Origin of the sequence: Dietzia papillomatosis NBRC 105045 (assembly GCF_001570845.1) — a bacterium.
GTDB lineage: Bacteria > Actinomycetota > Actinomycetes > Mycobacteriales > Mycobacteriaceae > Dietzia > Dietzia cinnamea.
The window spans coordinates 1-55,021 of record NZ_BCSL01000013.1 but is presented as its reverse complement, the minus strand read 5'-3'; the positions used below and the strand labels follow the sequence as shown (position 1 = coordinate 55,021).

Genomic DNA, 55,021 nt, shown 5'->3' with positions numbered 1-55,021 from the left:
AGCCCAACGCCGGCAGCCAGGGCGAGTACGCGGGCCTGCTGGCCATCCGCGAGTACCACCGCTCCCGCGGCGACGACGACCGGACGGTCTGCCTCATCCCGTCCTCGGCGCACGGGACGAACGCGGCGTCGGCCGTGATGGCCGGCATGAAGGTGGTCGTGGTGGCCTGCCGCGAGAACGGCGACGTGGACGTCGACGACCTGCGGGCGAAGGTCGACAAGCACGGTTCCGAGCTGGCGGCGATCATGATCACCTACCCGTCGACCCACGGCGTGTACGAGCACGACATCGAGGACATCTGCGCGATCGTCCACGACGCGGGCGGCCAGGTCTACATCGACGGCGCGAACCTCAACGCGCTCGTGGGCGTCGCGCGTCCGGGCCGGTTCGGCGGCGACGTGAGCCACCTGAACCTGCACAAGACCTTTTGCATCCCGCACGGTGGCGGCGGACCGGGCGTCGGTCCGGTGGCTGTAGCCGAGCACCTGCGCGAGTTCCTCCCCGGCCATCCGCACGAGTCCGGGCTGGGCTCGGGCGGCGCGGTCTCGGCGGCGGCCTTCGGCTCCGCGTCGATCTTGCCGATCACCTGGGCCTACATCCGGATGATGGGCGCAGACGGCCTGCGCACGGCCACGCTGACCGCGATAGCGAGCGCCAACTACCTGGCCCGACGCATCGGCGAGCAATTCCCGGTCCTGTACTCCGGCGAGGGGGGCTGGGTCGCGCACGAGTGCATCCTCGACCTGCGCCCGCTCATCGACTCGGTCGGCATCTCGATCGACGACGTCGCCAAGAGGCTTGCCGACTACGGGTTCCACGCGCCCACCATGAGCTTCCCGGTGCCCAACACCCTGATGGTGGAGCCGACGGAGAGCGAGGACCTGGCCGAGCTCGACGCGTTCTGCGAGGCGATGGCGGCCATCCGCGCGGAGATCGACCGCGTCGCCGCCGGCGAGTGGACCGTGGAGGACAACCCGCTGCGCGGTGCGCCCCACACGGCCGAGAGCGTCTCCACCGACGAGTGGGACCACGCGTACCCGCGCAGTGTCGCCGGCTATCCCCTCGGTTCGGCCTGGCGGCCGAAGGTCTGGCCCGCCGTCCGCCGGATCGACGGCGCGCACGGAGACCGGAACCTCGTCTGCTCCTGCCCGCCCCTCGAGGCGTTCGCGCAGGACTGAGCGGCGGCCGCGGCCGGGCTCGGGGTCCGGGAAGTGTCGTACCCGTATGACACCGTGCGGGGCATGACCACCACCGGACCCCGCCTCGCGCCCGAACTACCCGCGGACTGTCTCGACTGGTGCCGCGCCCAGCCGCCCGCCCTGCTCGTCGCGGACGAGTACGTGGAGATCGACCTCGACCGCTGGAACCTCCGGCTCGCGGAGAGGGGGATCGACCTTCGTCTCGTCGCGGGAGGGCCCGACGGCGGGATCGTGCAGTCCGGGTCGGGCTACCTGCGCAGGAGTGATCTGTGGGCGGCGGGCCGCCGCGCCCGCGGTAGCCTGGAGGAATCCGTGGTGACGCTCTACATGTGCGCGGCCTGGCTATCCGCCCACCCGCTGCGGTCCGGCGTGAGGCGGGGGCTACCCGACTTCCGTGTCCCCGCCAGGGACCGTGCCGGGTGGCGTTCGGTGTCACCCCATGGTTTTCCCCTGGTGCTGCACGAGGTCGTGGACTGGCTCGACGCGCCGGTGGAGGCCATGAACCTGCTGCGTCACGGCGCGCCCGGGGGCGCGGGCCGCGGCGTCCCGGACCTGGGGTATCCGCTCGCCTCGCTCTACCTGTCCTCATTGGGCATGGCGTGGTCTGCGGAGAGCATCGTGCCGGTCGACCCCGCCGGGATCGGGACTCTGGTGCACGCCGGGTGGACCGAGATCGAGTCCTCCGCGCGGCTGACGCCCCGGCGCTACCAGCGTTACCTCGACGTGGTCGCGACGTGGGCGAGCGAGGCCGCGGTCGATCCGCTGGTAGTGGAGATGTGGCTGGTCCACGACTGGAACGAACGGCGCGCCCGGGAAGTCGCCCGCGGTGAGCCCCGGACCGGTTAGGGTCCGCGTATGGAACCACGCACAGTCTCAGTGGACGTCCCGGTCGGCGCGCTCGACGTGCTGGTCTGGGAGGGGAACGGCGGGGCGCCGGCCGAGGAGCCGGCGCGCACGGTGCTGGCACTGCACGGTTTCCCCGAATCGGCGTGGGAGTGGAAGGGTGTCGCGGAGAGTCTCGCCGGGCAGGGCGTGCGGGTGATCGCCCCGATGCAGCGCGGGTACTCACCCGATGCCCGGCCGGAAGGCGTCGATGCGTACGCGATCGAGCACCTGGCCGACGACGCGCTGGCGGTGATGGACCGCTTCGGGCTGGAGCGCGGGCACGTCCTCGGGCACGACTGGGGCGCGTGCGTCGCGTGGTGGCTGGCCGCCCACCACGCGAGCCGGGTCGCGAGCCTCACGGCCATCTCCGTGCCGCATCTCGGGGCGTTCGGCCACGCGATCAAGTCCGATCCCGACCAGCAGGCGCGGTCGGCCTACTTCGGACTGTTCCGGCAGGAGGGCAAGGCCGAGGACGTGCTGCTCGAAGGCGGGGCCCGCCGCCTGCGCGCCATGTTCGACGGGCAGGTCCCGGACGATCTCGTGGGCCGACACCTCGAGGTGCTCGGGGACCGGTCCGCCCTGACGGGAGCGCTCAACTGGTACCGCGCGATGAGACGCTACGAGCTGCCCGACGTCTCCGTCCCCACCACCTATCTGTGGGGCGGGCAGGATCCGGCGATCGCGCGGAGCGGGGCCGAGGCGACGGCGGCCAGGATGACGGGGGAGTACCGGTTCGTCCCGCTCACCGACCGGGGCCACTGGCTGCCCGAGGAGGACCCCGCGCTGGTCGCGCGCGAGGTCCTGGAACGGCTCGGCTGACCGCCGCCCGCCCGGCTCACCCCTGCCGGAGTTCGCGCTTGAGCAACTTGCCGGACTGGTTGCGGGGCAACTCGTCGACGAACACGACGCGCTTGGGCACCTTGAACGGTGCCAGGTACTCTCGCGCGCCCGCGATGATCTCGTCCTCAGTGGCCTCCGCGCCGTCCTTGAGGACCACGACGGCGGTCACCGCTTCGATCCACTTCGGGTCGGGCGTACCGATGACCGCCACCTCCGCGACCCGCTCGTCCTGGTACACGGCGTCCTCGACCTCGCGGGAGGCCACCAGGACACCGCCGGTGTTGATGACGTCCTTGATGCGGTCGACGACCTCGATGTACCCCCCGGCGTCCCGCACGACCAGGTCCCCGGAGTGGAACCACCCGTCACGGAACGCCTCGCGGGTGGAGTCGGGCTTGTTCCAGTAGCCTCTGCACAGCTGCGGGGAGCGGTAGACCACCTCGCCCCGCTCGCCGTCGGCGACCTCGAGTCCCGACTCGTCGACCACCCGGGCCTCGACGAAGAAGACCGGTCGACCCGCGCTGGCCGGCCTGTCGTCGTGCTCCTCGGGGCGCAGGACGCAGGCGAGCGGGCCGATCTCGGACTGGCCGAAACAGTTGTAGAACCCCAGTTCCGGGTACCTGGCCCGCAGGCGCTGCAGAACGGTCACGGGCATGATCGAGGCGCCGTACTGGGCCTTGCGGAGGCTCGACAGGTCGCGACGCTCGAGGTCCGGGTGGGACGCGAGGGGGACCCAGACGGTGGGTGCGAGGAACAGGGAGCCGATCCCGTCCTCTTCGATGCGGCGCAGGATCTCGGGGACGTCAGGGGCGGCCATCAGGTGCACGGTCGCGCCCAGTGACAGATACGGCATCGCGAACACGTGCATCGCCGCGGAGTGGTAGAGCGGCATGGTCACGAGCGGCTCATCGTCGGCGGTCAGATCAAGGGACAAGATGCAGCTGAGGTACTCGTGGACCAGCGCGGAGTGGGTCATCATCGCGCCCTTGGGCCGCGAGGTGGTACCCGAGGTGTACAGCAGCTGGGCGAGGTCGTCGCCGGAGGCGAGCGAGTCGACGGGCGTGACGTCGCCGGTCTCGAGTGCGGTACCCAACACGGTGCCGTCAGGTGCCTCGCCGGCGGCGGGCTGCAGCGCGAGGGGTGTCAGGGCGGGCAGGCTGTCGAGGACCGCATCGAGAGTGGGCGCCTGGGCGGGGTCGACCAGGACGAGCGAGGCCCCCGAGTCGGTGAGCAGGTACTCGAGCTCACCCCCCGTGAGGGCGTAGTTCACGGGTACGTGGATGTAACCCGCCCGCGAGGTCGCGAGGAAGGCGATGAGGTAGGCGTCCGAGTTGACGCCGTATGCCGCGATGCGGGCGCCGTCCTCGAGACCGTGCCCGGCGAGCAGGGTGGCGACGCGGTCGACGGCGGCGTCGAGGGCGGCGTAGGTCCAGCGACGATCCGCGAAGGTCAGGGCGACGCGGTCGGGGAACCGGGACGCCGATCGGCGCAGGGTGGCGTCAATGGTGTCGGAGGCGGCGGTGGAGGGGGCGAGTGAGGGGGTGTCGGTCATGGTCTGACCTTATAGCGGCGTGCGGCGGCCGGGTCGTGAAGTCAGTCGTCCGAGCGGAGCAGCTCGAGGACGGCCGGTGGGATGGCGCCGTCGGCCTCGCGCGGCGTCCACTGCTCGCTGGGGACCCACTGGGAGCCGCAGCCCCGGCACGCGAACAGGGGCTCGCCGCGGCGCTCGACGGGCGTGCGGTTCCAGTTGCACAGGTCGCGGCAGGACCGTACCCGCAGGGCGGCGAGGTCCGGGTCGGCGCGGCGCCGCGCGAGGGAACGGAGGGAGGCTAGTCCAGACATGTCACCGTTCACGATAGTCCGGCGGGGGCAGCGGGGTCCGCGTCGCGGGGGTCGGCAGGGGTGGCCTCGTGCGTCGGTAACCTGGGCGGATCATCGGGGAACGGAGCAGACGGATGAGTGCGTGCCCGTGTGGCAGTGGGATCGATCTCGGGGCGTGTTGCGGCCCGCTCGTGGAGGACGGGGTGCCCGCGCGGACGGCGGAGGAGCTGATGCGCTCGCGCTATACGGCGTTCGCGCTCGGACGGACGGACCACCTCTGGCGCACGTGGCATCCGCGGACGCGTCCGCCGGTCGTGGAGGCGTCGGGTGTGGAGTGGACCGGGCTCACCGTCCTGGAGGTGGTCGCCGGGGGCGAGGGTGACGACGACGGGGTGGTCGAGTTCGAGGCGAGGTACGTCGAGCCCGGCGACCGGGGGGTGATGCGTGAGCGTTCCCTGTTCGAGCGCAGGGGAGGGCGGTGGACGTACGTCGCGGCGGATCCGGCGGGAGCGGGCCCGGCGGGTGCCTAGGACGGCGTCGGATCGACGGGCTGTCGCGTCACCGTGATCGATCCGATCGTGGACGGGCTCGTCAGGTCGATGCGGCCGACCCTGGCTCCACGGGGCACGGTCCACGCCACCATGCCGTTGATCTCCTGCCCGGGGGTCGTCATCACCGACGGGACGAGCGGGTCGGGCACTGTCCCGGAGGGGTCGGTGATCCGCTCGAACGGCCGGCCCGACGGGTCATAGGCGGTGAGGTCCTCGGGGCCGATCTCCGGTTGGCCGGCGGACTGGACCGCGCGCACGTCCACCACGAGGACGGGGTCCGGGTACGAGTAGGACTGCACGAACCGCAGGTTCGACACCGTGACGGTGGCGTCCCAGTTCTCGGCGGACACCGGGAACGGCCGGTCGAACTGCTGGGAAGTGGGCAGCGGCCCGCTCGGTGCGGCGGCTGGGGCGGGTACTCCGCGTCGTTCGTCGCCTCCGACGAGCGAACAGGAACTGGTGAGCATGGTCGCTGCGGTGACCACGGCGACGAGGGCGGCGCGACGCATGGGCACTCCTGTGGCGGGATCGGGCGCCGGGCCCTTCCCGGCGGTGCCGATCCTACGTCTCACCGGTGCCGGGATCGTCGGAGGCGCGCAGGTCGCGGGAGTTCCCGCCGGCGACTCGTCGCGCGAGATCGGGGTAGACGTCGTCGAGTTCGGCGGTGATCTCGGCGAGGTGGATCTTGAAGTTGACGGGGACGAACACCCTGTCGACGAACTCCGACTCGGCCGTGATGGTCGAGCCGTCGAACACGTACCGGCACCACAGTGAGTCGCGGTTGAGGATCGCGACCTCGGTCTCGGCCGCCGCCGCGTCCTGCACCCCGGTCACCAGCGGGCTGCGGAACACGATGAGGGGGAGGGAGCGGTGTGCGCGCACGAAGAGCAGGACACAGCCTGCGGGAACGGTGAACACGTCGTGCTCGTCGGGGTGCATGCGCCTGCGGTAGACCGCGGCGAGCGCCGCGCCCACCGCCCTGGTCGCCTGGTCGGGGTCGGTGATGGGTTGCGGGCGGAAGTCGTCCTCGTCGCCGCTCCCGTGTGGTTCCGTGGGGCCGCCGGGGCGTGCCGCGCTCGCGTCCGCGGGATCCGGGCCGGACGCCGCAGCCCGGGCGTCCGGGTCGTCGACGTCGGCCACGTCGTGGAGGAAGACCGGATGTCGGATTCCGAAGACCTGCTCGAGCGTGCCGGCGACGAGGTGGGTGAGTTCGGTGGCCCGGTCCGTGGGCAGGGCGACCTGGGGCCCGGGTGTCGGCATCGCCGTCGCCTCGGCGTCCGCGGCCCGCCAGCCGAGCGCGGCCAGTTGCGCGAGTTGCGCGGGTCGCAGCGGGGCGGGGGCGTCGTCCGATCCACCCCCGGAGACCTCGGCCTCGAGTCGCCGCTGTCCCACCGCGGTGAAGCGGATGAACGGCGTGAGGGGCGACGGCGCGCCGAAGACGGGCACCGCCAGGTCGAAGGTGGCACCGGGGATCAGGTCACGCAGGAGATCCGCCAGGCGGGAGGCGAACCGGTCCCACCCGGCGGCGATCGACGCGTCCACGTCGAACTCGAATGCCGGCATGCTTGGCAGTCAACCATCGAGTCACCGCGCCCGTCAGCGGTTCGGGCGGTGTCCGACCCACAGGGGCCAGGGATCGTCGGCGCCCGGTCAGGCGTTCTCGCGCGCGTGCCCCGCCTGGTGGTCCGCCCAGTACTCGTCGGAACCGTCGAAGCCCACCCGGATGCCGCCGCGGTGCTCGATGATCTCCGGCTCGATCGGTGAGATCGTGCGTTCCGCCGCCAGGGCGGCGGCGACGTCCGGGAACTCCGACAGGTGACGGAGCTGGGTCCAGGTGGGCGGGAGGAGCATGGAGCGCCCCGCGCGGAAGTCGGCGAGCAGGTCGACCGGGCGCGCCCACATGGTGAGGTCGACCTCGGTGGTCTGGTCGTCGGGTTCCTGACCCACGGGCAACGCGGCGAGGAAGAACCGGGTGTCGTACCGGCGGGGCTCGACCGACGGGGTGATCCAGTGGTCGAACGGGCGCAGGCGATCCGCGGCGAGGGACAGCTCCTCGCGGGCCAGAAAGGCACTGAACGACAGCTCGTGGGCCTCGAGCTCGGTGCGCGCCGCGTGGTACCGCCCCGCGTCGGAGACGGGCGCGCCGTCCCGGTGGTCGGCGAGGAGGACGCCGCACTCCTCGAAGGTCTCGCGGGCCGCGGCGCAGACCAGCCGCCGTGCGCGCGGTTCGTCGCAGCCGAGGCGCTCGGCCCACCACGCGGGGGAGGGGCCGGTCCAGGCGAGGTCAGGGTCGTCGTCGGCGGCGTCGACGCCACCCCCGGGGAACACGGTCATCCCGCCGGCGAAGGCCATGCCCTTGACGCGGCGCGCGACGAACACCTCCGGGCCGGCATCGGAGTCGCGGATCACCATCACGGTGGAGGCGTCCTTGACGGGGCGGGCGGTGGTCTGGTCAACCTCGGTCATGAGGTCAGTCTCGCCCGCCGCATAGTGACACGCGCCACCGGGGTCCGCTCACGGCGCCGTCAGACCGTCGAGCCGACGCCGTCGCCGGGGTCCGACGTGGTGCCGCCCTCGGGGCGGTCGGTCAGTACGCCGTAGAGGACCCGCCGGACGTGCACCTCGAGTTCCCTGCGTCCCTCGCTGGCGGAGGAGCGCTCGACGCCGCACCGCACGATGGTCATGTAGAGGACGTCGAACACGGTCTGGGCGGCGCCGGCCATGTCCGCGGGCGTCACCGCGCCGCCCGCGTACCCCGCGAGTACGGCGGCGATGAGCTCCCGCAGCTCGCCGAGGATGCGTTGCGCTTCGGCCCGGTGGGGGCCGGCCTCTCCGAACAACGTCTCGCGGTGATAGGCGGCGATGTTCTCGGGCTGCCTGTCGAGCGCCACCAGCAGGGGCTCGCACAGGACGACCAGGTCCTCGACCGCGTCCCCGGTCTCGGGAACGGTCTCGACCATCGCGCGGAACTCCTCGTTGGCGACCATGCACAGGAGTTCGCCCTTGGACTGGGCGTAGCGGAAGAGCGTCCCCGTTCCGACCTCGGCGCGGTCGGCCACCTGCTGGGTGGTGACGGTCGAGTACCCGTGCCGGGAGAACAGTTCGAGGGCGGCGGCGTGGATGCGCCGCTGTTTGTCGGCCTTGTTGAGCTCGCGGCGGCCCGGCTCTCGGGTCTGACTCACGAGAACCACTCGGTGGGCGGGCCGGCGGTGACCAGTAGCGAGAACACGATCGCCACCACGATCAGGGTGACCACCAGCGCCACGACGGGCGAGCGCAGTGCGAAGGCGAGGACCCGGTCCGCCGGGCCGTCGGGCCGGTCGCCGCCCGGGCCGAGCCGCCACGGGCCCTCGAGCAGGCCACGTCGCTCGACCGACCGCTCGAACGGGACCGTGGCGTACGGGATCACCGCCGAGGCCAGACCGAGGATCCCGGTGCCGGCGGACCAGCGCTTGTCCGTCCACACCGCCAGGGTCGCCACGACGTAGCACAGGAACACGAATCCGTGGATGCCGCCACCCACCGAGGTGGCCCAGTCCTGCCCGAAGCCGTATTTGCCGATCATCCCCAGAATCAGGAGAGTCCAGGTGACCACCTCCGCCAGAGCGAGTCGCTTGTAGAGAACGCGGGGGGTCACGGCAGGCCTCCAGTCATCGGGTGGGGTTCGTCGGACATCGTACGGTCCCCGGCCCGGTGGGCGGCCCCCCGGTCGGCGACGACTCACCCGTGGAGTGCGAGCGAGGCGAAGCGGACCTCCCCGGCCTCGTCACTGGCGGCGAGATCCACCACCCCCTCGATCGCCCAGCCGTGGTCGCCCTCGGGGTCGTCGAGCACCTGGCGCACCCGCCACGTCCCCGGAGACACCGCGGGGCCCGACTCGCTCACGGTGAACAGCGCCGGGCCCCGCGCGGCGGGCCCGGTCCCGATCTCGTCGTATTCGTCCCAGTAGGCGTCGATCTCCGAGTCCCAGTCGGGGTGCTCGGGCACGTCGGTGTCCAGCTCGGCGAGCCGTTCGATGTCGTCGCGGGCGAGCAGTTCGACGCGGCGGAACATCGCGTTGCGCACCATCACCCGGAACGCACGCCGGTTCGCCGTCACCGGGCGGGCCGCGCCCGCGCTCTCGCCGAAGGCCAGTTCGGCGACCTGCTCAGCGGATACGTCGGGATCGGTGAGCAGCTCCCACTCGTCGAGCAGGCTGGAGTCGACCTGCCGGACCAGTTCGCCCAGCCACTCCACGAGGTCGTCGAACTCCTCGGAACGGCGGTCGGCGGGGACGGTCTGACGCAGCGCGCGGTAGGCGTCGGTGAGGTAGCGCAGGACGGCGCCCTCGGACCGGCCGAGGCCGTAGGCCGAGACGAGGTCCGAGAAGGTCATCCCGCGCTCGACCATCTCGCGGATGACCGACTTGGGGGACGGCTCGATCCCCGACACCCACGGGTGCCCTGCGCGGTAGGCGTCGTACGCGTCGGCGAGGAGGTCGGACAGGGGCTTGGGCCAGGAGATGTCCTCGACCAGCTCCATCCGTTCGGAGTACTCCACGCCGTCGGCCTTGAGGGCGGCGATCGCCTCGCCGCGGGCCTCGCGCTGCTGTGCGTAGAGGATCGGGCGCGGGTCGTCGAGCACCGCCTCGATGACGGAGACCAGGTCCAGCTCGGGGGTCGGGGAGTCGGGGTCGAGGACCTCCATCGCGGCGATCGCGAACGGGGCCAGCGGTTGGTTCAGGGCGAAGTCCCGTTGGAGATCCACGGTCAGCCGTACGTGGCGCCCGTCGTCGTCGGGCTCGGCCAGTCGTTCGACGATCCCGGCGGCCTCCAGCCCCCGGAACAGCTCGATCGCGCGCAGGACGTGGTGGCGCACCCGCGCGCGGGTCTCGTGCGAGGACAGCAGGAGGTGCCGCATGTGGGTGTAGCAGCTGCCGGGTCGGGAGATGATGTTGAGCAGCATCGAGTTGCTCACCTCGAAGCGGCTCGTGAGCTGCTCGGGCTGGGCGCCGACGAGCTTGTCGAAGGTGGAGCGCGACCAGTTGACGAAGCCCTCCGGGGGCTTCTTCTTGGCGGCCTTGGCCTTCTTCTTGGGGCTCGCGGCGGCCTTCGCGGCGGCCTTGGCGTTCTCGATCTCGTGCTCGGGGGCGAGCACCACGACGAATCCCTCGGTGTCGAAGCCTGCGCGGCCCGCACGGCCAGCGATCTGGTGGAACTCGCGCGCCTTGAGCACGCGCTGTCGGCGGCCGTCGAACTTGGTGAGGCCGGTGAACAGGACGGTGCGGATGGGGACGTTGATGCCCACGCCGAGGGTGTCGGTGCCGCAGATGACGGTGAGCAGGCCGTCCTGGGCCAGCCTCTCGACGAGCCGGCGGTACTTGGGCAGCATCCCGGCGTGGTGGACGCCGATGCCGTGGAGGAGGAGCTTGCGGAGCGTCCTACCGAAGTTCGTGGTGAAGCGGAAGCCGCCGATCTCGGTGGCGATGGCGGCTTTCCGATCCTTGTCGGCCACGGCGAGCGAGGTCAGGGCCTGGGCCTGTTCGAGCGCGGCGGCCTGGGTGAAGTGGACGATGTAGACGGGGGCTTTGCCGTCGCGCAGCAGCAGCTCGACCGACTCGTGGACGCCGGACAGCGCGTACTCGAACGAGAGCGGCACCGGGCGCTCGGTGCCGCCGATGTAGACGCACTGCCGACCGGTGCGCCGGTGCAGGTCCTCCTGCAGCCAGTCCACGTCGCCGAGCGTGGCGGACATGAGCAGGAACTGGGTGTCGGGCAGCTCGATGAGCGGGACCTGCCACGCCCAGCCCCGGTCGGGCTCCGAGTAGTAGTGGAACTCGTCCATCACCACCTGCCCGATCTCGGCGCCCGCCCCTTCGCGCAGCGCGATGTTGGCGACGATCTCGGCCGTCGCGCAGACGATGGGGGCGTCGGCGTTGACGGCGGCGTCGCCGGTGAGCATGCCGACGTTCTCGGCCCCGAACACCTCGCACAGCGCGAAGAACTTCTCGCTCACGAGCGCCTTGATAGGCGCGGTGTAGTAACTGCGCTGACCGCGGGCCATCGCGGCGAAGTGGGCGCCGAGGGCGACCAGGGACTTGCCTGACCCGGTGGGGGTGGCGAGCACGACGTGGCTCCCGGCGGCCATCTCGAGTACGGCCTCCTCCTGGGCCGGGTACAGCGTCAGACCCCGGTCCGCGGCCCAGGCCACGAACGCGTCGAACACCGCCTCCTCGTGGAGGTCGGCGGGGACGTCGTCGAGATCGGTGAGGAGTTGGGGCAGCTGCACCCGGCCGAGCCTAGTCGCCGGCGGGCGTCACCCGTCGCGTTGCGGGTCGTCGCCCTGCCCGCCGTCGCCCGTCTGCTGGGCGAGGAACCGCTCGAACTCCGCTCCGATCTCGTCGCCCGACGGCAGTGGCTTGCCGCCCGGGTTGAGGGAGTCGGAACCGAGGCGCGTCTCCATGAACTCGTCGTACTGCTTCTCCATGAGCTCCACGGCGGTGAGGATCTCGGGGCTCTGCGCGATCTGCGCGTTGACCTGGGCGGTGAACTCCTCGGCGGCCTTCTCCAGCTCGGCGGTGGGCAGCTCGAGGTCGGCGATCTCGGCGATGCTGCCGACCAGGTGCAGCACGGCTGCCGGGTAGGCCGTCTGCGACAGGTACTGCGGCACGTGCACGGTGAAGCCCGCGGAGGGAATCCCGTGTTCGGCCATCCGCAGCTCGAGCAGGGAGGTCACGTTGCCGGGCACCGAGAACTCGCCGGGCCAGGCGGAGAACCCCTTGATGAGGTCCACATCGCTGGCGTGGGCGCTCGAGTTGGTGGGCCGGGTGTGGGGGACGCCGAGGGGCATCGCTCCCAGCCCGATCGACATCCGGACCCCGAAGGACCCGGCGAGGTCGATCACGGACTCGGTGAAGCCGTCCCACTTGAGATCCGGCTCGAGCCCGGACAGGAGCAGGAAGGACGTTCCGTCGGAGGCCTTGACCGCGTGCATCTGGATGGTCGGCTCGTTGTAGTCCGCGAAGCGGTCGAACGAGTACTTGAGATGCGGGCGGCGCGAGCGGTAGTCCACGAGCTCGTCGACGTCGAACTCGACGATGAGCTGGGAGTCCAGGCTCTCGCGGAGATGCTCGGACACGCCCTGGATCGCCAGTCCGGCATCGGAGAAGCCCTCCAGTCCGTGCACGAGGACCGGCCCGCGGCCGTCCTCGGAACGCAGGTCGGGAACGGGTTCGATCAGTCGGTACAGATCGCTGTGCCTGGCCATGTCGACTCCTCTCGTCACCACACCCCGTCCGTCGGTGGCGGGGCTCGCCCGGTCGTCCATCCGGGACGGGGGGTTCACCACTGTCACAACGTCACCACCCGCGAGATGATTCCCGCGCGATCCCCACAGGCCCCGTCTCCCTCCACAGGCGGCGGTCGGTCCGGCGTCCCGGGGCGGGGAGCGGCCGCCGGGGTGGCCGATGGTGGGTCCGGTGCACGACACCCGCGGACCACGCCACGACGGGGCGTGGACGCGCGAGACGAACGGGCGGCGAGCGATGACGACGGGCGAGTTGAAGGACGAGGGCGGCACGGACGGGCGGGCGACGGTGGTGATCACCTCGCCGGAGGAGCTGATCGCCTCGATACCGGCGATGCTCGGCTTCCCGCCGGGGCCGGGGTCGGTGGTGATCCTGTGCGGTCGCACCGCGGACGGTGGACAGGGGCCGGTGGTGCGGATGGACGTCGACCGGCTGCTGGACGACGGCCGTGGATTCCCCGGGGCCGACGACCTCCTCGACGACCCAGACGACCCCGACGACCTCGCCGACCTCGACGATCCGTTAGTCGAGGACCCGCTGGACGGCCTCCCCGGTGACGCGGGCGACCCCGGCGACGCCGCGATCGGTCGTGCCCGTCCGGCGATCGACCCCGGCCCGGCGCGGGGACTCGCGCGGTTCTGCGCGCGGGAGGGCATCGACTCGGTGCACCTGGTGGTGGTCCACGAGAACTGTGCGGACGGGTATCTGGCGGGGCTGCGTGCGGAGGACGCCGCGTCGGCGTTCGAATACTGGCTGGGCGAGGCGGGCACCGGGGTGGAGGCGGCCTACGGGGTCGGTGAGTTCGCCGAGGGGGAGCCGTGGGTGGATCTGTTCGGGATGACCCGGGGTGTGCAGATCGACCCGGACACGACGCAGATCGCCGCGGTACACGCGTACGACGGCCGCGTCCGGGCCGGCTCGAGGGACGAGATCGACCGGCTGTACCTCGTCCGCGACCCCGACGCGTGCGACGAGGACCGCCCGGATGACGCCGTCGTGGGCGGTGCGGGAGAGGTGGACGCGGCCGACCCGGGTGGCGGGTCCGCAGGGGGACGCGACCGGCGCGCGGAGCGGGCGCGCGCGGTCGCGGCGGCGGTGGAGCGCCATGACGACGCCGCGCGTCGGCTGGGAGTGGGGGAGGAGGTCGACGACGACGAGCTCGCCGCCATCGGGCGGGACCTGCTGGTGATCGCCGTTCGTGACGAGATCTACCGACGTCTCGCGCAGCGGGGGCTGGGCGATCGCGACGGTCGGCGGCTCGTGTGGTGGGCGGTCGCGCGTCGTCGGCCCGCGCGCGAACGCTCGGTGGCGCTGTTGCTGTTGGGTGCGGCGTCGTACTTCGCGGGCAGCGGGGTGCACGCGTGGTCGGCGCTGTCGGCCGCCGTCGACGCCGACCCGGGGAACAACCTGGCCCGGCTGCTGCTCCAGGGGCTGCACCACGGGATGGCGCCCGAGCGGCTCAGGAGGGTGGCGGCGACCGCGTGAGCCGTGTCCGCGGCGGGAGGCCGCCCGTCAGCGGGGGGCCGAGTGGGCGCGGTCGCCGAGCGCCCCGGTGAACGCCCAGGCGTCCTCGACCACCGTGCGCAGGTCCGTCCGGGTGGGGTTCCAACCGAGCTCGGCGATCGCCCGGGCGCTCGAGGCCACGAGGACCGCGGGGTCGCCGGCGCGCCGGGGGGCGACGACGTCCGGGATCGGGTGCCCGGTGACCTCGCGGCACACGTCGATCACCTCGCGGACGGAGAATCCCTCGCCGCTGCCGAGATTGAGCACACGGTGGACCCCCGGGGCGTTGGACTCCAGGGCCAGCAGGTGGGCGTCCGCGAGGTCCGCGACGTGGATGTAGTCGCGGATGCAGGTGCCGTCGGGGGTGGGCCAGTCGTCGCCGAAGACCTTGATGTGGTCCCGGTGACCCAGGGCGACCTGGAGCACCAGCGGGATGAGGTGGGTCTCCACGACCCGGTTCTCACCCGCGCCGTGGTAGGCGCCGGCGACGTTGAAGTAGCGCAGGCTGGTCGCGGCGAGTCCGTGCGCGACCGCGTACGAGGTGATGGCGTGGTCGATCGCCAGCTTGGTCGCCCCGTAGGTGTTGGTCGGCCGGGTGGGCATGTCCTCGGTGATGGGCACCTGCTCGGGCTCGCCGTAGGTGGCCGCGGTGGAGGAGAACACGAGGTTCCCGACACCGGCCGCCCGCATGGCGTCCAACAGGGCCAGCGACGTGACCACGTTGCCCTGCCAGTACTCCTCGGGCTTCTCGACGGACTCGCCGACGAGCGAGCGCGCGGCGAAGTGCAGCACGCCGTCGAAGGACGGGTCGAGGACCTCGCCCGCGCGGGCGGCGACGTCACCCTCGAGGAAGGTCGCCCCCTCGGGGACGCCGTCCCGGTTACCGGTGGACAGGTCGTCGAGGATCACCACCTCGTGCCCGCGCTCGATGAGGACGGTGGCGCACACTCCGCCGACGTACCCGGCCCCGCCGGTGACGAGGAGTTTCACGACAGGATCTCGACCTGGATGGCGTGGGCGTGGTCGCCGTCGAGTTCGACGGTGCGGCCGTCCCCCGAGTCGAGTTCGACGAGGTGCCCGCGGCGGGTCGCGGTGACGGTCTTGAGCGGCTCCACGCCGGCGGCGCGGAACTCGGAGATCAGGTCCGTGTCGATCTGCACGTTCTCGCCGATCGCCCGGATGCGCACGGTGTGCGGTGTGTCGGTGGGCAGCGCGGATAGCCGGACGTGGTCGCCGTGGTCGAGCGTCGACTCGGCGTAGCCGATGCGGTCCAGACCGGGGATCGGATTGCCGTAGGGCGACGTCCGGGGGTCGTCGAGCACCTCGATGAGACGCCGTTCGACGTCGTCGCTCATCACGTGCTCCCACCGGCACGCCTCGGCGTGGACCTTCTCGAGCTCGAGCCCGATCACGTCCACCAGGAGCCGCTCGGCCAGGCGGTGCTTGCGCATCACGTCCACCGCGAGCTCGCGCCCGGTGGCGGTGAGCTGGAGGTGCCGGTCGGGTGCGACGAGCACCAGCCCGTCGCGCTCCATCCGGGCCACCGTCTGGCTCACGGTCGGGCCGCTCTGCTCGAGGCGCTCCGCGATCCGCGCCCGCAGCGGGATCACGCCCTCCTCCTCGAGTTCGTAGATGGTGCGGAGGTACATCTCGGTGGTGTCCACCAGGTCCTTCACGCTGCAGTCCTCCACGTCTGGATTCGAATCGACATCCCGGTGGGTGACGACACCGACCGGGTTCTCACACCGAGACTACCGTCGGGCCACCGACCGGGGTGGGGAGCCGACGTTCATCGGCCGCCCCCGTCGTCGCCGCGTAGATTGTTGAGGTGATGTACCCCACGGATCTGGCGGGGTGCGCGGGCCGGGAGAGACCCGGTCCGACGAGAGGGCGGTGGCCATGGCCGGGATCGCGGACGGCGTCGAGGCGAAGGTGGTGTGGAGCCCGTCGCTGCTCGAGTACCGACACTCCGCCGATCACCCCATGAGTCCGAGGCGCCTCGACCTGACCATGTCGCTGGCCACCGAACTCGGCGTGCTGCAGGGGGTGGAGTTGCTCGATCCCGGCACGGCCGGTGACGACGAGCTGCTGCGGGTGCACACCTCGCGCTACATCGACGCCGTGAAGGCGGCCGGCGACCTGTCGCCGGGGGAGCACGTCGGGATGAGCCACGGTCTGGGCACGGCCGACAACCCGACGTTCCCGGCGATGCACGAGGCCAGCGCGGCGGTCGCCGGCGGCACGCTGACGGCCGCCCGCGCGGTGGCCAGCGGGGCCGCGACGCGCGCGGTCTCCGTCGCCGGCGGGATGCATCACGCGATGCCCGCGGCCGCCGCCGGATTCTGCGTGTACAACGACGCGGCCGTGGCGATCAGCTGGCTGCTGGACAACGGTTTCGACCGCATCGCCTACGTCGACCTCGACGTCCACCACGGCGACGGCGTCCAGACCGCGTTCTACGAGGATCCCCGCGTCCTCACGGTCTCACTGCACCAGCACCCCGCGACCCTCTGGCCGTCGACGGGCTGGGCGTCCGAGGCCGGCGTGGGCCGCGCGGAGGGCACGGCCGTCAACCTCGCGTTCCTGCCCGCGGTCACCGACGACCTCTGGCTCCGCGGTTTCCACGCCGTGGTCCCGGGCGTCCTGCGCGCGTTCGAACCGCAGATCATCGTCCTGCAGGCGGGGTGCGACTCGCACCGCGAGGACCCCCTCGCCGATCTGTCGTTGACCGTCGACGGACACCGGCGTTCATACCTTGACGTCATCGCCCTGGCCGACGAGCTCTGCGAGGGGCGCCTCATCGCGGTCGGCGGCGGTGGCTACGAGCTGGTGCGGGTGGTCCCGCGCTCGTGGACCCACCTCATCGCGGCGGTTCTCGGGGCGCCGGTCGACCCGGGCACGGCGATCCCGGAGGGGTGGCGGTCCGCCGCCGGTCGGCTCACCGTTCCCGATCGGGTCCCGAAGGTGATGGGCGACGGCGAGATGCCGACGTTCGCACCGTGGGAGCCGGCGGGCGCCGACCGCGGGGTCGAGATGGACCGCTCGCTGGCCCGGCTGGACCAGTCGATCCTCGACACCCGTCGCACGGTCTACCCCCTGCTGGGGCTCGATCCCGACGACCCCCGGGACTGACCGCTTCTCGAGCCCCGTCCGGCACGACCTCGCATTGGAGGACCCCATGGCGCACCCCGGCGACCCCGCGACCGGCCCCACCGCAACCGAGACCCCGGAACCCGGCGGGCGTCCGGGCGATCCGCCCCCCGCGGTCGATCCGCCCGAGCACGCCTCGACCGACACCTCGGTCGACGAGTACCCCGAGGGCTACCCGCACGAGTGGGCCGCGGACGTCCTCGGCTCGGACGGCCGGGCGGTGCGGATCCGCCCGATCCTGCCCAACGACGCCGAGAAGATCGCCCGCTTCCACACCAGCCTGTCCGAACGCACCCGTTACCTGCGCTATTTCGGATCCCGGGACGTCCTGAGCGATCGGGAACTACGGCGGATGACCCACGTCGACTACCGCGACCGGATGGCGTTCGTCGCCGAGTTGGGCGCGGAGATCATCGGGATGGCGATCTACGAACGGCTGCCGGACTCCACGTTCGCGGAGGTCGCCTTCACGATCTCCGATCAGCACCAGGGCCGGGGGCTGGGCTCGATCTTCCTCGAGCACCTGGCCGGCGCGGCGGCCGAGTGCGGGATCGACCACTTCGAGGCTGAGGTCCTCTCCGAGAACCGGTCGATGATCCAGGTGTTCCGCCGAGCCGGGTACGAGATCTCACGGTCCTTCGACGGCTCCACGCTGCACCTCGAGTTCGCCATCGATCCCACCGAGGCGCTGACGAACGTCCGGAACTCGCGGGAGGCCGCGGCGGAGGCCCGGAGCCTGGCGCGGGTGCTGAACCCGGGATCGGTCGCCGTGATCGGCGCGTCCGACCAGGTGGGCAAGATCGGCCACACCGTCATGCGCAACCTCATCGGCAACGGGTTCGCCGGCCCCGTCTACCCCGTCAACTCGGACGCCACCTCGGTGCAGTCGGTCCGCGCGTACGCGAGCGTCCGGCACATCCCGGATCCTGTCGACCTCGCCGTCGTCGCCGTGCCCGCCGCCTCGATGTCGGAGGTCCTCGACGACTGCCTGTCCAAGGAGGTGTCGACGCTCGTCGTCATCTCCGCCGGGTTCTCCGACGTGGGGAGCGCGGGAGTCGTCTCGGAGCGACGACTGGTCAGCGAGGCCAGGGCGCACGGGATGCGCGTCGTCGGCCCCAACGCGCTCGGTGTGATCAACACCTCCGCCGACGTCAAGCTCAACGCCACGCTGGCCGAGGTCGTCCCCGGCCCGGGCCGGGCCGGATTCTTCTGCCAGTCCGGTGCGCTCGGCATCGCGATCCTCGCCGCCGCGGCGCGGCGCGGGCTCGGGCTGTCGACGTTCGTCTCCGCCGGCAACCGCGCGGACGTGTCCGGTAACGACCTGCTGCAGTACTGGGACACGGACACCTCGACCGAGGTGGTCCTGCTCTACCTTGAAAGCTTCGGTAACGCCCGCAAGTTCTCGCGGATCGCGCGGCGCGTGGCCCGCAACAAGCCGGTCGTGGTCGTGCGGCGGGCCGTGGACGACCTGGAGTCCGGCGTGGAGGGGCTTACCGCGAACGCGATCGGGGGACTGTTCCGCGACTCCGGCCTCATCCAGGTGGACTCCATCACCGACATGTTCGACACCGCCACCCTGCTCGCCTACCAACCGCTGCCCACCGGCGGCCGCCTGGGGATCGTGGGCAACTCCTCGGCCGTCGGCAGGCTCGGCGCGGACTCCGCCCGCCAGCAGGGGTTCACCGTCTCCCACGCCGTGGACCTGGGTGCCGGGGCGTCGCCCGAACAGTTCCGCGAGGCCATCGCGGACGCGCTCGCGCGAGACGAGGTCGACTCGGTTCTCACGGTGTTCGTCCCGCCGGTCGCCACGGATCCGGACTCTTATGCCGAGGCGATCCGCGCGGCGGCGGCGGAGAGCGCCAAGCCGGTGGTGAGTACGTTCCTCGCCGGCGAGGGCCTGCCCGAGGGGTTGACCGTGACGGACGAGTCGGGCGTGGCGGCCCGCGGTTCGATCCCGTCCTACCCCTACCCGGAACGCGCGGTGTCGGCGCTCGTGCGGGCCCGGCGGTACGCCGAGTGGCTCGACCGGCCGGCCGAGGAGCCCGCCGAATACTCCGATATCGACCGCGCTCGGGCCCGCGAGCTCGTGGACTCGCTGTCCCAGCTCCACGCCGGGACCGAGTCGTTCGAGCTCACGCAGGGCCAGGTCCGGGCCCTGCTCGAGTGCTACGGGATCGACATCGTCGACTACCGCGTCGTCACCGACGTCGATCAGGCCGTGATGGCGGCCGACGAGCTGGGCTACCCGGTAGCGGTCAAGGCGATGAGTGACCGGTGGCGCACCCGCAGCGACCAGTCGGGGGTCCGCCTCGACCTCGCCGACTCCGCGGCGGTGCGGCACGCCTTCGCGTTGCTCCAGTCCACGACCGGGTCGCGGTCGCTGCACGTGCAGAAGATGGCCACGAAGGGCGTCGCGGTGACCATCCGCGTCGCGGACCACCCGATCTTCGGCTCGTTGATCTCGTTCGGACTGTCCGGGATGCTCTCCGACCTGCTCGCCGACCGGGCGTTCAGCACACTGCCCATCTCCCCCTCCGAGGCGTCGGCGCTCCTCGGCAGACCGCGGGCGGCGCCGATCCTCGACGGCTACGCGGGGGACGCGCCGGTCGACCGCGACGCACTTGTGGAACTCATGGGGCGGGTGTCATGTCTGGTGGAGGACGTCCCCGAACTGCGCCGCCTGGCGATCGACCCCGGACTGGCCGCACCCGACGGGCTCTCCGTGCTCTACGCCACTGTGCGGCTCGGTCCGCCGCCCCGCTTCAGCGGGAACGAGGGGCCCCGCAGGCTCCGCTGACGCCGGTGCCCGGTGCCCGGTGCCCGGTGGCCGCGGCGACGACCACGCGGGCACCGGCACAGACGAGCGGCGGCCCCGCCCTTCGTGGGCGGGGCCGCCGGAGTGTGACCGGGGTCGGGGAGGATCAGACCGCGTAGGACCGCAGCTTGTCGGCGCGACGGCCCTCACGGAGCTTGGCCATGACCTCACGCTCGATCTGGCGGACGCGCTCACGGGACAGGCCGAAGCGCTTGCCGATCTGGTCGAGGGTGCGGGGCTGCCCGTCGTCGAGCCCGAACCGCAGGGTGATGACCTGCTGCTCACGCTCCTCGAGAGTGGCCAGCACGGCGCGCACGTCCGAGTGCATGACGTTGGACACCACCGTGTTCTCGGCGCTGGTGGCCTCGGCGTCCTCGATGAAATCGCCGAGCGGGGCCTCCTCGTCCGCGCCGACCGGCATGTCCAGGCTCACCGGGTCGCGCGAGTGGTCGAGGAGCTCCTCGATCTTGTGAGCGGGGATCCCCGACTCCTCGGCCAGTTCCTCGAGTGTGGCCTCGCGGCCCAGCTGCTGGTGCAGCTCACGCTTGATGCGCGCGAGCTTGTTGACCTGCTCGACCAGGTGGACCGGGAGACGGATCGTGCGCGACTGGTCGGCCATGCCGCGCGTGATGGCCTGGCGGATCCACCACGTGGCGTAGGTCGAGAACTTGAAGCCCTTGGCGTAGTCGAACTTCTCCATCGCACGGATCAGGCCCAGGTTGCCCTCCTGGATGAGATCCAGCAGCGGCATCCCCCGGCCCGTGTAGCGCTTGGCCAGCGAGACCACCAGACGCAGGTTGGCCTCGAGGAGGTGGGCGCGGGCGGCCTCGCCCTCGGCGACGATCGTCTTGAGATCCGCCTTCTTCACCGGGCCGAGACGCTTCTTGGTCTCCAACAGGTGCTTGGCATAGAGACCGGCCTCGATCCGCTTGGACAGCTCCACCTCGTCCTCGGCGTTCAACAGAGCCGTCTTGCCGATCCCGTTGAGGTAGACACGGACCAGGTCAGCGCTCGGGCTCTGGCCTTCCGGATCCGCCTCCGTCCGACGGTCCGATCGGGTGATGGCTGACGTCATGTCTCCTCCTCCTGCCTGGCCTTGTGACGAGGCCGGCGTTCGGTTGCTGGTGGACGGATCAGGCGCGTGCCCGGGTCACGGTCACGTACACCTACAACGACGGGGGTGCCGGCAATGTTCCCCGACCGATGATTTCGGTCACGGACCGTGCCGTAAAGGCCGTCACCCTGCCGCGTCGGCGGCTCAGGCCGAGCCCGGCGTCTCCACCAACACCGTGAACGGGCCGTCGTTGACGGAGTGGACCTGCATCATCGCGCCGAACACGCCCGTGGACACCTCGAGTCCCCGCTCACGCAGACCGGCCACCACCGCCCGGACCACGGGCTCGGCCCTGTCCCCGGGAGCCGCCCTCGCCCACGACGGTCGCCTGCCCTTGGCGGTCGAGCCCATCAGCGTGAACTGACTGACGACCAACACCGGGGCGCCCACCTCCGCGACGCTGCGCTCCTCCCGCAGGATCCGGAGTTCCGAGATCTTGCGGACCATCGTCGCGACGTCCGCCTCGTCGTCGTCGTTCGAGACCCCCAGCAATACCAGGAGGCCGGGCGCCGACAATGACCCGACGAGCTCTCCGTCGACGGTCACCGACGCCTCGGTGACGCGCGAGATGACCGCCCTCACCCGCGCGGCCCCCCGGGCGCGGCGGCGACGGCCCCCGGCGGCAGGAGGCCCGGCACACCGACCGGCACCACGAACCCGTGCACGAACAGGTCCGCGATCACCCGTCGGACGGGTGCGGCCAGCTCGTCCGGATCCTCACCGGCGCCGGCCGCGGCGAGCACCACCAGGTCCTCCAACGGAAGCGCGCCTGTCCGGGCGCCCTTCAGCACCGCCGCGGTGAGAGGGTCGATCTCGTGGCGCCAGCGGGCGCCGGTCACGCGCTCCACCACCACGGTCGACGCGCCCGGCGCGCCCGCCCCCTCCGGGTCGGTCGGTGCGAGGGATTCCGAGACGTGCAGGTGGACGTCGGGCGAGACCGTGAACACGGTCGCGTCCAGTGCGCGGTCCTGCCCGCCGTGGCGCCCGGCGGCCGCGCGCAGCCACGCGGTGCGCGCGAAATACGCCTCCGCCTCGTCCCCGAGGCCTTCGCCGAACGGATGGGTGAGGTCCTCGCACAACACCGACGACGGTCCCTCGACGCGGCGGAGATACACGTAGCCGAACCCGACCCCGGCGACGTCCTCGGCCTCGAAGTGGTCCAGCCAGCGGTCCGTCGCCCGCCACGTGGACTCGTCCCGCGGATCCATGCCCTCGTCCGTGAGCCACGTCCACACATACAGTCCCGGCTCGGAGACGTCCCGGCGGAGGATCCAGGCGTCCACGCCCTCGGACGGCACCCACGACGCCACCCGGCTCCGCCAATCGGTGTCCTCGCGCTCCACCCAGGACGCCAACATGACGGCCGTCCCGCCGTCCGCCAGATGGTCGGCGGCGCCGGACACCACCGTCCGACTCGCACCATCGAGCGCCAGGCCCGACTCGCGGTACGAATGCCCGGTCTCCGGCGGCCCCACCACGAACGGGGGATTGGCGACGATCCGGTCGAATCGACGGCCCGCCACCGGCTCGAACCACGAGCCCCGCAGTAGCTCGGCCCGCAGGTCGTTGATCGCCAGCGTCGCGGCGGCCAGTTCGAGGCACCGCGGGGTGATGTCGGTCCCGGTGGCGGATCCGGCGGTGTCCAACGCGTGGACCATCTGGATGCCGCACCCGGTGCCCACGTCCAGAACCGACCCGGTCGGCGAGGTGGGCGTGACCCGCAGCAGCGAGAGCGTCGCCTGGCCGACCCCCAGCACGTGGTCCGGCCGGGTGACGGTCCGCACCATCGACCCGTCGGGATCCGCGAACACCCACCGCGTCCCGTGGCCGGTGTCCACCGGGCGCAGGTCGACCACCGCGCGCAGTGCCGCACCGCCGTCGGCCGGCTCCCACAGGCCGGCGTCCACGCCTGCGCGCGGCTCGACGCCGGGGAGCGCGTCCGTCACCGCGGACGTCGGCAGCGGATCACCCAGCGCGAACAGGCGCACCAGCAGCCCGGCCGGACCTGCCGAGCACGCGTATCGGCGCACCGTCGCGGCGTCCGACCTGCCCAGCGCCGCGACCGCCTCCGGCCCGAGCCTGCGCTCGAGGCCCTCGACCGTGTAGTCGTGCCGGCGGAAGGCGTCCGCGAGCGCGGGCGCGAGATCGGCGAGGGTAGGGGGCGGGCTCGTCACTGGTCGGAGTCGCTCTCGTCGGGGGTGGGGTGGCTGCGGGGTGACCCGGAGCCGGGGGAGTCGGGCCCGGGGTCGGTCCGGTCGTGGGGGGCGCTGTCGGTCCGGGTCGAATCGGGCCCACGTTCGGTCCGGCCGTGGGGGCCGCCGTCCTGGCCGGTCGCACCCGGCGGCGGGCCGATCGCGCGGCGGCCCCCGGTGTCGGCATCCGGACCGGAGCCGCCCGCGGCGCCGGTGAGGCTGGACGGCAACGCGTAGGGGGCGTTCGAGGGCAGGCTCCCGGCGGTGTACTTCCGGGCCTGCCCTTTGGGCAGGGGCGGTCGGTCGTTGGCCCCGATGACGGCGATCCACGGGATCGGGATGGACCCCGCCACGATCGCCAACGCGATCCACGGGTTGTTCCAGAGGGCGAGCGACCCCGCGGCCAGGAGCAGCGCGGGGATCCGCACGCTCATCAGCACGAAGTAGCGCTTCTTCCGGGCCGCGAGCTCGTCCCTGTAGGACTCACGCGCGCCCGTGATGAGCACGGGGCTCGAGGTGTCGTCCCGTTCGCCGGATCGATGACGGCGGAAGTCGGGTGCCATGGGGCCCAAGGTACTCCGGCGTTGGCGCGGCGACGCCCGGGTGCGGCATCATGAGGGGGTGAGCACCACCCGGACCAAGACACTCGAGCGCCCCGAGGTCACCACGACCGAGGAGACGCAGGACGACGCGCCCAAGTTCTTCCACTACGTGGACAAGAGCAAGATCGCGGAGAGCGCGGTCATGGGCACCTATGTGATCGCCCTGTGTGGTGAGGTCTTCCCGGTCACCCGCTCCGCCAAGCCCGGCTCGCCGGTGTGCCCGGAGTGCAAGCGCGTCTACGAGACTCTGAAGCCTGGTGAGTGACCCCGGCGCGGTCCCGGGCCCAGACGAGACGACCGCAGAATCCGCCCCCCGCCCCGCCGGGGGTGGTTCGCTGCGCGCCTGGCAGCGGACCGCTCTGCGCAAGTACCTCATGGCGCGGCCGAAGGACTTCCTGGCCGTGGCAACGCCGGGCGCCGGTAAGACGACCTTCGGTCTGCGGGTCGCCTCCGAGCTCCTCGCCGACCGCACAGTCGACGCCATCACCGTCGTCGCCCCCACCGAGCACCTCAAGTACCAGTGGGCTGCGTCAGCCGCGCGATCCGGCATCGCGCTCGACCCCGAGCACTCCAACTCCTCGGGCGCCCTGGCTCCCGAGTACCACGGGGTGGTGGTGACGTACGCCCAGGTGGCCGCGCACCCATTCAAACACCGCGAACGCACCGCCTCGAGGCGGACACTGGTGATCCTCGACGAGATCCACCACGGCGGCGACGCGAAGAGCTGGGGTGACGCGATCCGCGAGGCGTTCGAGGACGCCGAGCGGCGCCTGTCGCTGACGGGTACCCCCTTCCGTTCCGACGACAGCCCGATCCCGTTCGTCACCTACGAACCCGACGGGCAGGGGCACCAGCGCTCCAAGGCCGACCACTCGTACGGCTACGCCGACGCCCTGGCCGACGGCGTCGTCCGGCCGGTCGTCTTCCTCGCCTACTCGGGCGAGGCCCGCTGGCGGAGCAACGCCGGGGAGGAGTTCTCGGCCCGCCTCGGCGAGCCCCTGAGCGCCGACCAGATGTCCCGCGCCTGGCGCGTCGCGCTGGACCCCCACGGCGACTGGATGCCGGCCGTCCTGCAGGCCGCCCACACGCGCCTGCGGCAGATCCGTGCGGGCGGGGTGCCCGACGCCGGCGGCCTGGTGATCGCGACCGACCAGGAACGCGCGCGCGACTACGCGGCGCTGCTCACCGAGATCACGGGCACGCCGCCGACGCTCGTCCTGTCCGACGACCCCACGGCCTCCAGCCGGATCGGCACCTTCTCCGACTCGACCGACGAGTGGATGGTCGCCGTGCGGATGGTGTCCGAGGGCGTCGACGTCCCCCGGCTGTGCGTGGGCGTCTACGCCACCAGCGCCTCCACGCCCCTGTACTTCGCCCAGGCCATCGGCCGTTTCGTGCGCTCCCGCCGGCCGGGGGAGACCGCCTCGGTGTTCCTGCCGTCCGTGCCTGTACTCCTGCAGCTGGCCTCGCAGATGGAGGCCCAGCGCGACCACGTCCTGGGCAAGCCACACCGGGAGGAGGGGCTGGAGGACCAGCTCCTCGCCCAGGCGAACCAGCAGCAGGACGAGAACACCGAGGACGAGGAGGACCGAGGTTACATCTCCCTCGGCGCCGACGCGGAACTCGACCAGATCGTGTACGAAGGGTCCTCCTACGGGACCGCGACCTTCGCCGGCAGCGAGGAGGAGGCCGACTATATCGGCCTGCCCGGACTGCTGGGAGCCGACGACGTCAAGGCGCTCCTGCGGCAGCGGGAGAAGGAGCAGATCAAGCGGGCGTCCGCGGAGTCTTCCTCCGGACCCGGCGCGGTCGCCGTCGTGGGCTCCGACCCGTCGGTGGCAGGCACGACGCTTCCCGGGAACGCGGCCGGGCCCGGTGCCCATGCCGGGGCCGCCGCGGACCGGGTGGCCTCCGCCGCCGAACTCAAGGACCTGCGACGCCAGCTCAACACCCTCGTGTCGGTGTACTCAGGCCGGCTGGGCAAGTCGCACGGCGCGATCCACACCCAGCTGCGCAACGCGTGTGGTGGCCCGCCCGTGCCGATGGCCTCCGCCGAGCAGATCCGGGAACGGATCAGCCTGCTCCGCAGCTGGTGAACGCCCCTACTCCGGGGTCGGGTGCCGCGCCGGAGGACGCGCGATGGCAGAGGGCGGTGTACACGGAAGGCACACCTGAGCCGGTCCGCACAGACGAGAACGGGCCCCCGCCGGTCGTCCGGCGAAGGCCCGCTGCAGCGGTCTTGTCAGTCCAGTCAGTCCAGGTAGTCCCGCAGGACCTGCGAGCGCGACGGGTGCCGCAGCTTGGACATGGTCTTGGACTCGATCTGACGGATGCGCTCACGGGTGACCCCGTAGACCTGGCCGATCTCGTCGAGCGTGCGCGGCAGACCGTCGGTGAGGCCGAAGCGCAACCGGACGACGCCGGCCTCACGCTCGGAGAGCGTGTCGAGCACGGAGCGGAGCTGGTCCTGCAGCAGGGTGAAGCTCACGGCGTCCACGGCCACCACGGCCTCGGAGTCTTCGATGAAGTCGCCGAGCTGCGAGTCGCCCTCGTCGCCGATGGTCTGGTCCAGCGAGATGGGCTCCCGGGCGTACTGCTGGATCTCCAGCACCTTCTCCGGGGTGATGTCCATCTCCTTGGCCAGCTCCTCCGGGGTGGGCTCGCGGCCCAGGTCCTGGAGCAGCTCGCGCTGGATGCGGCCGAGCTTGTTGATGACCTCGACCATGTGCACCGGGATGCGGATGGTGCGGGCCTGGTCGGCCATCGCGCGGGTGATGGCCTGACGGATCCACCACGTGGCGTACGTGGAGAACTTGTAGCCCTTGGTGTAGTCGAACTTCTCGACGGCGCGGATGAGGCCGAGGTTGCCCTCCTGGATGAGGTCCAAGAACGCCATGCCGCGGCCGGTGTAGCGCTTGGCCAGCGACACGACGAGGCGGAGGTTGGCCTCGAGGAGGTGGTTCTTGGCGCGCACACCGTCCCGCTCGATCCACTTGAAGTCGCGGCGCTGCGCGGTGGTGAGCTTCTCGCCGCGCTCGATGACCTGTGCCATGTACCAGGTGGCGTATAGGCCGGCCTCGATGCGCTTGGCGAGCTCGACCTCCTCCTCGGCGTTGAGGAGGGCGACCTTGCCGATCTGCTTGAGATAGGCGCGGACGGAGTCGGCGGAGGCGGTGAGCTCGGCGTCCTTGCGGGCCTGGCGGAGGGCCTCGGACTCGTCCTCGTCCCAGACGAAGTCGCCCGACGCCTTGTCCTTGGCGCTGGGCTCCGCCTTGGTCTCCTCGTCGGCCTGCTCGTCTTCGACGCTCTCGACATCCACCTCGACGTCTTCGAGCTCGGACGTGTCGGGCTCGACCTCGATAGAATCCCCGGCGTCCTCCAACTGGTCGTCCTCGACCACGTCGGCGCCCGCGGGGGAGGCGGTCTTCTTGGCGGCCGTCTTCTTGGCCGCGGTCTTCTTGGCGGCGGTCTTCTTGGCCGCCGTCTTCTTCGCGGGCGCCTTGCGCGCGGCGGTCTTCTTGGCCGCCGTCTTCTTCGCGGGCGCCTTGCGCGCGGCGGTCTTCTTGGCGGGGGCCTCGCCAGTGACCTCGGTGGCCGACGGATCGCCGCTCGCCGCGGAATCCGAATTGGTGGTCTTCGTGGCTGCCACAAACGCCCCTTCACAACCGGTTACTCGATGGGAATCGGGGATCGATGCCGCCTGGTCTGCAGACATGCGAGCCGTCCGCCTTGCGGTACCGGGCCCGTCCCCGGCCGGTACGTGTTCCCGGCCTGCGCCATTGTAACGAGATTCTGTCCGGGGGGTTGCATCCGGCGGAGTTAGCCCGGGTCAGACGCCCACGTCGGGCAGGACCCGGCCGAGGTCGAGCACCCCCGAGTGACCTGCGGCGTAGAGCGCCGCGCCGATGATCCCGGCGTCGCCACGCCGGACGGCCGCGCGGACGGGGGTGCGGTTCTCGAGCAGGGGGAACCACTGGTCGGCGGCCTCGCTGACACCTCCCCCGAGGACGAAGGCGCGGGGCCAGAGGAGGTCCTCGATGGCGCGCAGCACGTTGGACACGTGCGGGGCCCATTCCTCGAAGCTCAGTCCGTCGCGGGCGCGGACGGAGGCGGAGGCCAGGTGCTCGGCCTCGTCGAAACCGCGCCCGGCGATGTCCTCGACCATCAGGTGGCCGAACTCGGTGTTGGGTAGCAACCTGCCGTCCAGCAGGAGGGCTGAGCCGATGCCGGTGCCGAACGTCAGCAGGATGACCAGCCCGTCGACGCCCTCACCGGCGCCGTAGTGGACCTCGGTGAGGCCGGCGGCGTCGGCGTCGTTGAGCATGAGGACGGTGCGGCCCGGTAGGTGCCGGTCGAAGAGGTCGACGACGTCGCAGCCGATCCAGGAGTGGTCGATGTTGTGCGCGATGCGCGCCACGCCCTCGTGGATGACGCTCGGGAGGGCGACGCCCACCGGGCCGCGCCAGTCGAATTCGGCGACCATCTCGCGGATGAGCGCGGCGACGGCGTCGGGGGTGGCGGGCTGGGGCGTGGGGCGGACGAGCCGGTCGCCGATGAGTTCCCCGCGCGCGAGGTCGACGAGCCCCACCTTGACGCCGGTGCCGCCGACGTCCACGCCGAGTCCGGTCGGCGTCTCCGTCGGCGGGACGGCGGAGAGGGGCGAGGGGCTGGACATGTGGGGCTCCCGTGGGGTGGACCGTGCGGGGCACGGCGTCGGTTGTCAGGTGCCCGGGCCGTCGGGGCACGATGGGCGTCGGGCGCCCGCGGGCCAGCGTATCGGTCCGGCGGGCCCCGGGGCGGGTTCACCGCCGCGCCCGTCCGGCGGGTCCGAGTACGGGCCCCGGAGGGGTACGACGACGACGAGGAGGGGCACATGACGTCCAGCGGAGCAGCAGAGGAGGCCGGCCGGACCGGCCCGGAGTTCGTCGACGGGTTACGGGAGCTGGCCGAGAGGGTGGCGGTGTCGGGCGGTGACGTGGCCCGGCGGATGCTGGCCGAGTTCGACTCGCGGGGGCCGGGTTCGCAGGGGCTGGGCTCGCGGTCCAAGTCGTCGGAGACCGATCCGGTGACCGTCATCGACACCTCGGTGGAGGAGCACCTGCGGCGGGAGATCGCGGCCGCCCGCCCGGGCGGCACGGTCCTCGGCGAGGAGGGCGGGGAGGTCGCGCACGACACGCACGAGACCCCGGGCGATCCGGGGGGCGTGCCGACGGACGGGGACATCGCCGGTGCGCGCGAGCCGCGGGTCCGGTGGGTCGTCGACCCCGTCGACGGGACGGTCAACCTGCTGTACGGGATCCCGTTCACGGCGGTGTCGGTGGCCGCCGAGGTGGACGGCGTCGTGGTCGCGGGGGCGGTCCACAATATCGTCACGCGGGAGACCTGGAGCGGGGGCTCGGGCCGGGGCGCGGCCCTGAGGGAGGCGGACGGCACCACGACGGCGCTGCGCGTGTCGGACTGCGCGGACCTGTCGCTCGCCCTGGTCGGAACCGGGTTCGCCTACGACGCGGGGATCCGGGCGGAGCAGGGCCGCGTGGTGGCCGAGTTGCTCCCGCGGGTCCGTGACATCCGCCGGTGCGGGTCTGCGGCGTTGGATCTGTGCATGTTGGCCACCGGCCGGCTGGACGCCTACTACGAGCGCGGGCTCAAATACTGGGACCACGCGGCGGGCGCGCTGATCGCGGCCGAGGCCGGGGCGGTGGTGGCGGTGTCGGAGGACGACGCCGTGCCCACCACCGGCGCCACGCCCGGCGTGGCGCCGGAGTTCCTCTCCGCGCTCGCGGGCGCGACCGGACGGCTCAGCAGCTGACGGCGCGCGCGGCGTCGAGCTCGGAGGAGATGGGCTGGCGACCCACTTTGAGCTCGTCGAGCGCGCCGACGGCGGCGGTGGAATCGGACAGGCGGGAGAACGTCGTGCCGAGCGCCAGGTCGACGGTGCCGTCGGTGCGGCCGTCGGTCACCAGCTGCATGCACGGCGCGGCGAGGGAGAGCGAGCGGGCGGCGGCCCGGCCCGCCTCGCCGTAGCGGATCTGACCGTGGCACTCGAGGGCCTGCCCGTAGACCGGGTCGTTGCCGATCGCGTCCGAGCCCGCCGGTTGGAATCCGCGCTCGGCCAGCTCGGCGGCGACCGCACCGGCCTGCCCGCTCTGGCCGTTCGCGTTGAGCACCCGGATGCGGGTGTCGGCGAGCAGCGCCGGCGCGACCTGATCGAGGGCGTCCACGGACTCCTCCTCGAGGCCCGCCTCCTCGGCCGCCGGCGGGAGCGGGCAGGCGACGGCCTGGGTGGCGGCGTCGTCTCCGCGCAGTGCCGCGGCCCAGACGAGCGCACCGAGGACGAGCACCACGACCACGAACAGGACGTAGGGCGAGCGCAGGCGGGTCGACCCCCGCGCGGGGGTCGGGCTCGGTGTCGCCTGGGTGCTGAGATGGACGACCATGAGGGCCTTTCCTGCAGGTGAACGGGCTGCGGTCCCCGATGGGACCCGGCCCTCCACTGTAAACGTCGGGCGCAGGCGATCCCGCCCGGAACACGGACGTGACCGCTGGATGAAAAAGGCGGGAGATTCCGTTACTATGCGTGCGCCGGTCGGTCCACCGCCGAATCGGGCACCCCCCCACACAGACCCAGAAAAGAGACTCATGGCAACCGACTACGACGCTCCCCGCCGCACCGAGGCAGACGAGCTCACCGGCGATTCGCTGGAGGAGCTCAAGGCACGGCGCGCGGAGGGAGCCACCGGCGAGGTCGACGTCGACGAGACGGACACCGCCGAGTCCTACGAACTGCCGGGTGCCGACCTGTCCGGCGAGGAGCTCACGGTGCGGGTTGTGCCGGAGCAGGACAACGAGTTCACGTGCGGCGAGTGCTTCCTGGTGCACCACCGCAGCCGCTTCGCCGAGGAGCGCGACGGCATGGCCATCTGCATGGACTGCGCGGGCTGAGCACCGCGCGCGGCGGCGCCGCCGGTCAGCTGTAGTGGTTGTCCGGCAGCGCCGCCGCGAGCCCCTCGGGGTCGCGCGTGCTGATGAGCCAGTACGGCGTGGGGTCCAGAGGGTCGTCGAGGACCACGATCACCATGGTCGGGATGTACCCGCGGTGGACGACGAACGCCTCCGGGTCCAGCTGCCGTCCCATCGCCGCCTGCTTCGCCGTCGCGGGAACGACCGCGCTGCGGGCGATCGCGTCGAACGGCAGGCGCGCGCGGCCCGCGTACAGTGTCCCTCCGCCCTGACCGTCGGATTCGACCTCGATCCTCTCGCGGCCGAGCGAGACGAACAGCCAGGCGAGCAGGGCGGGGACCACGATGACGAGTAGCCACATCCACCAGCGTGCGCCGGCCGTGAAGGCCAGGACGACCGCCACGACGGTGACCGCGGCGAGCAGGAGCCACCACCACACCGGGACCCGCAGCGTCTCGGAGTGGACGGGGCGCGGCGCGCGATCGGGTGGGGGGCGGAGATCTTCGTCGGACACGACATCAAGACTATCGAGCAACCGGGCGACGCCCGGCAGGAGGGCGGCGGCATGGTGAGCGGATCGGCCGGGGTGAGCGGTACCGGCGAGGTGCTCCGGATACGACGGCTGGACAGTGGACTCCCGCTGCCTGTCCGGGCGCACGCGGCGGACGCCGGGATCGATCTCCACGCCGCGGAGGACTGCGACCTGACACCCGGACACCGTGTCCTCATGCCGACGGGAGTCGCCATCGCGTTGCCCGTCGGGTACGTGGGCCTCGTGCACCCACGGTCCGGCCTGGCGGCACGGGCGGGACTGTCCATCGTCAACGCACCCGGGACCGTCGACGCGGGATACCGGGGGGAGATCAAGGTGAACCTCATCAACCTCGATCCGGCCGAACCCGTCCGTATCGCGCGCGGTGACCGGATCGCACAGCTCCTCGTCCAGCGGGTCGAGTTGTGGGACGTCGTGGAGGTCGATGATCTCGACGAGACCGACCGCGGGGACGGCGGCCACGGCTCGACCGGGGGCCACCACCGCCTGAGCTGACCGGCCGCCCTCACGCCCGGGGAGACAGACCACCACCGCCCTCACACCCGGGGAGACAGACCACCATCGCGCCTGACCTGACCGGCGGCGACGCCGTTGGGTAGCGTCGTCCGCGACGGTCCCGTCCGGGGCCGGGTCGCACTCCGAGAGGATTTCCACCATGTTCGGACGAAAGAAGCCGGTGACCGGGGCCCGCGACGCCGCCGCGTCCACCGAGGCGGAGTCGCAGGCACCCTCGTCGACGGGGCCGCACGACCGCTCGTCCGTTCCAGACGTGCGCGCGTACTACACGGCCCTCGGCTACGGCCATATCGACCTGGGGTCGCTCGTCATCGGAGTGCCGCAGGGCCGCGATCTGAACGTGGCCCTCGACCCGGCCGGCCAGCCCGAGTTCCACGTCGTCACCCAGGTCTCACGTGTCATCCCGCGGGCGTTCGCCGCCCCGAAGTCGGCAGGACAGTGGCGCACGATGGTGGCGGGGATGCGTGAGCAGCTCGAACAGCAGGGCGCCGATGTCTCGGTGGTTGACGGTCCCTGGGGGCGCGAACTCGTCGCCGTGCTGCCCGGGGCGGTCTTCCGCGCCATCGGGGTCGACGGCAACCGGTGGACCGCCGAGGTCCGGGTCATGGCCACGCCTGAGCTCGCGGACCAGGCGGCGGAGGAGGGGCGGGAGGTGTTCCGGCACCTCCTCATCAACCGCGGTGACGGGCCGATGCCCGTGCGGGAGCAGCTCCCACTGACCATCCCGGACGAGATCCAGCAGGCGCTCACCCAGGCGCGGTCCCAGCAGGCCGCGCAGCAACAGGCGCAGGCGTACCAGCAGCAGATGGCGGCCGGCCAGCAGGGGCGGGCCGGCCAGGCGGCACCGGCGGGGGCGCAGGCGGCGCCGGAGAAACCGCAGGCGACCGCACCGTCCGCCGGCGCCGCCACGGCTCCGCAGGGCCGCGGACAGGCCGTCCCGTCGACGGGCGGAGATGCCGCGTCATCGACCGGGGGCAGCGCGACGCCCCGCAGGGACGGAAGCGCGATGGACCGGCTCCGCCGCGGGGACGACGACCTGTGACCGGATCCGGTCGGCCGATGGAGATCTGACCATGCCTTTCCCCAGGGTTTTGCGTGACCTGACCGCCCGACTCACCGACCCCGTCGAGGCCCTCGACGCGGCGGACCTCGCCGTGCGCGTGCAGCGGACGGGGTGCACCCACGTCGCGGATGTCGCTCGAGGAGACCGCGTGACGTTGACCGGGCGCATCCGGACCGTGCTCTCGTGCGGCGGATCGGATTTCCTCGGGATGACCGCCGAGGTGTTCGACGGGACCGGCGCGATCGAGGTCTGCTGGCTCGGGCGGCGAACGATCCCCGGGATCGACACCGGTCGGTTCATCCGAGTGACGGGCCGGGTCGGCGTCCGCGACGGTCACAGGATCATGTACAACCCCCGCTACGAGCTGCTCGACGGGCAGCCGTGCAGCACAGTGGAGGAATCGCGTGACAGAGCCTGAGCAGGCGGCGGGGGAGCCTGACACCGGCGCTGACGCCCGACCGTCGTCGGCGGGGGGCCGGAAGACCACGTTCGGGGATCCCGACGCATCGGTGCTCGAGCAGATGGGCGGTGTCCGCGGGCTCGTCTTCTCTTCGATTCCCGTCCTCACGTTCGTCCCCGTCAACGGGTTCTGGGGCCTGACGGCCGCGATCTGGGGCGCCCTCGGCGTCGCGGTCGCCATGCTCGCCTGGTCCTTGGGTCGCCGGGACAACCCACAGCCGGCGATCTCCGGGTTCATCGGCGTGGCCATCTGTGTCTTCATCGCCTGGCGGACAGGAGACGCCAAGGGGTATTTCCTGTACGGCATCATCACCCAGGCCGTGTACGGGTCGGCGTTCGCGCTGTCGGCGCTCGCCCGGTGGCCTCTCGTCGGGGTGATCTGGGGTTTCCTCGACGGCAAGGGGATGGCCTGGCGTCGGATCCCGCCCGCCCGCCGGTGGTACACCGTGGCGACGGGCTTCTGGGCCGCGCTGTTCGCCATCCGGGCGATCCTGCAGTACGTCCTGTACCTCAACGACGAGGTCAACTGGTTGGGTGCCGCGCGTATCGGGATGGGCTGGCCACTGGCGCTGATCGCGCTCCTCGGAACCGTGTGGGCGGTCCGTCGCGCGATGGCCCACGAGAAGGACGCGGAAAGCGCCGCCCCCGAGCGGTCGCCGGGGGATGCCGCGCCCGGGGGGTGACGCCGCGCGGACTGCCACCTCGCCGGACTGCCACCGCCCCGTGACTGACACCGCCTCGTGACTGACACCGCCCCGTGAATGACGACGCCCCGACCGCCACTCGGCCGTCGGGGCGTCGTTCTCTCCGGGGCACCTCGCCTCCGTCGCCGTGGGTCGGACGGCGGTGTATCGGGCAGCGGTGGATCAGGCGGCGGCGGTCGCGGTGCTTGAGAACTCGCTCGGGCCGGTGATCACCCGGTAGGCGTACACCGACGCGAGCGTGGTGAGCGGGATGGCCACAAGTAGGCCGACCAGCAGCGCCAGGGCGCCCGCGATGACGATGAGGACGTTGAGCAGCGCCAGGGCGAGCAGGTTGCCCGCATCGGACTTGACGGCACGGAAGCTCGACACGATGGCGTCGGTGGCCGTCATGTTGCGGTCGACGACGAAGTACTGCGTCCAGTAGAGGAAGAACGCGACGATGAACGCGCCCACGATGAGAAGGAAGACACCCACGAAGGTGGCGATGCCCACGAGGATCGCGGCGACCACGAACCACCCGAAATTGTGCAGCTTGAAGAAGTCGCCGAACGACGGCCTGTGGCCGTCGACCTCGAGGAGCGCGCCGCGGATGATGAACGCCTGGAACAGCAGGCCCACCACGAACGAGAGAAGCTGGGCGATGAACATCACGGCCCCGGACTCGTCCGTGGAGAACGCACTGACGATCCCGCTGACGACACCGCTGGCCAGTGTGATGAGCAGCCAGGGGACCGGGTTGTTCTTGAACATCTGCCAGCCGGCGGCGACCGCGCCGGGTGGGGGATACCCGGCCGACCGGGGCCGGGGCTCCGCCCGGCCCCGGCTGGCCGTAGCCGCCGTACACCGGATCGCCGTAGGGCTCCTGTCCGTAGGCCGGCTGGCCGAATCCCTGCTGTCCGAATCCCTGCTGTCCGTAGCCCTGCTGTCCGTATCCCTGCTGTCCGTATCCCTGCCCGGGGTACGGCTCGTAGCCTCCGTGGCCCGGGTAGGGCTGCTGGCCGTAGCCCCGGTCGCCGTAGGGGTCCTGGTTCTGGTCCGGTCCAGAACGGTAGGGGTCGTTCGGGTACCCGTCCCCCGGTGGGGTGCCTCCGGTAGTCATTGCCGTCTCCATCATCCGGTGCCGCGGGTTCGTTCCGCGGCGCTCGTACCGAACCTAGTTGCGCAGCGGCGCGAGTACGAGGTCCAACTCGCGGACCATGAGGCATTCGGCGGAAACGCATCGGGCCCCGCTGACGAGCGTCAGCGGGGCCCGATGGTCACCGGAGAGGTGGGCGTCAGATGTTGGCGTCGATCTCCACGGCCTGTGCGACACCGGCGATGGTGCCGGCGATCTTCACGGCCTCCCACGCCTGCTCCTTGGTGACGCCCTCCTTGCGGATGACGTCATCGTGGGCGGCGGTGCAGTTCTCACAGCCGTTGATGGTGGACACGGCCATCGACCACAGCTCGAAGTCGGCCTTCTCCACGCCGGGGTTGGCGATGATGTTCATCCGCAGGCCCATGCGGACCTGGGTGTAGTCGTCGCCCAGGAACTCCTTGGCGCGGTAGGCCACATTGTTCATGGCCATGATCGAGGCGGCGCCGAGCGCGGCGTCGAACGCCTCGTCCGACAGGTGCTGGCGGGCCTCGTCGGCGATTTCCGACAGGACGGTCGCTGACCGGGTCGCCGCGGCGGTCGCGAGGAACGTGCCCCAGAGCTGCTGCTCGTTCAGCTCGGTGGACCGCGCCAGCGAGCCGAGGTTCAGCTTGAGATCCTTGGCGAACTCGGGGAGTCCGGACTTCAGGTTCTCGATGCTCACTTGATGCCCTCCTGCAGCATGTCCATCTTGTTGATGTTCTTGGTGGGATCGTTCTTCTGCCAGTTGCAGGCGCAGACCTCGGACGACTGCAGGGCGTCCAGCACACGCAGGACCTCGTCCACGTTGCGGCCGACGGCGTCCGGGGTCACCGAGACGAACTGGATGACGTTGTCCGGATCGACGATGAAGGTCGCGCGATCGGCGACACCGTCGGCGTTCTCCACACCGAGCGCGCGGATCAGCTCGTGCTTGATGTCCGACAGGAGCGGGAACGGCACGGTCTTCAGCTCGTCATTGGTCGCGCGCCAGTTGAAGTGCGCGAACTCGTTGTCGATCGAACCGCCCAGGATCTGGGTGTCGCGGTCCTGGAACTCCTCGTCGAGCTTGCCGAAGGCGGCGATCTCGGTGGGGCAGACGAAGGTGAAGTCCTTCGGGTAGAAGAAGATCACGCGCCACTTGCCCTCGTAGGACTGGTTGGTGATCGTCTCGAAGTAATCCTCGGGCTGCTGCGCGTTGACCTCCTTGAGGTCACCACCCTTCAGTGCGGTGAGTTCGAAGTCGGGGAACTGATCGCCGATGGTGAGAAGAGCCATGTGATCCTCCTGAGGGTTTGGCGTTAGTCGGACGGCCATGCCCGACTATGCCCCACTCCCTGTGAGAGGTAAAGCTGATGAGACGTAGATCACTCATAGGAATGGTCGAATAATCGTCGACTTCCGGTTATCGATGGCCGTACATTGATCGGTATGGCTGATCAGCGGTTCGTTCCGAGCCTCATGCAGCTGCGGGTCTTCCTCGCCGTGGCGGAGCGCCTGCACTTCCGCAGCGCCGCCGAGGGGCTCGGCATGAGTCAACCCTCCCTGTCCCAGGCTCTGGCGACGCTCGAGGACGGACTGGGTCTGCACCTGGTCGAGCGCAGTACGCGGTCCGTCCTCGTCACGCCCGCGGGGCACCGCCTGCTGCCGTACGTGCGCGCGGCAGTGACCGCGATGGACGCGGTGGCCGATGCGGCTGCGGGCAGTGACGGGCCGCTGTTCGGGTCGTTGCGAATAGGCGTGATCCCCACGGTTGCCCCCTACCTGCTGCCCGGCTTGCTCCCCGCGCTGGGGGAGCGGTTCCCGGACCTCACGCCGCGGGTGGTGGAGGACCAGACGTCCCGGCTGGTGGACGGGCTGCGCAGCGGCGTCATCGACCTCGCGATCATGGCGGTCCCCACCGACGCGATGGGCGTCGCCGCCACGCCGCTCTACACCGAACCGTTCGCCCTGCTCGTGCCGGCGTCGCACGAGCTCGCCGGACGCGAGGGCCTGCCGCTGGAGATTCTCGTCGACCAGCCGCTGCTGATGCTCGACGAGGGCCACTGCCTCCGCGAGCAGACGGTCGAATTGTGCCGCCGGGTCTCCGCGCCGGTGCTCGGGCGGGGTGAATCCCGCGCCGCGTCCCTCACCACCGCGGTGCGGTGCGTCGCCGGAGGATTGGGAGTGACGATCGTGCCCGAGTCCGCGGTCGGTCCGGAGACGCGCGATCCCGGAATCGCCGTGGCGCGGTTCGCGGATCCGGTGCCCGGTCGGACGATCGGTCTCGTGCTCCGGACCGCGACCGCGGGGGCGGATGCCTACGCCGAATTCGGCCGTGTCGTCGCCGGCGTGGCCGCGCAGGAGTTCGGCGCGACCCCCGTGTGACGACCGGTCACCGTGCGCCGGCGGGGACACGTGCCCCGATCCGCTCGACACGGTCGACCGCGGCCAGGAACCGTGAACGGAGCCCCTGAGTGCGCGCGATCCACTGCTTCTGGAAGGCGACGAACTCGGCGCGGCCCGCGGCGGTCTCCACCGGTATCGGCGTCAGGCCCCAGGCCGAGAGGTCGTAGGGCGACGAGCGCATGTCCACCTCGCGGGCGTCGAACGCGGCTCGCAGGGCGTCGAGGAGGAGCTCACCCGGTGCGCCGGCCTCGAGGGCCGCCGTGTGGGCGTAGACATCCATCCCCGCGTGGAGGCACGCCGGCTGCTCGTCGAGGACCTGCCCGTCTCGCGTGAGCGGCTCGCGGTTGAGAGGAACTGCGGCGTCGGTGAAGAAGCGGAACGCATCGAAGTGCGTGCACTGCAGATGCGAGCTTCGGACGACCTCGTCGACCCGCTCGTGGGTCAGTCGCAGGGGAACCTGCCCGTGGCGCACGCCGTCGCGGCCGGAACGATAGAGCATCGCCCACTCGTGCAGGCCGAAGCACCCCGTGGCCCCGCGGCGTCCCGCCGTGGCCGAGACCACCGCACGGGCGCGGGAGACCCGGTCGCCGCAGCGACGCCAGACCGAGTCGGCGTCCACGACGAGTCCGTCCCGGCCGGCGATCGTGTCGCGGCGGTAGTGCCGCCACTCGCGGCGTTCCGACCGGTGCGCGTTCTCCAACAACACGCCGGGCCCAGGATGCCAGCGACGCACCGTGGCGACGCTCGTGCGGTAGTAGGTGAAAAGGAAGTCGACGACGGGGTGCGGCTCCCCGCGGCGCCGGCGTTCCAGGTGCTCGGCCGTCAGATGGTCGACCCACGCGTGGTGGCGTTCCTCGCGGTGCCTCCAGAGCTCCTCCGGGAGCACCACCGGGTCGGGTGGCCGCACGTCGGACATCACGACCGCTTCTTCCGCTTGGGGCGGTGGACGCGCGACCGCGCGGGCCGCCGGGGTTCGGACGGCCGCCGCGACCGCGCCGGCGGGGACGGAGCCTTCCGGACGGCCGGTGTCGCGAGCTCGGGGCCGAACACCCGCGCGATCGTCTCTTCGGCGCCCGGCCGGGAGGCATCGACCGTCTCCACCGACATCCCCGACGCCCGCGCCTGATCGGCGACGCGGTCCACCTGGGAGGGCCTGAGGACGGCGGCGACCACGCCGGCCCGCGCGACGCCGCGACCGGTGCGCCCCGAACGATGGACGAGGTCGTCCATCGAGTGCGGCGGTCCAACGTGGACCACATGGCCGACGTCGACGATGTCGAGCCCCCGGCCCGCGAGGTCCGTCGCCACCAGGACGCGGACGGCACCCGAGGCCAGCTCGGAGAACGCGGAAGAGCGCCGGGTGGGGGAGTCCGACCCCTTCACGCCGGCCACGCGGACGCCGGTGTCCGCGATGGCGGCACGCAGCGCGTCGACGGTATCCCGGCGAGGGACGAAGAAGAGCCCGCGCGTGCAGCGGGCCGCCAGCGCGACCGCCACGCCGTCAGGATCCGGGGTGGAGAGGATGACCAGCTGACGTGGCGCGCCCGTTGTCGTCGTCGTCCCCGTCGCGGTCTCCCCGGCCGCGGTGTCGGCCGCCGGCGACCCTCCGGGCCCGGGTTCCTGCTGTACCGACGCCGGCGCGCGCTCGACGCGGTGGACCCGGAGGCCGGGACGCGCCTCGCGCAGGCGTGCCTCGACGTCGGCGTCGGCGGTGGCCGTGGTCGCCAGGAGCCCCGCACCGGTGCAGGTGGCGAGGAGCGACTCCGTCTGGTCGACGAACGAGGGCCCCAGGAGGTGGTCGGCCTCGTCGAGCACCATGACCCGCGCGTCGGCGAACGACACGGCCCGGGACCGGACCAGGTCGGCGAGGCGACCCGGCGTGCCCACGGCCACGTCGACCGGGGCGATGAGCGCGCGACGATCCCGCTTGATCGGCTGGCCGCCGACGAACGAGGCCACCCGCAACCCGGCGCCCGCCCCCACCTCCGCGAGGACCTCGGCGCTCTGCTCCGCGAGTTCGCGGGTGGGTGCCACCACGACCGCCCGGGGCCGACCCGGCAGGCTCGGTGACCCCGCGAGGCGGTGGACCACCCCGATCGCGAACACCAGCGTCTTGCCGGAGCCGGTCGGTGCCACCGCGAGCAGGCTCTCGCCGCCGACGGCGTCGGCGAGCGCGGCCGCCTGCACCGGTGTCGGCTCACCCGCGACGAGCGCGGACACGGCATGCCTGATCGGGACCGACACCCCGAGGTCTTCGAGGAGCCGGCCCAGACCACCGGGCTGCGAACCGCTCAGACCCGGACCTCCGAACGATCGCCGCTCCACAGAGTGTGGAAGCTACCCTCACGGTCGGTGCGCTGATAGGTATGCGCGCCGAAGAAGTCGCGCTGACCCTGGATCAACGCGGCGGGCAGACGTTCGGTGCGCAGGCCGTCGTAGTACGCGAGTGCGGCCGAGAAGCCCGGCGCGGGGATGCCAGCGGTGACCGCGGTCGCGACGACGCGGCGCCAGCTGTCCACGCAGTCCGCCAGTGCCTCGGCGAAGTACGGCGCCGCGAGCAGGGAGGGCAGCGACGGGTCGGCGGCGTACGCCTCACGGATCCGGTCGAGGAACGTGGCGCGGATGATGCAGCCGCCGCGCCAGATGGTGGCGAGATCGCCACGGGCGACGTCCCATCCGTACTCCGCGCTCGCCGCCGTGATCTGGTCGAACCCCTGCGCGTAGGCGATGACCTTGGACGCGTAGAGCGCCCGGCGGACGTCCTCGACGAACTCGGGACCGGTCTGCGCGGGGGTCGACACCGAGCCGGCGGGCAGGGTGCGCCCGGCCTCCCGCTGGGGGACGGAGCTCGACAGCGCGCGGGCGAAGACGGCCTCGGCGATGCCCGTGACCGGGACGCCCAGATCGAGGGCGGACTTGACGGTCCACCGACCGGTGCCCTTCTGGCCGGCGCGGTCGACGATCACGTCGACCAGCGGTGCGCCGGTCTCGGCATCGACCTGCGCGAGCACCTCCGCCGTGATCTCGATGAGGTACGAGTCGAGCTCGCCGGTGTTCCACTCACGGAAGACGTCGGCCATGGCCGCCGGCTCGATGCCCGCCACGCCGCGCAGGAGGTGATAGGCCTCGCCGATCAGCTGCATGTCCGAGTACTCGATGCCGTTGTGCACCATCTTGACGAAGTGGCCCGAGCCGTCCTCGCCGACATGGGTGCAGCACGGCGTGCCGTCGACCTTCGCCGAGATGTCCTCGAGCATGGGTCCGACGACCTCGTAGCTGGACGCGGGCCCGCCCGGCATGATGGACGGCCCCTCCAGGGCGCCTTCCTCGCCGCCCGAGATGCCCGCACCGATGAACCGGATGCCACGCTCGGCCATGGCCTTCTCGCGACGGATGGTGTCCGTGTAGAGGGAGTTGCCGCCGTCGATGATGATGTCGCCCTCGTCGAACGCGTCGGCGAGCGCGTCGATCACCGCGTCGGTGGGCGCGCCCGCCTGCACCATCACGAGTGCGCGCCGCGGCGAGCGCAGCGCGGCCGCGAACTCGGCGATCGTCTCGGTGCGGACGAAGTCACCGTCCTCGCCGTGCTCCGAGAGCAGGGCGTCGGTCTTTCCCGCAGAGCGGTTGTGGACCGCCACCGTATACCCGTGCCGGGCGAAGTTGCGGGCGATGTTCGAGCCCATCACGGCGAGGCCGGTCACTCCGATGTCGGCGGTGCCGACAGTGCCGGCGGCGGGCTGCGCGTCCTCGCGTTCAGTACTCATGGGCCTCAGCGTAGTCGACGCCCGCGAAGCGAGCGGACCTGCATCGATGCGAGCTATCGGCCGGGCCGGAGGCGGGGTGGCGGCAGCGAAGTGGTTGATAGGTCAGACGTGCACTGAGTGCAAGGATTCGTCGATCGGCCGAAAAACTCTTGGTAACAACCGGCGATGTGTTGTAACACTTATGGTCGGGCCAGATGACCTGGACCACAACGATTCGGGGGACGGATCGCCGTGGTCCGGACGTCTCCGCGGAGGCGCGCCGGACCCGGTTCGGGGACTCTACGAGGGGAAAGACCAGACATGACCGGCTTATTGCTGCCCACGCAGTTGGCGGGGACACGCACGCTGTTCGACGACACGGTCGAGGTGCTCGGTGGCCTCCGGGCCGGCTATCCGAAGTTCTACTCGATCGCGGACCTGGGGACGCAGTCGCGGCGCCGGTGGGTGCCGCTCGAGCGGGCCGTGGACAGTGGCCGTGTGGAGCAGATGTTCCGCGACCACTTCACCGAATCCGGAGACATCCGCTTCTCGACGTACCTGGTCGCGGAGGCCTTCACCCACGGTGTCCTCGGTCGCGCGGTCGCCAGCTTCGTCACCATCGGACGCGTCTGGGACACCGGCGCCGAGAACATGGCCGTGCGGACAGACATCGAGGGGGGCCTCGACTGGGCCGGCGTCCGCGACACCACCCTCCGGGTGCTGCCGGACGACCCCGCCGCGGGATCACCCGGCACCGTCGTCCTACCCTGTGAACAGGCGCTCGCACAATGGCTCGCCTGCCGGTCCCGCTCGACCCTGACGGCGGTGTTCGAGGGCCTCGCCGAGGTGAGCAACTGCAGTGTCGACACGCTCTGGTCGATGGCCGGTGAATGTGTCCTGGGGGCCGCGACGATCGTGCCGACGTTCGCCGACACCAGCCCGGAGACCGGATACCGGCGCGGACAGATGGTGCTCCAGGCCCTTCACGATTCCGGATTGGCCGTCCGCCGGCGTAGCCGGCTCCCGCGCACCCCGGGCTCGGGGCCCATCCCCGTGCGCGACCGGGGGTGGCGCTCCGTCCGCTGATCCGGGAGGCGTGAGTGATCCCGCACGAGTACGGCCCGGGTAACGTTCGATCCCGGTGGTCCGGACCGGCCGGGCCGGGGAGATGAGGTCAGATGTCCGACACGGTTGACAGTGATGTGATCGAGCGTATCCGTGCCCATTCCGGCATCGGCTTCGGCGGCAACATCGGGATCGAGTACACCGAGGTCACTCCCGACAGGGTGGTCGTGACGGTGGACGTGAAACCGCACCTCCACCAGCCGTACGGAATCGTCCACGGCGGGGTCTACTGCGCGATCGTCGAAGAGGTCGCCAGCGTGGCCGGCGCGGTGTGGCTCGGGGGCGAGGGCAAGGTCGTCGGGGTGAACAACTCGACCGACTTCCTCCGCGCCGTCACCGAGGGCACCCTCACGGCGACCGGGACCCCCGTGCACCGCGGCCGGTCCCAACAGCTCTGGCGGGTCGAGATCGCCGATGACCACGGACGTACCGCGGCGGTGGGTCAGGTGCGGCTGGCGAACCTACAGTAACCGGCTGCGAGACGGCGACGCGCCCGACGGCAACCTGCCCGCCGGGCGCGTTCCTCGTCGTCGACCCCGGTAGCCGGGCCCTCAGTCGACGGGCCCGAGTCGAGCGGTTCTCAGTCGACCGACGCGGAGGCGGACTGTTCCTCCCGCGACCGATCAGCGGACCGCTGGGCGGCGTCGTCGGCGGCCACCTGCTCGAGGGCCTGGCGCGCGTAGACCCACTGCTTCGTCGAGGTCAGCTGCGAGCGGTGATCGCCGCCCATGTGCATCCCCCACGAGAACATCGTCGTGATGCGGTTCTTGAAACCGATCAGGTAGGCGAGGTGCACGACGAGCCACATGACCCAGGCGATGAAACCCGAGATCTCGATCGGGCCCATCTTCACCACCGCGCTGTAGCGCGACACCGTGGCCATGGAGCCCTTGTCGAAGTACTTGAACGGCTTCCGCTCCGCCGGGGTCCGGCCCTTCTCGACCTCTGCGATGATCTGCTTGGCCGCGTACTTGCCACCCTGGATGGCGACCTGCGCGACACCGGGCAGGTTGTCGAGGCTCATCATGTCGCCCACCACGAAGATCTCCGGGTGGCCCGGCAGTGAGAGGTCCTTGTTGACCAGCACGCGTCCGGCGCGGTCGATCTCGGCGGCCGTCTGTTCGGCGAGCTGCTTGCCCAGGGGGCTGGCCTTGACGCCGGCGGACCAGATCTTGCACGAGGCGTCGATGCGACGCACGGAGCCGTCCGGGTCCTTGACCTCGATGCCCTGGTAGTCGACGTCGGTGACCATCGCGTTGAGCTGGATCTCGACGCCCATCTTCTCCAGGCGGGCGCGCGCGGCGTTGCCGAGGTTGTCGCCGAACGGTGGCAGCACCGCGGGCGCGGCATCGAGGAGGATGACGCGGGCGGAGGCCGGGTCGATGCGGCGGAAGCTGCCCCGGAGGGTGTGCTGGGCGAGCTCGGCCACCTGGCCGGCCATCTCGACACCGGTGGGTCCGGCGCCGACGATGACGAAGGTCAGTAGGCGACGGCGCTCCTCCTCGTCGTCGATCACCTCGGCCTGCTCGAAGCAGCCGAGGATGCGGCTGCGCAACTCCAGCGCGTCGTCGACCGTCTTCATGCCGGGCGCCCACCGCTCGAAGTGGTCGTTACCGAAGTAGGACTGATTGGCGCCCGCGGCGACGATGAGGCTGTCGTACTCGAGATCGAAGTTGATGTGGCCGGCCGAGGCGTGGAGCTTCTTGGCCGCCACGTCGATCGTGTCGACGTCGCCGAGGACAACCGTGGCGTTCTTCTGGTCCCGCAGGATGAGGCGGGTCGGCGGGGCGATCTCGCCCACGGAGAGGATGCCGGTGGCCACCTGGTAGAGCAGCGGCTGGAACAGGTGGTGGCCCGTTCTGGCGACCAACGTCACGTCGACGTCGGCCTTGTCGAGCTGTTGGGCGGCGAACAGACCGCCGAAGCCGGAGCCGACGATGACGACGCGGTGCCGGCGGCCGGCCGGTGCGGTGGCGGTGACCTGGTCGATTGCGGGCTCGGTCATGGCGGCTCCTGATGAGGCTGGTCTGTGGTGAGGGGCTCGTTGGCCTCGTCGGTCTGGGGCCCGCGAAACTACCGCCGGGCACGAGTCCCCAGGATAGTGCGCCGTCCGACACCGCGCACACGGAGAGGCGCGGCGCGCGGGTGCGCGGGCCCCCGTCGAGCCGAGCCGGAGGGTCGCCGCCGCGCCTGAGCGGGGGGACGGCCGGTCGGCGGTAGCGTCCCTGTGACGCGAGCCCCACAAGGAGGGACACCGGTGGTCAGAGTCGAACCCCAGGCCGTCGACCTCGAGCGCTGGCCCGCGCTCGCCCCGCCGTCCGGGGTGCCGGGCCAGCCGCCGGTACTCATCGCCCAGGCCCTGCGGCGCTCGGCGCGCGAGCTCGGCCTGCGGATCGACTACCCCGACGCGTCGGCGGCGGGGGAGTACGACGCCCCGGTTCGGGTGGTCCTACGCGAGCCGGAGCACTTCTGGGCGCGGCTGGCGGTGGGCGGGGTGGTCGGGCTCGGCGAGTCGTTCATGGCCGGGGACTGGACCACGCCCGACCTGTGCACCGCCATCGCGACGCTGGCCCCGTGGATCGCAGCGAACGCCGACTGCGCCCACCCGGGAGAGCGGGCTTACGGACGTGACGGTCGCGGCCCCGTCGGCGGTGGGCGGCGGCGGGGCGGTCCCGTCACAGTGGAGCTGGAGGACTCCGTGCCCGGCGCGCTGACCTCGTTGTACACGGACGAGACGATGTCGACGTCGGGCGCCGTCTTCGCGTCCGGTGCGCGGACCCGGACCCGCCTGGCGGGCGGGACCGACGTGGTCCACCTGGAGGCGCCGTCGCCGGCCCCCCGGCGGGCCGATCTGGGGGACGCCCAGCGTCGGTCGGCCGACACGATGCTGACGTTGGCGGGGGTGGAGGACGGCTCCCACGTGATCGTGGCGACGCCCGGGTGGGGCGAGCTGCCCATGCGCGCTGCGGAGCGCGGGGCTCACGTGCGCACGATGACGGCGTCCACCGAGAGGTTGTCGGCGCTGGGGTCGAGGTTCGCCGCGGCGGGGCTGGACGAGGAGATCTCCCTGTTCCTCGGCGCCCCGTCCGATGCCGCCGGGACGGTCGACGCCGTCGTCGCGGCGGAGCCCGGCACGACCGCCGGCCGCGCCGGGCACGACGAGGTGATCGGCGTGGCGGACCGGCTCCTCGGTGCGGGGGGGCGGCTCGTGATCCACACGACCGTCGCGCCGGGCCGTCCCAACCCCGCCGTGGTGGAGCTCGCGGCGTGGGAGTCGAGGTACGTCTCCGAGGCGGGGCCTCCGGTCGCGTGGTCGGAGCTGGTCGACGCGATCGAGCGGGCGCCGAGGCTGACACTGCGGGGGCGGGTCGAGACGACCGCCCACCACGCGGAGACGGTCCGGCTCTGGTCCGAGACCTTCGCCCAGCGCGGCCGCGACGCCGCCGCCCTGGGCTTCGACGCCGTCTACAGACGGATGTGGGCGTTCCACCTCGCGGTGTTGGAGGCGGGGTTGCGAACGGGATGGACCGAGTCGGTGCAAGTGCTGGCGGCCGCGGAGGGCGCGGTGTCGCACCGCGACGGACGGGGTACGACCTAAGGTCATCGGCATGGGAAACCTCCTCACCCCGCTCGCGATCTGGTTCGGTCGGCAGGACGCGACGCGCGAGAACTCCCACCTCGTCGTCACTCTGGACCGGTGGCTGAGCCGGGTCTCGCGTGGTCGTGTCCCGCTGCTCCGGCTGGCCGCGCTGCCCACGCTCACGCTCCACGTGCCCGGGCGCAGGAGCGCGGAGCCGCGCAGCACGCCCCTGCTGTGTGCCTCCTGGGACAACGGCCTCGTGGTCGTGGGCTCCAACTGGGGCGGTCAGACGACTCCGGCCTGGGTCCACAATCTGCGCGCCGCCGGCGAGGGGGAGGTCGAGATCTCGGTCTACGGCGCGCGGCTCGTCGTGGACGGGCGCGAGCTGCCCGACGACGAGCGGGCGTCGGCGTGGGCCGCGGCGGTGCGGGTGTGGCCGAACTACGAGATCTACGCCCGCCGCACCACGCGGACGCTGCCGATCTTCCACTTCACCCCGAGGCTCTAGCGGTTCCCTCGGCGGGTCGGGCAGGTCAGCGCCGGCGGGCCACCATGTTCATCGCGGTCGCGGTGAGGACCGGGTCGCCGTCCTGGTTGACCAGGGTCACGTCGGTCGTCAGCACCCCGCGGTCCGGCTTGGTGCGCGACGGGCGGACACCCGTGGTCTCGCACAGCAGGGTCAGCCGGTCACCGGGGCGCAGGGGCCGCACCCACCGCAGCTCGTCGATCCCCGGAGAGGCGAGGCTCGCCACGCTGGTGAGGTAGTTGTCCGCGAACAGGCGCATCATGAGCGCGGCGGTCTGCCAGCCGCTCGCGATGAGGCCGCCGAACGGGCCGGCGGCCGCGGCGTCCGGGTCGGTGTGGATGCTCTGCGGGTCGTATCGCCGCGCGAACTCCATGATCTCCCCGGCGTCGACCGACTCCTCGCCGAAACGGTACCGGTGACCTTCGGTGTAGTCCTCGAGGTAGCGGTCGTCGATAGGGGTGGTGAACTCGTCGAACGTCTCGTCCTGCATGCTGCCTCCCGCTGTTCTGTGTACGCTCCCCAGTTAATCACCACTCACCGACTGGAGGACGGGGATGGCGTACTTCGAGAGGCTCGATCCGGGGAGTTTCCGGCCCACCGATCATGTGAGCGGCGCCTGGGACGCGTCCACGCAGCACATCGGACCCGCGTTGGGTCTGCTGGTCCACGCCGTGGAGCTCGACCTGGCCGGACGACGCGACGATCCGATGGTCCTCTCACGCCTGACCTACGAGCTGTTGGGTGTGGTGCCCATGGACGCGGTGGACGTCGAGGTGGAGGTGATCCGACCCGGGCGCACGATCGAACTGGTGGAGGCGACCTATTCACACGGCGACCGCACCGGCATCCGGCTGCGCGCGTGGCTGCAGCAGCCGCGCGACACCGCGGCGATCGCCGGCGACGCCTTCGACCCCCTCCCGCCGCCGGGAGAGATGGAACCGTGGGATCCCACCTCCGTGTGGGGCGGTGGATACCTCGCTTCCGCCCGGGTGCGGCGGGAGTCGAGCGGGCCGGGCCGGGCACGGTACTGGGTGCGCACCGACGTCCCTCTGCTCGCGGCGGAGGAGGTCAGCCCGCTCGCGCGGATGACGGCGCTCGTCGATATCGCCAACGGGATGGCGATCCGCGCGGACCCGGCCGTCGTCACCTTCCCCAACATCGACCTCACCGCGCACCTCGTGCGCTCGCCCGCGGGGGAGTGGCTGGGCTTCGACACCCGCGTGACCTTCGGTCCCGGCGGCCTGGGGCTCACCGCGAGCGTGATCCATGACGAGAACGGCCCTGTCGGGACCGTGTCCCAGTCGTTGACAGTACGGCCGTAGAGGGCCGGCGGCCGTCCAACCCGGGCGCCGCTCTACAACTGTCGCAGGTAGCAGCGCATCCCCGATCCGCTATCCGGATCGCGGTCGGTGAACCCGTGGCGTTCGTAGAAGCGCCGTGCGCCCAGGTCGTCGGCGTCGACGTTGATCAGCATCTCCTCGCAGCGTCGCGCGACCACCTCGAACAACGATCGGGTGATGATCGCGGCCCCGACGCCGCGCCCACGGAGGTCCGGCCGGACGTAGAGCTCCTCGAGCTGCGCGAGTGGGTGGTCCGAGTAGGGCGTCGGGCGCAGCGTGAGCAGCGCGAAGCCGACGTCGGTGGGAGCGTCCGACGAGCCGGGAGAGGCGACGACGGCGAGGACGTCGTCGCGCGCGAGGAGGTCCCCGAACCGCCGGGCGGCCTCGTCGGCGGTGGGGGTCGCGGACTCGAACCCGGTGTTGAACTCGTACAGCATCCGCCCGAGCGACCCGGCGTCCGCCGGCGTGGCCAGGCGTATACCCGCGTCGGCGATGGCCGAGTCACTCCGCGGCGGCGCCCCGGCGGGGAGCGGGCCCTCGAAGACGGCCCGCAGGCGCGCGAGGTCCTCGGCCACCATCGCGGCGTCCTGCTCGAACTCGTCGTCGTCGACCCCGCGGAGCGTGAAGATCACCTCCGCACCGTCCGGGTGCGGCACGACCCGCAGCGGGTTGTAGGTAACGGTCCCGTCGGGGAGCGTGACCTCGTGGTCCAGTACGCCCAGCTCGTTGCGGGGCAGGAAGCGCACGCTCACGCGGCCCATCGGGGAATCCACGACGAGCGTGTCGCCGCGGTCCCCGTCACCGTCCGCGCCGCCGCCCTCGGCGCCGGACTCATCGCCGGGCTCGATCCTGCCCGACGCCAGCCCGGCGGCCCAGGCGCCGAGGTTGGCGGGGTCGCGGGCGTAGGCGTACACCTGCTCGGGCGGGCGGCGGATGACCGTGGAGACGTGTCGCGTGCGCACGCCTGCCAGTATCCGCCGCGCGCGTCCGTCAGTCGACGGGTTCGGTGTCGTAACTTCCCTGACCCGGGATGCTGGTGACCGTCGTCAGCAGGAACACGGAGTCGGCGAGCGCGGTGACGGAGTGCCGGTGGTGGGTGAGCGTGTGCAGCTCCCCGGCCGCGATGTCGGTGGTGCCGTCACCGGTCACGCGGACAGCGCCCTGGAGCAGGTACAGGCTCGCGGCCGGGGGAGAGTTGTGCTCCTCCAGCTCGGTGCCCTCGGTGAGCGCGAGGAGCGCCTGACGCAGCGGACCCTCGTGGACGAGGAGCTCGGCGTGGCGACCGTGCTTGGACTCCTTGGCCTTGTCGAGAATGCGGTCGGCGGTCTCGGTCACATGGTTCATGGTGGAACTCACTGCCTCTCGTGTCGCGGCCATCCGGGTCTCTTCCCACGAACACTACGTCAGGACGGCGACCACCGCGGAGAGCACGATCGTCGCCGTGACCGCGGCGGTGGCCAGAGTGCGGGTGGCGCGGGCGGGGAGCCGGGTGCGGCCGGCCAGGACGACGCCGACGGCGAGCGCGACGCGAGGGGGAGAGACGATGATCGCGAAGGAGCCCCCGACGTTCTGGCCCGCGAGCGCGACGAGTCCGTCGGCCCCGAGGGCGGTCGAGGCCGAGGTGGTGGCCGCGGAGAACATGGCGGCGGCGCCGGTGTTGGTGCCGGTGAGGTACCCGCCGAGCGCCCCGATCGCGGGGGTGAGGGCCAGTGACGCCGTGCCGAGCCCGGTCGCGAGCCCGGCGAGGTGGGCGGCCATGCCCGCGGTCGCCATGACGATGCCGATGGCCATGTACACGATGGCGTTGCCCGCCACGGGGACCCACGTCGCCATCGCCGTCCGGAGCAGGCGCGCGATGCCCGAGCCGGGTGTGGTGTACACACGCAGCGCGACGAGGGCGGCGACGAGCACCCACAGGGCTGGGGAGGTGAGCCACCCCGCGCCGGCCGGGGCGCCCGCGACCGCCAGCGCGGCGGTGGTGCCGAGGATCCCCGCGAGCAGGACGGCGAACGGGACGAGAGCGCGCACGAGTCCGCCGGTCACGGCCGGCAGCGCGCCGTGACGCAACCGCGCCACCGCCAGCAGCACGGCGATGACGGCCGCCGAGGCGATGATGCCCGACGGTGCCACGCCGACGACCGCGTTGGACGCGACGAGGACGGCCCACTGGGTGACCACGACGGCCGCGCCCAGCGCGACGTGGCGCGCGGGCGGTCGGGTGAGGGCTGGCCACCGTGGGGCGTCCGGCGACCCGGTGGTCGCAGGGGTCCGGCCGGTGACGACGACGAGGACGGTCATCATGCTCACTACGAAGACCGGGAGGCTGAGCAGGGCGGACCAGTATCCCAGGGCGTCGACGCCCAGGCCTCCGAGCTCGGCGGCGACGAGGGTGCCCGGGCCCAGTGAGCCCCACGGGACCAGGACCAGCCCGAGCAGGCCCACGACGACCGCCTTCACAGGTGGTAGACCCATCCGCACGAGCAGCGGCGCGGTGATGACCACGCCCAGCCCGAAGCCGGTGACCGACTCCATGAACGGCGTGAGACCGAACACCAGCAGCAGGATCGCGGGCACCCGGTCACCGCCCGAACCGATCCGCTCCAGCCACCCGGCGATGTGGTCCCTGCTCCCGGTGGCCGACAGGGCCGTGGCCAACAGGACGCCGCCGAGGAGGATCAGTGCGACCTCGAGCACCGTCGGCCCCAGCTGGGCGGCCGCGGTGGCGACCTCGTCGTCGTCGGGCCGGAAGACGGTGACCGCCCCCGCCAGGGCGGCGACGAGGCCCGCGGTTCCCGCCACCAGCGAGGGGACCCGGAGAGCCAACAGTGCCAGGACCACGACGACCGGGGCGACGGCGACGCCGGTCGACACGAGCTCGCTCATCGCTCTCAACCTACCCGCGCGGGTGGCCGAGGTCGCCGGGCCCCGCGGTGGACCGGTTGCGGGCCGATCCGCCCGCGCGCACCCTACGCGGTAGGGAGGACACCACATGCGATCTCTGTCAGAGCAGAACCTCGATGACCTGGGCGGCCGGTGGAGCGTCCTCGCCCGGCAGAAGCTCGACCACATGGAGCTCGACCGGCTCCTCGGGGAGGTGGAACGGACGGACGGCGCGGAGCAGAAGCTGGCCCTGATCAAGACCTATCGGCTCGTGTTCCCCCACGCCTTCGCCGAGGAATCCGTGCTGTGGCCCGTGATGCGGGCGGAGCTGCCCGACGGGCACGAGCTGACGCTGCGCGTGGAGCAGGAACACCAGGAGGTCAACGAGCTCGTCACCCTGCTGGAGAACCTCGGTGACGCCCACCCGGAGCGCGACGAGGTGCTGCGTCGCCTCATCACCGTGCTGCGCGACGACGTCCGGGACGAGGAGGACGAGCTGCTGCCGCGGCTGCAGGAGAAGCTGAGCCCAGCCCGGCTCCGGGCCCTCGGCGTGGCGTGGGAGGCGGTCCGGCGCACCGCGCCCACCCGTCCCCACCCGGTGGTCGCACGCCGGCCCCCGGGCAACGTCGCGGCGGCGCTCCCGCTGACCGTGACCGACCGCCTGCGTGACGTACTCGAGTCGGCGGCCCTCCGCGGGCCGGACGCCGTCGGCCCCGCGCTGACCGCGGCCAGCGGGGTGCTGGCGCGCGCCGCCGGCGCGATCGAACACCTGCCGATCATGCGGCGCGGCGAGGATCCCAGCACGTCGAGAGGAGAATGAATGCACGCCACCGAGGTCGCCGACCGCGTCCACCGCCTGGCCCACGCCCACGTCAACTGCTATGTCATCGACGACGACGACGGAGTGACCCTCGTCGACGCCGGCCTGCCGAGCATGTGGAACCTGATGACCGACACCCTCCGCCGCCTGGGGCGCGGCCCCGGCGACGTGCGGGCGCTCGTGCTCACCCACGGCCACTTCGACCACGTCGGCTTCGCCCGCCGCGCCCGCGTCGAGCTGAACGTCCCGGTCCTGGTGCACCCGGAGGACGACCACCTGGCCGCGCACCCGTACAGCTACAAGCCCCAACGCAACCGACTGCTGTACCCGCTCCTGCACCCCCGGTCGCTGCCCGTGCTCGGGCGGATGGCGATGGCCGGGGCGCTCAGCGTCCGCGGGATCGAGGACACCGACGAGTTGGCGGTGGGCGCGGTGTTGGACATCCCGGGCCGGCCGGTGCCGTTGTTCGCGCCGGGCCACACCGGCGGGCACTGCATCCTGCACCTGCCGGACCGGGATACCGTGATCAGTGGCGACGCCCTCGTCACCCTCGACCCCTATACCGGTGCCACTGGCCCGCAGATCGTGGCGTCCGCGGCCACCGCCGACACGGCGACCGCCATCGAGTCGCTCGGGCCCATCGCCGAGACCGGGGCCGCCACCGTTCTGCCCGGACACGGTGAGCCCTGGACGCACGGAGTGGACGCCGCGGTCGGGAACGCCCGCGCCGTGGGGGAGCACTGACTGCCCTTCAGTGCACGACAACCTGTCAACGGAAAGGCCCGTATCCATGTCAGACGACACCAGAACGCCCGAGCAGATCGTGTCCGCCCTCATCGAGAAGTCGCCGATCTGCATGATCACCACGGTCAGCGCCGACGGACGACTGCTGAGCCGCCCGATGACCCGTCAGAACTCCGACTTCGACGGGACGATCCGGTTGCTCGCGCCCCGGGGCGGTGACATCGTGTCCGAGATCGCCGCCCATGCGCAGGTCAACGTCTCGGTGCAATCCTCCGACGGGTTCGTGTCGGTGGCGGGGCGCGCGGTCGTCGACGACGACCGCGACGCGGTGACCGCGAACTGGAGCCCCGCGGTCGACGCCTGGTTCCCCGACGGCCCGGACCAGGCGACCTCGATACTGGTGGAGGCGGAGGCGGCCGAGTACTGGGATTCGAGCGGCTCGAGCATCGCCCACATCGCCTCCTTCGTCCGCGCCACCGTGTCCCGCGGCGACCGGACTCCCGACATGGGGGACAGCGGCACCGTCGAACTGTGATCTGCCGGTCAGCCGGCGGTCCGCCCGGCGTCCCCGACCCGTGAATTCACGAGTCGCGGCTTCAGGCGGTCGGGGAGAGGGGAGAGTCCCCGCCGGAGTTCGGAGACGAGGTCCCGGGCGTAGCGCACCAGCCCGGTCGCGTCGACCCCGTGCGGTGCCGTGCCGTCGATGTGTTCGAGGCGCCCGGCCGCACGATCGAGCAACGCCACGGCCCCCGTGGCGTTGCCGCGTTGGATGTGCGTGATGCCGACGGCCAACTGGGCGAGTCCCTGCCACAGGTCCCGCTCGGCGGCGGGACCGCTCTTCCACGCACCCTCCAGGACCTCGTGGGCGTGGAACGCGCGGCCCCGGTCCAGCAGGTCCTGCGCCCACGCCAGGGACTCGGCGGGCGGTAGGTCGAGGTCCTCGGGAATGCGCTCGACCCCAACGCTGCCCGGCGGCAGCGGGCGACCGAGCTCGTCGCGTGGGCGGGCGTTGCGCGCGCGACCTTCCTCATCGCGGTCACGATCCGAACGGGGAGGGGTGGACATGGCGCCATGGTCTCACCCGGTGCCGCACGAGTGCCACCACGCGGCGGCCCGGAACCGGGACAATGGAGCCATGCCCGTCACTCTCGCTCCGAATGTGCTGTTGTGGGCGTCGGCGATCGACGAGACGACAGTCGACCAGGCGGTGGCCCTCGCGCGACTGCCGATCATCCACCCGCATATCGCGCTGCTGCCCGACGCCCACGCCGGCAAGGGGTCCGCGGTCGGCACGGTCATCCCGACCGTCGAGGCGGTCATCCCGGCCGCGGTCGGAGTCGATATCGGATGCGGGATGGTGGCCGCGCGTACCCGGTACACGGAGTCCGACCTCGAGCGCATCGACCTGAGCACGTTGCGCGACAGGCTGGAGCGCGCGATCCCGCTGTCGCCGGGCAACTACAACAAGGCCGTTCGTCACGACCACACGCGGGAGCGGGTTCGGGAACTCGAGATTCTCGCGGACTCCGGCGGCGTCGACCTGTCCCACTCGCCGAAGTGGCGCGAGCAACTGGGGAGCCTGGGCGGCGGGAACCACTTCATCGAGCTGTGTCTGGACGAGTCCGGAGCCGTGTGGTGCTTCCTGCACTCCGGGAGCCGAGGAGTGGGCAACAAGATCGCCCAGAAACACATCAGGATCGCCCAGCAGCAGTGCGCGGAGCGGGGCATCCGGCTCGAGGACCGTGACCATGCGTACTTGAAGCAGGGAACTGTCGAGTTCTCGCAGTACCTCGCCGAGCTGCGGTGGGCGCAGCGTTTCGCGCGGCTCAACCGTGACGAGATGATGGATCGCTTCCTCGCGGAGCTGGCCCGGATCTTCCGCGACGACGACGCCGGCGAATCGGAACGCGTGAACTGCCACCACAACTACACCGAGAAGATCGAACTCGATGGCAGGGAAGTGTGGCTCACCCGCAAGGGCGCCATCGATGCGAGTGAGGGCCGCATGGGATGCATCCCGGGATCGATGGGCACCCGGTCGTACATCGTCCGAGGCAAGGGGAACGCAGACGGGTTGTTCTCCGCGCCGCACGGCGCCGGTCGTCGGATGTCGCGGACACAGGCCAAGAAGCGGTTCACCGCAGCCGACCTCGACGCGGCGATGCAAGGAATTGTCTACCGGCCCGGCGATGCGTGGGTCGACGAGATCCCCGCCGCCTACAAGGACATCGACCGGGTGATGGAGGACGCCGACGACCTCGTCGAGATCGTGCACACACTGCGTCAGGTGATGAACCTCAAGGGGACATAGAGGGACTCCAGGGGCAGCGCCTAGGTGGAAGGTCTGCGTATTAGATTCATGCGTATTCGAGTCGGCAGGCAGGGGCCGTCCCTGGCCGTTGTTCCGAGCGGGTTCTCCCGCAGGGGGAGGCCGGATCACAACGTGCGGCCGGTACGGTTTGCGTGCCGGGTTGGCGGTATCGCGTTAGGGGATCCTCAATCGGAACCAGTCCGCAGATTGCTCAGCCGACCCGCGACCCAGGGCGAGG

56 protein-coding genes (1 of these 56 cut by a window edge) are annotated in these 55,021 nt (G+C 71.6%); 25 read left to right on the top strand and 31 right to left on the bottom strand.

The annotated features are described in order from the left end of the window. The 3 genes from gcvP to DPA01S_RS06475 all read left to right on the top strand — a co-directional run. Window positions 1-1,178 carry the 3' portion of an aminomethyl-transferring glycine dehydrogenase gene (gene gcvP / locus DPA01S_RS06485; RefSeq protein WP_061228826.1) on the top strand. 1,699 nt of this gene lie to the left of the window's left edge, so the window shows 1,178 of its 2,877 coding nt (coding positions 1,700-2,877); its start codon lies off the left edge, out of view; its stop codon occupies window positions 1,176-1,178. Between the two features lie 63 nt (window positions 1,179-1,241). Beyond that, window positions 1,242-2,045: an 8-oxoguanine DNA glycosylase OGG fold protein gene (locus DPA01S_RS06480; RefSeq protein WP_061228825.1), complete on the top strand. Its 804-nt coding sequence runs from the start codon at window positions 1,242-1,244 to the stop codon at window positions 2,043-2,045. A 9-nt stretch (window positions 2,046-2,054) separates the two neighbouring features. Beyond that, a complete protein-coding gene (locus tag DPA01S_RS06475; protein ID WP_061228824.1) occupies window positions 2,055-2,903 on the top strand; it encodes an alpha/beta fold hydrolase in 849 nt (282 codons plus the stop codon). A gap of 16 nt (window positions 2,904-2,919) precedes the next feature. On the opposite strand, the gene DPA01S_RS06470 is transcribed toward DPA01S_RS06475, so the two are convergent. Both DPA01S_RS06470 and DPA01S_RS06465 read right to left on the bottom strand, forming a co-directional pair. Next, window positions 2,920-4,476 (bottom strand): fatty acyl-CoA synthetase, encoded by a 1,557-nt coding sequence (locus tag DPA01S_RS06470; RefSeq protein ID WP_061228823.1) that lies wholly within the window; start codon window positions 4,474-4,476, stop codon window positions 2,920-2,922. A gap of 41 nt (window positions 4,477-4,517) precedes the next feature. Further along, a complete protein-coding gene (locus tag DPA01S_RS06465) occupies window positions 4,518-4,766 on the bottom strand; it encodes a hypothetical protein (protein ID WP_197471380.1) in 249 nt (82 codons plus the stop codon). Window positions 4,767-4,879: 113 nt separating this feature from the next. Between DPA01S_RS06465 and DPA01S_RS06460 the strand changes: the two genes are divergently transcribed. Continuing rightward, entirely contained in the window at window positions 4,880-5,275 is a 396-nt protein-coding gene (locus DPA01S_RS06460) for a YchJ family protein (RefSeq protein ID WP_082767698.1), read from the top strand. Here the strand turns inward: DPA01S_RS06460 and DPA01S_RS06455 are convergent. The 7 genes from DPA01S_RS06455 to DPA01S_RS06425 form a co-directional block, all read right to left on the bottom strand. Further along, window positions 5,272-5,805 (bottom strand): hypothetical protein, encoded by a 534-nt coding sequence (locus DPA01S_RS06455; RefSeq protein WP_061228822.1) that lies wholly within the window; start codon window positions 5,803-5,805, stop codon window positions 5,272-5,274. The genes DPA01S_RS06460 and DPA01S_RS06455 overlap by 4 nt on opposite strands. Window positions 5,806-5,857: 52 nt before the next feature. Continuing rightward, window positions 5,858-6,859 (bottom strand): TY-Chap domain-containing protein, encoded by a 1,002-nt coding sequence (locus DPA01S_RS06450; RefSeq protein ID WP_061228821.1) that lies wholly within the window; start codon window positions 6,857-6,859, stop codon window positions 5,858-5,860. Window positions 6,860-6,946: 87 nt separating this feature from the next. Further along, complete coding sequence (locus DPA01S_RS06445) at window positions 6,947-7,762, bottom strand: NUDIX hydrolase (protein WP_061228820.1); 816 nt, start codon at window positions 7,760-7,762, stop codon at window positions 6,947-6,949. Window positions 7,763-7,821: 59 nt separating this feature from the next. Further along, window positions 7,822-8,478: a TetR/AcrR family transcriptional regulator gene (locus DPA01S_RS06440; RefSeq protein WP_061228819.1), complete on the bottom strand. Its 657-nt coding sequence runs from the start codon at window positions 8,476-8,478 to the stop codon at window positions 7,822-7,824. Continuing rightward, the gene (locus DPA01S_RS06435) at window positions 8,475-8,933 is read right to left on the bottom strand and encodes a DUF3817 domain-containing protein (protein ID WP_061228818.1); all 459 of its coding nucleotides are present in this window, start codon (window positions 8,931-8,933) and stop codon (window positions 8,475-8,477) included. The genes DPA01S_RS06440 and DPA01S_RS06435 overlap by 4 nt, the downstream gene beginning before the upstream one ends. 83 nt (window positions 8,934-9,016) lie before the next feature. Next, complete coding sequence (locus DPA01S_RS06430) at window positions 9,017-11,563, bottom strand: DEAD/DEAH box helicase (protein ID WP_061228817.1); 2,547 nt, start codon at window positions 11,561-11,563, stop codon at window positions 9,017-9,019. A gap of 27 nt (window positions 11,564-11,590) precedes the next feature. Then, on the bottom strand, window positions 11,591-12,541 hold the full coding sequence (locus tag DPA01S_RS06425) for a proteasome assembly chaperone family protein (protein WP_061228816.1): 951 nt from the start codon (window positions 12,539-12,541) through the stop codon (window positions 11,591-11,593). A 211-nt stretch (window positions 12,542-12,752) separates the two neighbouring features. Between DPA01S_RS06425 and DPA01S_RS06420 the strand changes: the two genes are divergently transcribed. Next, entirely contained in the window at window positions 12,753-14,066 is a 1,314-nt protein-coding gene (locus DPA01S_RS06420) for a DUF4192 domain-containing protein (RefSeq protein WP_232303040.1), read from the top strand. A 27-nt stretch (window positions 14,067-14,093) separates the two neighbouring features. Here the strand turns inward: DPA01S_RS06420 and galE are convergent, their stop codons facing one another. Further along, the gene (galE, locus tag DPA01S_RS06415; protein ID WP_007627545.1) at window positions 14,094-15,074 is read right to left on the bottom strand and encodes a UDP-glucose 4-epimerase GalE; all 981 of its coding nucleotides are present in this window, start codon (window positions 15,072-15,074) and stop codon (window positions 14,094-14,096) included. After that, window positions 15,071-15,760: an iron-dependent transcriptional repressor DtxR gene (locus DPA01S_RS06410; RefSeq protein ID WP_007627547.1), complete on the bottom strand. Its 690-nt coding sequence runs from the start codon at window positions 15,758-15,760 to the stop codon at window positions 15,071-15,073. Before DPA01S_RS06410 ends, galE begins: the two co-directional genes overlap by 4 nt. Before the next feature lie 223 nt (window positions 15,761-15,983). Between DPA01S_RS06410 and DPA01S_RS06405 the strand changes: the two genes are divergently transcribed. Together DPA01S_RS06405 and DPA01S_RS06400 are read left to right on the top strand one after the other, a co-directional pair. Continuing rightward, window positions 15,984-17,216 carry an acetoin utilization protein AcuC gene (locus DPA01S_RS06405; protein WP_061228846.1) on the top strand — a complete coding sequence of 411 codons (1,233 nt, stop codon included), beginning with the start codon at window positions 15,984-15,986 and terminating at the stop codon, window positions 17,214-17,216. 46 nt (window positions 17,217-17,262) lie between these two features. After that, window positions 17,263-20,031 (top strand): bifunctional acetate--CoA ligase family protein/GNAT family N-acetyltransferase, encoded by a 2,769-nt coding sequence (locus DPA01S_RS06400; protein WP_061228815.1) that lies wholly within the window; start codon window positions 17,263-17,265, stop codon window positions 20,029-20,031. A 124-nt stretch (window positions 20,032-20,155) separates the two neighbouring features. On the opposite strand, the gene DPA01S_RS06395 is transcribed toward DPA01S_RS06400, so the two are convergent. The 4 genes from DPA01S_RS06395 to DPA01S_RS17265 form a co-directional block, all read right to left on the bottom strand. After that, entirely contained in the window at window positions 20,156-21,124 is a 969-nt protein-coding gene (locus DPA01S_RS06395; protein WP_061228814.1) for a sigma-70 family RNA polymerase sigma factor, read from the bottom strand. 183 nt (window positions 21,125-21,307) lie between these two features. Then, the gene (dtd, locus tag DPA01S_RS06390) at window positions 21,308-21,745 is read right to left on the bottom strand and encodes a D-aminoacyl-tRNA deacylase (protein WP_061228813.1); all 438 of its coding nucleotides are present in this window, start codon (window positions 21,743-21,745) and stop codon (window positions 21,308-21,310) included. Beyond that, the gene (locus DPA01S_RS06385; protein ID WP_061228812.1) at window positions 21,742-23,337 is read right to left on the bottom strand and encodes a DUF7782 domain-containing protein; all 1,596 of its coding nucleotides are present in this window, start codon (window positions 23,335-23,337) and stop codon (window positions 21,742-21,744) included. Before DPA01S_RS06385 ends, dtd begins: the two co-directional genes overlap by 4 nt. After that, entirely contained in the window at window positions 23,334-23,918 is a 585-nt protein-coding gene (locus tag DPA01S_RS17265; RefSeq protein ID WP_082767697.1) for a DUF3099 domain-containing protein, read from the bottom strand. The genes DPA01S_RS06385 and DPA01S_RS17265 overlap by 4 nt, the downstream gene beginning before the upstream one ends. A 58-nt stretch (window positions 23,919-23,976) precedes the next feature. On the opposite strand from DPA01S_RS17265, the gene DPA01S_RS06375 reads away from it, so the two are divergent. Together DPA01S_RS06375 and DPA01S_RS06370 are read left to right on the top strand one after the other, a co-directional pair. Further along, window positions 23,977-24,222 (top strand): DUF3039 domain-containing protein, encoded by a 246-nt coding sequence (locus DPA01S_RS06375; RefSeq protein ID WP_007628744.1) that lies wholly within the window; start codon window positions 23,977-23,979, stop codon window positions 24,220-24,222. Continuing rightward, window positions 24,215-26,053, top strand: a complete 1,839-nt coding sequence (locus DPA01S_RS06370; RefSeq protein WP_153038667.1) for a DEAD/DEAH box helicase — start codon at window positions 24,215-24,217, stop codon at window positions 26,051-26,053. Before DPA01S_RS06375 ends, DPA01S_RS06370 begins: the two co-directional genes overlap by 8 nt. Window positions 26,054-26,208: 155 nt before the next feature. Here DPA01S_RS06370 and DPA01S_RS06365 read toward each other — a convergent pair whose 3' ends face one another. Next, window positions 26,209-27,672 carry an RNA polymerase sigma factor gene (locus DPA01S_RS06365; RefSeq protein WP_198150716.1) on the bottom strand — a complete coding sequence of 488 codons (1,464 nt, stop codon included), beginning with the start codon at window positions 27,670-27,672 and terminating at the stop codon, window positions 26,209-26,211. Between the two features lie 114 nt (window positions 27,673-27,786). Continuing rightward, on the bottom strand, window positions 27,787-28,632 hold the full coding sequence (gene ppgK / locus DPA01S_RS06360; protein WP_061229552.1) for a polyphosphate--glucose phosphotransferase: 846 nt from the start codon (window positions 28,630-28,632) through the stop codon (window positions 27,787-27,789). 198 nt (window positions 28,633-28,830) lie between these two features. On the opposite strand from ppgK, the gene DPA01S_RS06355 reads away from it, so the two are divergent. Beyond that, a complete protein-coding gene (locus DPA01S_RS06355; protein WP_007628748.1) occupies window positions 28,831-29,766 on the top strand; it encodes an inositol monophosphatase family protein in 936 nt (311 codons plus the stop codon). On the opposite strand, the gene cei is transcribed toward DPA01S_RS06355, so the two are convergent. Continuing rightward, window positions 29,756-30,394 (bottom strand): envelope integrity protein Cei, encoded by a 639-nt coding sequence (cei, locus tag DPA01S_RS06350; protein WP_061229551.1) that lies wholly within the window; start codon window positions 30,392-30,394, stop codon window positions 29,756-29,758. The two genes, DPA01S_RS06355 and cei, sit on opposite strands and share 11 nt — an antisense overlap. 202 nt (window positions 30,395-30,596) lie before the next feature. Between cei and DPA01S_RS06345 the strand changes: the two genes are divergently transcribed. After that, complete coding sequence (locus DPA01S_RS06345; protein WP_061229550.1) at window positions 30,597-30,899, top strand: DUF4193 domain-containing protein; 303 nt, start codon at window positions 30,597-30,599, stop codon at window positions 30,897-30,899. A gap of 25 nt (window positions 30,900-30,924) precedes the next feature. On the opposite strand, the gene DPA01S_RS06340 is transcribed toward DPA01S_RS06345, so the two are convergent. Continuing rightward, window positions 30,925-31,431 carry a DUF3093 domain-containing protein gene (locus tag DPA01S_RS06340; RefSeq protein WP_061229549.1) on the bottom strand — a complete coding sequence of 169 codons (507 nt, stop codon included), beginning with the start codon at window positions 31,429-31,431 and terminating at the stop codon, window positions 30,925-30,927. Window positions 31,432-31,482: 51 nt separating this feature from the next. Here DPA01S_RS06340 and dut point away from each other — a divergent pair, with 51 nt between their 5' ends. From dut to DPA01S_RS06320, 4 genes are all read left to right on the top strand, one after another. After that, entirely contained in the window at window positions 31,483-31,965 is a 483-nt protein-coding gene (gene dut, locus DPA01S_RS06335) for a dUTP diphosphatase (protein ID WP_061229548.1), read from the top strand. Window positions 31,966-32,125: 160 nt separating this feature from the next. Beyond that, window positions 32,126-33,028, top strand: a complete 903-nt coding sequence (locus tag DPA01S_RS06330; protein ID WP_061229547.1) for a DUF3710 domain-containing protein — start codon at window positions 32,126-32,128, stop codon at window positions 33,026-33,028. A 31-nt stretch (window positions 33,029-33,059) separates the two neighbouring features. Continuing rightward, window positions 33,060-33,467, top strand: coding sequence for an OB-fold nucleic acid binding domain-containing protein (locus tag DPA01S_RS06325; RefSeq protein ID WP_061229546.1), 408 nt, complete (start codon window positions 33,060-33,062; stop codon window positions 33,465-33,467). Beyond that, window positions 33,454-34,191: a DUF3159 domain-containing protein gene (locus DPA01S_RS06320; RefSeq protein WP_061229545.1), complete on the top strand. Its 738-nt coding sequence runs from the start codon at window positions 33,454-33,456 to the stop codon at window positions 34,189-34,191. Before DPA01S_RS06325 ends, DPA01S_RS06320 begins: the two co-directional genes overlap by 14 nt. A 183-nt stretch (window positions 34,192-34,374) precedes the next feature. Here DPA01S_RS06320 and DPA01S_RS17460 read toward each other — a convergent pair whose 3' ends face one another. The 3 genes from DPA01S_RS17460 to DPA01S_RS06305 all read right to left on the bottom strand — a co-directional run bounded on the left by DPA01S_RS17460 (window position 34,375) and on the right by DPA01S_RS06305 (window position 36,604). Continuing rightward, the gene (locus tag DPA01S_RS17460; protein WP_269747524.1) at window positions 34,375-34,962 is read right to left on the bottom strand and encodes a hypothetical protein; all 588 of its coding nucleotides are present in this window, start codon (window positions 34,960-34,962) and stop codon (window positions 34,375-34,377) included. A 524-nt stretch (window positions 34,963-35,486) separates the two neighbouring features. Continuing rightward, window positions 35,487-36,011 (bottom strand): alkylhydroperoxidase, AhpD family, encoded by a 525-nt coding sequence (gene ahpD, locus DPA01S_RS06310; RefSeq protein ID WP_061229544.1) that lies wholly within the window; start codon window positions 36,009-36,011, stop codon window positions 35,487-35,489. After that, window positions 36,008-36,604 (bottom strand): peroxiredoxin, encoded by a 597-nt coding sequence (locus tag DPA01S_RS06305; RefSeq protein WP_061229543.1) that lies wholly within the window; start codon window positions 36,602-36,604, stop codon window positions 36,008-36,010. Before DPA01S_RS06305 ends, ahpD begins: the two co-directional genes overlap by 4 nt. Window positions 36,605-36,757: 153 nt before the next feature. Between DPA01S_RS06305 and DPA01S_RS06300 the strand changes: the two genes are divergently transcribed. Beyond that, the gene (locus DPA01S_RS06300; RefSeq protein ID WP_061229542.1) at window positions 36,758-37,693 is read left to right on the top strand and encodes a hydrogen peroxide-inducible genes activator; all 936 of its coding nucleotides are present in this window, start codon (window positions 36,758-36,760) and stop codon (window positions 37,691-37,693) included. 7 nt (window positions 37,694-37,700) lie between these two features. Here the strand turns inward: DPA01S_RS06300 and DPA01S_RS06295 are convergent, their stop codons facing one another. The 3 genes from DPA01S_RS06295 to gnd all read right to left on the bottom strand — a co-directional run bounded on the left by DPA01S_RS06295 (window position 37,701) and on the right by gnd (window position 41,478). Then, the gene (locus tag DPA01S_RS06295) at window positions 37,701-38,630 is read right to left on the bottom strand and encodes a hypothetical protein (RefSeq protein ID WP_061229541.1); all 930 of its coding nucleotides are present in this window, start codon (window positions 38,628-38,630) and stop codon (window positions 37,701-37,703) included. Beyond that, a complete protein-coding gene (locus DPA01S_RS06290; protein WP_232303039.1) occupies window positions 38,630-39,934 on the bottom strand; it encodes a DEAD/DEAH box helicase in 1,305 nt (434 codons plus the stop codon). The genes DPA01S_RS06295 and DPA01S_RS06290 overlap by 1 nt, the downstream gene beginning before the upstream one ends. Before the next feature lie 71 nt (window positions 39,935-40,005). Beyond that, window positions 40,006-41,478, bottom strand: a complete 1,473-nt coding sequence (gene gnd / locus DPA01S_RS06285) for an NADP-dependent phosphogluconate dehydrogenase (protein WP_061229539.1) — start codon at window positions 41,476-41,478, stop codon at window positions 40,006-40,008. 300 nt (window positions 41,479-41,778) lie between these two features. Between gnd and DPA01S_RS06280 the strand changes: the two genes are divergently transcribed. Further along, window positions 41,779-42,543, top strand: coding sequence for a hypothetical protein (locus DPA01S_RS06280; RefSeq protein ID WP_061229538.1), 765 nt, complete (start codon window positions 41,779-41,781; stop codon window positions 42,541-42,543). 92 nt (window positions 42,544-42,635) lie between these two features. Then, window positions 42,636-43,052, top strand: a complete 417-nt coding sequence (locus DPA01S_RS06275; protein WP_061229537.1) for a PaaI family thioesterase — start codon at window positions 42,636-42,638, stop codon at window positions 43,050-43,052. Between the two features lie 110 nt (window positions 43,053-43,162). Here DPA01S_RS06275 and DPA01S_RS06270 read toward each other — a convergent pair whose 3' ends face one another. Next, a complete protein-coding gene (locus DPA01S_RS06270) occupies window positions 43,163-44,587 on the bottom strand; it encodes an NAD(P)/FAD-dependent oxidoreductase (RefSeq protein ID WP_061229536.1) in 1,425 nt (474 codons plus the stop codon). A 252-nt stretch (window positions 44,588-44,839) separates the two neighbouring features. Here DPA01S_RS06270 and DPA01S_RS06265 point away from each other — a divergent pair, with 252 nt between their 5' ends. Further along, window positions 44,840-46,180 (top strand): class I SAM-dependent methyltransferase, encoded by a 1,341-nt coding sequence (locus DPA01S_RS06265; protein WP_061229535.1) that lies wholly within the window; start codon window positions 44,840-44,842, stop codon window positions 46,178-46,180. Window positions 46,181-46,190: 10 nt separating this feature from the next. Then, complete coding sequence (locus DPA01S_RS06260) at window positions 46,191-46,670, top strand: nitroreductase family deazaflavin-dependent oxidoreductase (protein WP_061229534.1); 480 nt, start codon at window positions 46,191-46,193, stop codon at window positions 46,668-46,670. A gap of 25 nt (window positions 46,671-46,695) precedes the next feature. Here DPA01S_RS06260 and DPA01S_RS06255 read toward each other — a convergent pair whose 3' ends face one another. Next, complete coding sequence (locus DPA01S_RS06255; protein ID WP_061229533.1) at window positions 46,696-47,178, bottom strand: MaoC family dehydratase; 483 nt, start codon at window positions 47,176-47,178, stop codon at window positions 46,696-46,698. Between the two features lie 64 nt (window positions 47,179-47,242). On the opposite strand from DPA01S_RS06255, the gene DPA01S_RS06250 reads away from it, so the two are divergent. Continuing rightward, window positions 47,243-48,010, top strand: coding sequence for a thioesterase family protein (locus DPA01S_RS06250; RefSeq protein ID WP_061229532.1), 768 nt, complete (start codon window positions 47,243-47,245; stop codon window positions 48,008-48,010). A gap of 32 nt (window positions 48,011-48,042) precedes the next feature. Here DPA01S_RS06250 and DPA01S_RS17565 read toward each other — a convergent pair whose 3' ends face one another. From DPA01S_RS17565 to DPA01S_RS06230, 3 genes are read right to left on the bottom strand one after another with little or no spacing between them, the layout of a single operon-like run. Next, window positions 48,043-48,990, bottom strand: coding sequence for a GNAT family N-acetyltransferase (locus tag DPA01S_RS17565; RefSeq protein ID WP_082767796.1), 948 nt, complete (start codon window positions 48,988-48,990; stop codon window positions 48,043-48,045). A 28-nt stretch (window positions 48,991-49,018) separates the two neighbouring features. Next, the gene (locus tag DPA01S_RS06235) at window positions 49,019-49,372 is read right to left on the bottom strand and encodes a cupin domain-containing protein (RefSeq protein ID WP_061229553.1); all 354 of its coding nucleotides are present in this window, start codon (window positions 49,370-49,372) and stop codon (window positions 49,019-49,021) included. 54 nt (window positions 49,373-49,426) lie between these two features. Beyond that, window positions 49,427-50,911 carry an L-lactate permease gene (locus DPA01S_RS06230; RefSeq protein WP_061229531.1) on the bottom strand — a complete coding sequence of 495 codons (1,485 nt, stop codon included), beginning with the start codon at window positions 50,909-50,911 and terminating at the stop codon, window positions 49,427-49,429. A 106-nt stretch (window positions 50,912-51,017) separates the two neighbouring features. On the opposite strand from DPA01S_RS06230, the gene DPA01S_RS06225 reads away from it, so the two are divergent. The 3 genes from DPA01S_RS06225 to DPA01S_RS06215 are packed head-to-tail and all read left to right on the top strand — an operon-like array spanning window position 51,018 to window position 53,007. After that, entirely contained in the window at window positions 51,018-51,728 is a 711-nt protein-coding gene (locus DPA01S_RS06225) for a hemerythrin domain-containing protein (RefSeq protein WP_061229530.1), read from the top strand. Beyond that, complete coding sequence (locus DPA01S_RS06220; protein ID WP_061229529.1) at window positions 51,729-52,472, top strand: MBL fold metallo-hydrolase; 744 nt, start codon at window positions 51,729-51,731, stop codon at window positions 52,470-52,472. It begins immediately after the preceding gene. 46 nt (window positions 52,473-52,518) lie between these two features. After that, complete coding sequence (locus tag DPA01S_RS06215; RefSeq protein WP_061229528.1) at window positions 52,519-53,007, top strand: pyridoxamine 5'-phosphate oxidase family protein; 489 nt, start codon at window positions 52,519-52,521, stop codon at window positions 53,005-53,007. An 8-nt stretch (window positions 53,008-53,015) separates the two neighbouring features. Here the strand turns inward: DPA01S_RS06215 and DPA01S_RS06210 are convergent, their stop codons facing one another. After that, entirely contained in the window at window positions 53,016-53,537 is a 522-nt protein-coding gene (locus DPA01S_RS06210; protein ID WP_061229527.1) for a DUF309 domain-containing protein, read from the bottom strand. 70 nt (window positions 53,538-53,607) lie between these two features. On the opposite strand from DPA01S_RS06210, the gene DPA01S_RS06205 reads away from it, so the two are divergent. Continuing rightward, window positions 53,608-54,783 (top strand): RtcB family protein, encoded by a 1,176-nt coding sequence (locus DPA01S_RS06205; RefSeq protein WP_061229526.1) that lies wholly within the window; start codon window positions 53,608-53,610, stop codon window positions 54,781-54,783. The last annotated feature ends 238 nt before the right edge of the window (window positions 54,784-55,021 follow it).

What these genes read in the sequence shown, in the direction of transcription:
- DPA01S_RS06480 (WP_061228825.1), top strand. Translation starts at nt 1,242, where the DNA reads ATGACCACCACCGGACCCCGCCTCGCGCCCGAACTACCCGCGGACTGT.
- DPA01S_RS06475 (WP_061228824.1), top strand. Translation starts at nt 2,055, where the DNA reads ATGGAACCACGCACAGTCTCAGTGGACGTCCCGGTCGGCGCGCTCGAC.
- DPA01S_RS06470 (WP_061228823.1), bottom strand. Translation starts at nt 4,476, where the DNA reads ATGACCGACACCCCCTCACTCGCCCCCTCCACCGCCGCCTCCGACACC.
- DPA01S_RS06465 (WP_197471380.1), bottom strand. Translation starts at nt 4,766, where the DNA reads ATGTCTGGACTAGCCTCCCTCCGTTCCCTCGCGCGGCGCCGCGCCGAC.
- DPA01S_RS06460 (WP_082767698.1), top strand. Translation starts at nt 4,880, where the DNA reads ATGAGTGCGTGCCCGTGTGGCAGTGGGATCGATCTCGGGGCGTGTTGC.
- DPA01S_RS06455 (WP_061228822.1), bottom strand. Translation starts at nt 5,805, where the DNA reads ATGCGTCGCGCCGCCCTCGTCGCCGTGGTCACCGCAGCGACCATGCTC.
- DPA01S_RS06450 (WP_061228821.1), bottom strand. Translation starts at nt 6,859, where the DNA reads ATGCCGGCATTCGAGTTCGACGTGGACGCGTCGATCGCCGCCGGGTGG.
- DPA01S_RS06445 (WP_061228820.1), bottom strand. Translation starts at nt 7,762, where the DNA reads ATGACCGAGGTTGACCAGACCACCGCCCGCCCCGTCAAGGACGCCTCC.
- DPA01S_RS06425 (WP_061228816.1), bottom strand. Translation starts at nt 12,541, where the DNA reads ATGGCCAGGCACAGCGATCTGTACCGACTGATCGAACCCGTTCCCGAC.
- DPA01S_RS06405 (WP_061228846.1), top strand. Translation starts at nt 15,984, where the DNA reads ATGGCCGGGATCGCGGACGGCGTCGAGGCGAAGGTGGTGTGGAGCCCG.
- DPA01S_RS06400 (WP_061228815.1), top strand. Translation starts at nt 17,263, where the DNA reads ATGGCGCACCCCGGCGACCCCGCGACCGGCCCCACCGCAACCGAGACC.
- DPA01S_RS06395 (WP_061228814.1), bottom strand. Translation starts at nt 21,124, where the DNA reads ATGACGTCAGCCATCACCCGATCGGACCGTCGGACGGAGGCGGATCCG.
- DPA01S_RS17265 (WP_082767697.1), bottom strand. Translation starts at nt 23,918, where the DNA reads ATGGCACCCGACTTCCGCCGTCATCGATCCGGCGAACGGGACGACACC.
- DPA01S_RS06365 (WP_198150716.1), bottom strand. Translation starts at nt 27,672, where the DNA reads ATGTCTGCAGACCAGGCGGCATCGATCCCCGATTCCCATCGAGTAACC.
- ppgK (WP_061229552.1), bottom strand. Translation starts at nt 28,632, where the DNA reads ATGTCCAGCCCCTCGCCCCTCTCCGCCGTCCCGCCGACGGAGACGCCG.
- DPA01S_RS06355 (WP_007628748.1), top strand. Translation starts at nt 28,831, where the DNA reads ATGACGTCCAGCGGAGCAGCAGAGGAGGCCGGCCGGACCGGCCCGGAG.
- cei (WP_061229551.1), bottom strand. Translation starts at nt 30,394, where the DNA reads ATGGTCGTCCATCTCAGCACCCAGGCGACACCGAGCCCGACCCCCGCG.
- DPA01S_RS06345 (WP_061229550.1), top strand. Translation starts at nt 30,597, where the DNA reads ATGGCAACCGACTACGACGCTCCCCGCCGCACCGAGGCAGACGAGCTC.
- dut (WP_061229548.1), top strand. Translation starts at nt 31,483, where the DNA reads ATGGTGAGCGGATCGGCCGGGGTGAGCGGTACCGGCGAGGTGCTCCGG.
- DPA01S_RS06330 (WP_061229547.1), top strand. Translation starts at nt 32,126, where the DNA reads ATGTTCGGACGAAAGAAGCCGGTGACCGGGGCCCGCGACGCCGCCGCG.
- DPA01S_RS06325 (WP_061229546.1), top strand. Translation starts at nt 33,060, where the DNA reads ATGCCTTTCCCCAGGGTTTTGCGTGACCTGACCGCCCGACTCACCGAC.
- DPA01S_RS17460 (WP_269747524.1), bottom strand. Translation starts at nt 34,962, where the DNA reads ATGTTCAAGAACAACCCGGTCCCCTGGCTGCTCATCACACTGGCCAGC.
- DPA01S_RS06305 (WP_061229543.1), bottom strand. Translation starts at nt 36,604, where the DNA reads ATGGCTCTTCTCACCATCGGCGATCAGTTCCCCGACTTCGAACTCACC.
- DPA01S_RS06300 (WP_061229542.1), top strand. Translation starts at nt 36,758, where the DNA reads ATGGCTGATCAGCGGTTCGTTCCGAGCCTCATGCAGCTGCGGGTCTTC.
- DPA01S_RS06295 (WP_061229541.1), bottom strand. Translation starts at nt 38,630, where the DNA reads ATGTCCGACGTGCGGCCACCCGACCCGGTGGTGCTCCCGGAGGAGCTC.
- gnd (WP_061229539.1), bottom strand. Translation starts at nt 41,478, where the DNA reads ATGAGTACTGAACGCGAGGACGCGCAGCCCGCCGCCGGCACTGTCGGC.
- DPA01S_RS06280 (WP_061229538.1), top strand. Translation starts at nt 41,779, where the DNA reads ATGACCGGCTTATTGCTGCCCACGCAGTTGGCGGGGACACGCACGCTG.
- DPA01S_RS06275 (WP_061229537.1), top strand. Translation starts at nt 42,636, where the DNA reads ATGTCCGACACGGTTGACAGTGATGTGATCGAGCGTATCCGTGCCCAT.
- DPA01S_RS06270 (WP_061229536.1), bottom strand. Translation starts at nt 44,587, where the DNA reads ATGACCGAGCCCGCAATCGACCAGGTCACCGCCACCGCACCGGCCGGC.
- DPA01S_RS06260 (WP_061229534.1), top strand. Translation starts at nt 46,191, where the DNA reads ATGGGAAACCTCCTCACCCCGCTCGCGATCTGGTTCGGTCGGCAGGAC.
- DPA01S_RS06255 (WP_061229533.1), bottom strand. Translation starts at nt 47,178, where the DNA reads ATGCAGGACGAGACGTTCGACGAGTTCACCACCCCTATCGACGACCGC.
- DPA01S_RS06250 (WP_061229532.1), top strand. Translation starts at nt 47,243, where the DNA reads ATGGCGTACTTCGAGAGGCTCGATCCGGGGAGTTTCCGGCCCACCGAT.
- DPA01S_RS06235 (WP_061229553.1), bottom strand. Translation starts at nt 49,372, where the DNA reads ATGAACCATGTGACCGAGACCGCCGACCGCATTCTCGACAAGGCCAAG.
- DPA01S_RS06230 (WP_061229531.1), bottom strand. Translation starts at nt 50,911, where the DNA reads ATGAGCGAGCTCGTGTCGACCGGCGTCGCCGTCGCCCCGGTCGTCGTG.
- DPA01S_RS06225 (WP_061229530.1), top strand. Translation starts at nt 51,018, where the DNA reads ATGCGATCTCTGTCAGAGCAGAACCTCGATGACCTGGGCGGCCGGTGG.
- DPA01S_RS06220 (WP_061229529.1), top strand. Translation starts at nt 51,729, where the DNA reads ATGCACGCCACCGAGGTCGCCGACCGCGTCCACCGCCTGGCCCACGCC.
- DPA01S_RS06215 (WP_061229528.1), top strand. Translation starts at nt 52,519, where the DNA reads ATGTCAGACGACACCAGAACGCCCGAGCAGATCGTGTCCGCCCTCATC.
- DPA01S_RS06210 (WP_061229527.1), bottom strand. Translation starts at nt 53,537, where the DNA reads ATGTCCACCCCTCCCCGTTCGGATCGTGACCGCGATGAGGAAGGTCGC.
- DPA01S_RS06205 (WP_061229526.1), top strand. Translation starts at nt 53,608, where the DNA reads ATGCCCGTCACTCTCGCTCCGAATGTGCTGTTGTGGGCGTCGGCGATC.